51 protein-coding genes, 1 tRNA gene and 1 riboswitch (2 of these 53 running past the window's edge) are annotated in these 56,262 nt (G+C 72.2%); of the genes, 27 read left to right on the top strand and 25 right to left on the bottom strand.

Going from position 1 to position 56,262, the window contains the following annotated elements:
* A protein-coding gene (locus AB0K51_RS03770) for a mycoredoxin (protein ID WP_363450119.1) crosses the window boundary here: on the bottom strand, positions 1-4 show its beginning. Its footprint begins 248 nt before the window's first position; the window shows 4 of its 252 coding nt (coding positions 1-4); it begins with the start codon at positions 2-4; the stop codon falls past the left edge of the window.
* A 263-nt stretch (positions 5-267) separates the two neighbouring features.
* Here AB0K51_RS03770 and AB0K51_RS03765 point away from each other — a divergent pair, with 263 nt between their 5' ends.
* The 4 genes from AB0K51_RS03765 (at position 268) to AB0K51_RS03750 (ending at position 3,978) form a co-directional block, all read left to right on the top strand.
* Positions 268-2,454, top strand: a complete 2,187-nt coding sequence (locus AB0K51_RS03765) for an ATP-dependent DNA helicase UvrD2 (RefSeq protein WP_363450278.1) — start codon at positions 268-270, stop codon at positions 2,452-2,454.
* Positions 2,455-2,613: 159 nt separating this feature from the next.
* The gene (locus AB0K51_RS03760) at positions 2,614-3,027 is read left to right on the top strand and encodes a hypothetical protein (RefSeq protein WP_363450117.1); all 414 of its coding nucleotides are present in this window, start codon (positions 2,614-2,616) and stop codon (positions 3,025-3,027) included.
* Positions 3,028-3,250: 223 nt separating this feature from the next.
* Positions 3,251-3,565, top strand: coding sequence for a WhiB family transcriptional regulator (locus AB0K51_RS03755; protein WP_363450273.1), 315 nt, complete (start codon positions 3,251-3,253; stop codon positions 3,563-3,565).
* On the top strand, positions 3,562-3,978 hold the full coding sequence (locus tag AB0K51_RS03750; RefSeq protein WP_363450115.1) for a hypothetical protein: 417 nt from the start codon (positions 3,562-3,564) through the stop codon (positions 3,976-3,978). Before AB0K51_RS03755 ends, AB0K51_RS03750 begins: the two co-directional genes overlap by 4 nt.
* Positions 3,979-4,115: 137 nt before the next feature.
* Here AB0K51_RS03750 and AB0K51_RS03745 read toward each other — a convergent pair whose 3' ends face one another.
* Complete coding sequence (locus tag AB0K51_RS03745) at positions 4,116-5,447, bottom strand: AarF/ABC1/UbiB kinase family protein (RefSeq protein ID WP_363450113.1); 1,332 nt, start codon at positions 5,445-5,447, stop codon at positions 4,116-4,118.
* 182 nt (positions 5,448-5,629) lie between these two features.
* Positions 5,630-6,739: a ThiF family adenylyltransferase gene (locus tag AB0K51_RS03740; RefSeq protein WP_363450111.1), complete on the bottom strand. Its 1,110-nt coding sequence runs from the start codon at positions 6,737-6,739 to the stop codon at positions 5,630-5,632.
* Between the two features lie 204 nt (positions 6,740-6,943).
* Here AB0K51_RS03740 and AB0K51_RS03735 point away from each other — a divergent pair, with 204 nt between their 5' ends.
* The gene (locus tag AB0K51_RS03735; RefSeq protein WP_363450109.1) at positions 6,944-7,597 is read left to right on the top strand and encodes a SprT-like domain-containing protein; all 654 of its coding nucleotides are present in this window, start codon (positions 6,944-6,946) and stop codon (positions 7,595-7,597) included.
* Positions 7,598-7,645: 48 nt separating this feature from the next.
* Here the strand turns inward: AB0K51_RS03735 and AB0K51_RS03730 are convergent, their stop codons facing one another.
* Positions 7,646-8,209 (bottom strand): NUDIX hydrolase, encoded by a 564-nt coding sequence (locus tag AB0K51_RS03730; protein WP_363450107.1) that lies wholly within the window; start codon positions 8,207-8,209, stop codon positions 7,646-7,648.
* On the bottom strand, positions 8,206-9,774 hold the full coding sequence (locus AB0K51_RS03725) for a zinc-dependent metalloprotease (RefSeq protein ID WP_363450105.1): 1,569 nt from the start codon (positions 9,772-9,774) through the stop codon (positions 8,206-8,208). Before AB0K51_RS03725 ends, AB0K51_RS03730 begins: the two co-directional genes overlap by 4 nt.
* A gap of 287 nt (positions 9,775-10,061) precedes the next feature.
* On the opposite strand from AB0K51_RS03725, the gene AB0K51_RS03720 reads away from it, so the two are divergent.
* From AB0K51_RS03720 to AB0K51_RS03705, 4 genes are all read left to right on the top strand, one after another.
* Positions 10,062-11,111, top strand: a complete 1,050-nt coding sequence (locus tag AB0K51_RS03720) for an NAD-dependent epimerase/dehydratase family protein (RefSeq protein ID WP_363450271.1) — start codon at positions 10,062-10,064, stop codon at positions 11,109-11,111.
* A 99-nt stretch (positions 11,112-11,210) separates the two neighbouring features.
* A complete protein-coding gene (locus tag AB0K51_RS03715; protein ID WP_363450103.1) occupies positions 11,211-11,651 on the top strand; it encodes a molybdenum cofactor biosynthesis protein MoaE in 441 nt (146 codons plus the stop codon).
* 176 nt (positions 11,652-11,827) lie between these two features.
* Entirely contained in the window at positions 11,828-12,007 is a 180-nt protein-coding gene (locus AB0K51_RS03710) for a hypothetical protein (protein WP_363450101.1), read from the top strand.
* Positions 12,008-12,083: 76 nt separating this feature from the next.
* Positions 12,084-13,163, top strand: a complete 1,080-nt coding sequence (locus AB0K51_RS03705; protein ID WP_363450099.1) for a PDZ domain-containing protein — start codon at positions 12,084-12,086, stop codon at positions 13,161-13,163.
* A gap of 27 nt (positions 13,164-13,190) precedes the next feature.
* On the opposite strand, the gene AB0K51_RS03700 is transcribed toward AB0K51_RS03705, so the two are convergent.
* Positions 13,191-13,748: a PPA1309 family protein gene (locus tag AB0K51_RS03700; protein ID WP_363450097.1), complete on the bottom strand. Its 558-nt coding sequence runs from the start codon at positions 13,746-13,748 to the stop codon at positions 13,191-13,193.
* Between the two features lie 137 nt (positions 13,749-13,885).
* Between AB0K51_RS03700 and AB0K51_RS03695 the strand changes: the two genes are divergently transcribed.
* From AB0K51_RS03695 to AB0K51_RS03680, 4 genes are all read left to right on the top strand, one after another.
* Complete coding sequence (locus tag AB0K51_RS03695; RefSeq protein WP_363450269.1) at positions 13,886-16,768, top strand: UPF0182 family protein; 2,883 nt, start codon at positions 13,886-13,888, stop codon at positions 16,766-16,768.
* Between the two features lie 56 nt (positions 16,769-16,824).
* Positions 16,825-16,898 (top strand) — tRNA-Met (locus AB0K51_RS03690).
* Between the two features lie 258 nt (positions 16,899-17,156).
* Complete coding sequence (locus AB0K51_RS03685; protein ID WP_363450095.1) at positions 17,157-19,184, top strand: glycosyl hydrolase family 18 protein; 2,028 nt, start codon at positions 17,157-17,159, stop codon at positions 19,182-19,184.
* Between the two features lie 353 nt (positions 19,185-19,537).
* Positions 19,538-21,463, top strand: coding sequence for a tetratricopeptide repeat protein (locus AB0K51_RS03680; RefSeq protein ID WP_363450093.1), 1,926 nt, complete (start codon positions 19,538-19,540; stop codon positions 21,461-21,463).
* Positions 21,464-21,562: 99 nt separating this feature from the next.
* Here the strand turns inward: AB0K51_RS03680 and hisN are convergent, their stop codons facing one another.
* From hisN to AB0K51_RS03655, 5 genes are all read right to left on the bottom strand, one after another.
* On the bottom strand, positions 21,563-22,360 hold the full coding sequence (gene hisN, locus AB0K51_RS03675) for a histidinol-phosphatase (RefSeq protein ID WP_363450092.1): 798 nt from the start codon (positions 22,358-22,360) through the stop codon (positions 21,563-21,565).
* Positions 22,361-22,378: 18 nt separating this feature from the next.
* Positions 22,379-22,702: a multidrug efflux SMR transporter gene (locus AB0K51_RS03670; protein WP_363450090.1), complete on the bottom strand. Its 324-nt coding sequence runs from the start codon at positions 22,700-22,702 to the stop codon at positions 22,379-22,381.
* Between the two features lie 88 nt (positions 22,703-22,790).
* On the bottom strand, positions 22,791-23,846 hold the full coding sequence (gene rsgA / locus AB0K51_RS03665; protein ID WP_363450088.1) for a ribosome small subunit-dependent GTPase A: 1,056 nt from the start codon (positions 23,844-23,846) through the stop codon (positions 22,791-22,793).
* A gap of 15 nt (positions 23,847-23,861) precedes the next feature.
* A complete protein-coding gene (aroA, locus tag AB0K51_RS03660; protein ID WP_363450086.1) occupies positions 23,862-25,181 on the bottom strand; it encodes a 3-phosphoshikimate 1-carboxyvinyltransferase in 1,320 nt (439 codons plus the stop codon).
* Positions 25,182-25,209: 28 nt separating this feature from the next.
* Positions 25,210-25,914, bottom strand: coding sequence for a M50 family metallopeptidase (locus AB0K51_RS03655; protein ID WP_363450085.1), 705 nt, complete (start codon positions 25,912-25,914; stop codon positions 25,210-25,212).
* A 124-nt stretch (positions 25,915-26,038) separates the two neighbouring features.
* Between AB0K51_RS03655 and AB0K51_RS03650 the strand changes: the two genes are divergently transcribed.
* The 9 genes from AB0K51_RS03650 to AB0K51_RS03610 all read left to right on the top strand — a co-directional run bounded on the left by AB0K51_RS03650 (position 26,039) and on the right by AB0K51_RS03610 (position 34,016).
* Positions 26,039-26,776: an SOS response-associated peptidase gene (locus tag AB0K51_RS03650; RefSeq protein WP_363450083.1), complete on the top strand. Its 738-nt coding sequence runs from the start codon at positions 26,039-26,041 to the stop codon at positions 26,774-26,776.
* 26 nt (positions 26,777-26,802) lie between these two features.
* Positions 26,803-27,429 carry an alpha/beta family hydrolase gene (locus tag AB0K51_RS03645; protein WP_363450081.1) on the top strand — a complete coding sequence of 209 codons (627 nt, stop codon included), beginning with the start codon at positions 26,803-26,805 and terminating at the stop codon, positions 27,427-27,429.
* 267 nt (positions 27,430-27,696) lie between these two features.
* Complete coding sequence (locus tag AB0K51_RS03640; RefSeq protein WP_363450079.1) at positions 27,697-28,410, top strand: sigma-70 family RNA polymerase sigma factor; 714 nt, start codon at positions 27,697-27,699, stop codon at positions 28,408-28,410.
* Entirely contained in the window at positions 28,407-28,781 is a 375-nt protein-coding gene (gene rsrA, locus AB0K51_RS03635) for a mycothiol system anti-sigma-R factor (protein ID WP_363450077.1), read from the top strand. Before AB0K51_RS03640 ends, rsrA begins: the two co-directional genes overlap by 4 nt.
* A 196-nt stretch (positions 28,782-28,977) precedes the next feature.
* The gene (locus AB0K51_RS03630) at positions 28,978-30,354 is read left to right on the top strand and encodes an HD-GYP domain-containing protein (RefSeq protein ID WP_363450075.1); all 1,377 of its coding nucleotides are present in this window, start codon (positions 28,978-28,980) and stop codon (positions 30,352-30,354) included.
* On the top strand, positions 30,351-31,658 hold the full coding sequence (locus tag AB0K51_RS03625) for an HD domain-containing phosphohydrolase (RefSeq protein WP_363450073.1): 1,308 nt from the start codon (positions 30,351-30,353) through the stop codon (positions 31,656-31,658). Before AB0K51_RS03630 ends, AB0K51_RS03625 begins: the two co-directional genes overlap by 4 nt.
* A gap of 129 nt (positions 31,659-31,787) precedes the next feature.
* Positions 31,788-32,774, top strand: coding sequence for a hypothetical protein (locus AB0K51_RS03620; RefSeq protein WP_363450071.1), 987 nt, complete (start codon positions 31,788-31,790; stop codon positions 32,772-32,774).
* Between the two features lie 76 nt (positions 32,775-32,850).
* A complete protein-coding gene (gene def / locus AB0K51_RS03615) occupies positions 32,851-33,504 on the top strand; it encodes a peptide deformylase (protein ID WP_363450069.1) in 654 nt (217 codons plus the stop codon).
* A 284-nt stretch (positions 33,505-33,788) separates the two neighbouring features.
* A complete protein-coding gene (locus AB0K51_RS03610; RefSeq protein ID WP_363450067.1) occupies positions 33,789-34,016 on the top strand; it encodes a BTAD domain-containing putative transcriptional regulator in 228 nt (75 codons plus the stop codon).
* Positions 34,017-34,065: 49 nt separating this feature from the next.
* On the opposite strand, the gene AB0K51_RS03605 is transcribed toward AB0K51_RS03610, so the two are convergent.
* The 3 genes from AB0K51_RS03605 to AB0K51_RS03595 all read right to left on the bottom strand — a co-directional run bounded on the left by AB0K51_RS03605 (position 34,066) and on the right by AB0K51_RS03595 (position 38,378).
* On the bottom strand, positions 34,066-35,079 hold the full coding sequence (locus AB0K51_RS03605; protein WP_363450065.1) for a ribonucleotide-diphosphate reductase subunit beta: 1,014 nt from the start codon (positions 35,077-35,079) through the stop codon (positions 34,066-34,068).
* A complete protein-coding gene (locus tag AB0K51_RS03600) occupies positions 35,079-37,493 on the bottom strand; it encodes a ribonucleoside-diphosphate reductase subunit alpha (protein WP_363450063.1) in 2,415 nt (804 codons plus the stop codon). The genes AB0K51_RS03605 and AB0K51_RS03600 overlap by 1 nt, the downstream gene beginning before the upstream one ends.
* 170 nt (positions 37,494-37,663) lie before the next feature.
* Positions 37,664-37,791, bottom strand: a riboswitch (cobalamin riboswitch).
* Between the two features lie 92 nt (positions 37,792-37,883).
* A complete protein-coding gene (locus AB0K51_RS03595; RefSeq protein ID WP_363450061.1) occupies positions 37,884-38,378 on the bottom strand; it encodes a GNAT family N-acetyltransferase in 495 nt (164 codons plus the stop codon).
* 269 nt (positions 38,379-38,647) lie between these two features.
* On the opposite strand from AB0K51_RS03595, the gene AB0K51_RS03590 reads away from it, so the two are divergent.
* Positions 38,648-39,619, top strand: coding sequence for a helix-turn-helix domain-containing protein (locus tag AB0K51_RS03590; protein WP_363450059.1), 972 nt, complete (start codon positions 38,648-38,650; stop codon positions 39,617-39,619).
* Between the two features lie 58 nt (positions 39,620-39,677).
* On the opposite strand, the gene AB0K51_RS03585 is transcribed toward AB0K51_RS03590, so the two are convergent.
* The 8 genes from AB0K51_RS03585 to AB0K51_RS03550 all read right to left on the bottom strand — a co-directional run bounded on the left by AB0K51_RS03585 (position 39,678) and on the right by AB0K51_RS03550 (position 48,745).
* Positions 39,678-40,424 (bottom strand): histidine phosphatase family protein, encoded by a 747-nt coding sequence (locus AB0K51_RS03585; protein WP_363450057.1) that lies wholly within the window; start codon positions 40,422-40,424, stop codon positions 39,678-39,680.
* Between the two features lie 162 nt (positions 40,425-40,586).
* Entirely contained in the window at positions 40,587-42,209 is a 1,623-nt protein-coding gene (gene mctP / locus AB0K51_RS03580) for a monocarboxylate uptake permease MctP (RefSeq protein ID WP_363450055.1), read from the bottom strand.
* Positions 42,206-42,505: a DUF3311 domain-containing protein gene (locus tag AB0K51_RS03575; RefSeq protein ID WP_363450053.1), complete on the bottom strand. Its 300-nt coding sequence runs from the start codon at positions 42,503-42,505 to the stop codon at positions 42,206-42,208. The genes mctP and AB0K51_RS03575 overlap by 4 nt, the downstream gene beginning before the upstream one ends.
* Positions 42,506-42,798: 293 nt before the next feature.
* Positions 42,799-43,584, bottom strand: coding sequence for a GntR family transcriptional regulator (locus tag AB0K51_RS03570; RefSeq protein ID WP_363450051.1), 786 nt, complete (start codon positions 43,582-43,584; stop codon positions 42,799-42,801).
* A 171-nt stretch (positions 43,585-43,755) separates the two neighbouring features.
* The gene (locus AB0K51_RS03565; RefSeq protein WP_363450049.1) at positions 43,756-45,330 is read right to left on the bottom strand and encodes a glycoside hydrolase family 3 N-terminal domain-containing protein; all 1,575 of its coding nucleotides are present in this window, start codon (positions 45,328-45,330) and stop codon (positions 43,756-43,758) included.
* Between the two features lie 61 nt (positions 45,331-45,391).
* Positions 45,392-46,312 (bottom strand): carbohydrate ABC transporter permease, encoded by a 921-nt coding sequence (locus AB0K51_RS03560; protein WP_363450047.1) that lies wholly within the window; start codon positions 46,310-46,312, stop codon positions 45,392-45,394.
* A complete protein-coding gene (locus AB0K51_RS03555) occupies positions 46,309-47,298 on the bottom strand; it encodes a sugar ABC transporter permease (protein WP_363450045.1) in 990 nt (329 codons plus the stop codon). The genes AB0K51_RS03560 and AB0K51_RS03555 overlap by 4 nt, the downstream gene beginning before the upstream one ends.
* A gap of 154 nt (positions 47,299-47,452) precedes the next feature.
* Positions 47,453-48,745: an extracellular solute-binding protein gene (locus tag AB0K51_RS03550; protein ID WP_363450043.1), complete on the bottom strand. Its 1,293-nt coding sequence runs from the start codon at positions 48,743-48,745 to the stop codon at positions 47,453-47,455.
* A 559-nt stretch (positions 48,746-49,304) separates the two neighbouring features.
* Here AB0K51_RS03550 and AB0K51_RS03545 point away from each other — a divergent pair.
* From AB0K51_RS03545 to AB0K51_RS03535, 3 genes are all read left to right on the top strand, one after another.
* Complete coding sequence (locus tag AB0K51_RS03545; RefSeq protein ID WP_363450041.1) at positions 49,305-50,612, top strand: extracellular solute-binding protein; 1,308 nt, start codon at positions 49,305-49,307, stop codon at positions 50,610-50,612.
* 127 nt (positions 50,613-50,739) lie between these two features.
* Positions 50,740-51,798: an SIS domain-containing protein gene (locus tag AB0K51_RS03540; protein ID WP_363450039.1), complete on the top strand. Its 1,059-nt coding sequence runs from the start codon at positions 50,740-50,742 to the stop codon at positions 51,796-51,798.
* Positions 51,799-52,193: 395 nt separating this feature from the next.
* Positions 52,194-53,714: a PAS domain-containing sensor histidine kinase gene (locus AB0K51_RS03535; RefSeq protein WP_363450037.1), complete on the top strand. Its 1,521-nt coding sequence runs from the start codon at positions 52,194-52,196 to the stop codon at positions 53,712-53,714.
* A gap of 320 nt (positions 53,715-54,034) precedes the next feature.
* On the opposite strand, the gene AB0K51_RS03530 is transcribed toward AB0K51_RS03535, so the two are convergent.
* Both AB0K51_RS03530 and AB0K51_RS03525 read right to left on the bottom strand, forming a co-directional pair.
* Positions 54,035-54,286, bottom strand: coding sequence for a WhiB family transcriptional regulator (locus AB0K51_RS03530; protein WP_014138019.1), 252 nt, complete (start codon positions 54,284-54,286; stop codon positions 54,035-54,037).
* A gap of 344 nt (positions 54,287-54,630) precedes the next feature.
* Positions 54,631-55,602: a diacylglycerol kinase family protein gene (locus AB0K51_RS03525; RefSeq protein ID WP_363450035.1), complete on the bottom strand. Its 972-nt coding sequence runs from the start codon at positions 55,600-55,602 to the stop codon at positions 54,631-54,633.
* A gap of 51 nt (positions 55,603-55,653) precedes the next feature.
* Here AB0K51_RS03525 and AB0K51_RS03520 point away from each other — a divergent pair, with 51 nt between their 5' ends.
* Complete coding sequence (locus AB0K51_RS03520; protein ID WP_363450033.1) at positions 55,654-56,067, top strand: hypothetical protein; 414 nt, start codon at positions 55,654-55,656, stop codon at positions 56,065-56,067.
* Between the two features lie 95 nt (positions 56,068-56,162).
* Here the strand turns inward: AB0K51_RS03520 and AB0K51_RS03515 are convergent, their stop codons facing one another.
* A protein-coding gene (locus tag AB0K51_RS03515) for an RNA polymerase sigma factor SigF (protein WP_363450031.1) crosses the window boundary here: on the bottom strand, positions 56,163-56,262 show its 3' end. The gene runs 884 nt beyond the window's last position; 100 of the gene's 984 nt are visible here — the last part of the coding sequence; its start codon lies beyond the right edge, outside the window; the stop codon is at positions 56,163-56,165.

The raw sequence follows: 56,262 nt of genomic DNA, 5'->3' as shown, positions 1-56,262 counted from the left end.
ACATGGCAGGAGACTCCTTCGATCGACGGACGGGAGGCGAACGGTCGCCGGGTGCAACGTCCGGCGGCCCGCGGCCATTCCGCGGCGGCGCACGGCTCCGCGGCGACTGACGGCTGTGATTATCCGATGAGCCTGCCGGGGTTGTGGACAGCGCACCCCGGACTGTCGGGCACGCCTGCGAGGATGGAGAGCATGCAGGAAGAACTCCTCGGCCTTGACAGCCCCTTCGAGGACCGCGGCGGCGGCCCCGCGTCCGGCGCGGACGCCGTGCTGGCCGGACTCGACCCCGAGCAGCGGGCCGTCGCCACCGCCCTGCACGGCCCGGTCTGCGTGCTGGCCGGCGCCGGCACCGGCAAGACCCGGGCCATCACGCACCGGATCGCCTACGGCGTGCGCAGCGGCGTCTACCAGCCGCAGCAGGTGCTCGCCGTCACCTTCACCGCCCGCGCGGCCGGCGAGATGCGCGGCCGGCTCCGCCAGCTCGGCGCGGAGGGCGTGCAGGCCCGCACCTTCCACTCCGCCGCGCTGCGCCAGCTCCAGTACTTCTGGCCGCGCGCGGTCGGCGGCGAGCTGCCCCGGCTGCTGGAGCGCAAGGTCCAGCTGGTCGCGGAGGCGGCCGGCCGCAGCGGCCTGCGGGTCCAGCGCACCGAACTGCGCGACCTGACCGCCGAGGTCGAGTGGGCCAAGGTCACCCAGCTGGTGCCCGACGACTACCCGTCCGCGATCGCCAAGTCCGGCCGCGAGGCCCCGCGCGACCCGGCCGAGATCGCCCGCGTCTACGCCGCCTACGAGCAGACCAAGCGCGACCGCGGCCTGATCGACTTCGAGGACGTGCTGCTGCTCACCGCCGCCATCCTGGAGGACCGCCCGGAGATCGCCGACCGGGTGCGCGCCCAGTACCGGCACTTCACGGTCGACGAGTACCAGGACGTCTCCCCGCTCCAGCAGCGCCTGCTGGACCAGTGGACGGGCGGCGGCGCCAGCCTCTGCGTGGTCGGCGACGCCAGCCAGACCATCTACTCCTTCACCGGCGCCACCCCGGACTACCTGCTGAACTTCCGTCAGCGCCACCCCGAGGCCACCGTGGTCAAGCTGGTGCGCGACTACCGCTCCACCCCGCAGGTGGTCCACCTGGCCAACGGCCTGCTCGCCCAGGCCCGCGGCCAGGCCGCCCAGCACCGCCTGGAGCTGATCTCCCAGCGCGAGGCCGGCCCCGAGCCGGTCTACCGGGAGTACGCCGACGAGCCCACCGAGGCCGAGGCCACCGGCCGGCTGATCCGCGACCTGCTCGGCACCGGCGTGCGGGCCAGCGAGATCGCGGTGCTGTTCCGCACCAACAGCCAGTCCGAGGTGTACGAGCAGGCGCTGTCCGACCTCGGCATCTCCTACCAGCTGAAGGGCGCCGAGCGGTTCTTCGAGCGCCCCGAGGTCCGCGAGGCCGGCGTCCTGCTGAAGGGCGCCGCCCGCGCCGCGGACGACCCGCTCACCTCCGGCGCGCCCGACCTCGCCGCCCAGGTCCGCGCGGTGCTGGCCACCCGCGGCTTCGCGGCCACCCCGCCGGCCGGCTCCGGCGCGGTCCGCGAGCGCTGGGAGTCGCTGAACGCGCTGGTCCGGCTCGCCGAGGAGTTCGAGTCCGCCCGCCTCGCCGCCGGCGAGCGCGCCGACCTCGCGGCCTACGTCGCCGAGCTCGACGCCCGCGCCGCCGCGCAGCACGCCCCCGCGGTCGAGGGCGTCACGCTCGCCTCGCTGCACGCCGCCAAGGGCCTGGAGTGGGACGCGGTCTTCCTGGTCGGCCTGACCGAGGGCACCATGCCGATCATCTACGCCAAGACCGACGAGCAGGTCGAGGAGGAGCGCCGCCTCCTCTACGTCGGGGTCACCCGGGCCCGCCGCTTCCTCACCCTCTCCTGGGCGCTCTCCCGCTCCCCGGGCGGCCGGGCCTCCCGCAAGCCCACCCGCTTCCTGGACGGCCTGCGCCCCGGCTCCTCCGCCGCCGGCCCGCGCACCCGCGGCGGCCGCGGCGGCATCGAGCCGGGCGCCGACCGCTCCGCCGCCCGCCGGGTCCGCGGCCCGGTCAAGTGCCGGGTCTGCGAGCGCACGCTGACCGACGCCGTCGAGCGCAAGCTCCGCCGCTGCGAGGGCTGCCCGTCGACCATGGACGAGGCGCTGTACGAGCGGCTGCGCGAGTGGCGGGCCCGCCGGGCCAAGGAACAGGGCGCCCCGGCCTACGTGGTGTTCACCGACGCCACCCTGACCGCCATCGCCGAGGACGTCCCGGGCAGCCTCGCCGAGCTGTCCCGGATCTCCGGAGTGGGCGCCCTGAAGCTGGACAAGTACGGCGCCGACGTGCTCTTGTTGTGTGCGGGGGAGAGTCCGGAGACCGTCGCTGATTCCGTTGAGGAGTCCGACGGGGAGCCGGGCGGGAACCCGCCCGAGAACTCGCCGGAAAAATAGTTTGCGCGCCGCATGTACGGCGCAATAGCCTGCCGGAGCGGTCAAGGGGACGAGACCGCAAAGCTCGCAGAGGGCTTGTTTCTGCGTGCGCTGACCATCAACCAGATACCGGAACCCGGGCGACCGGGAACCGCGAGACGCCGAGAGGAGGCGAGGACAGTGGAGATCATCCTGAGCACCAAAGTGACCGGTCAGACCGTCCTTGCCATGCCCGCGCGTTCTCTCGTGACGGGTCTGGGTCTCGACGCGTTCGGCGGCAACGCCGGCGCCCTGGCGACCAGCCACTGCCTTGTCAGTGGCCTGGGCAATGCTGAGGGCACCCGTGTCGAGGCGGGTCCGTCCCGTGACTGGGCGACGTTCGGCGGCGGCATTTCGCTGCGCGACGAGCGACCGACCAAGGCGTCGAAGGCAGTAGCGGCAGAAGCGGCCCATGGGCGCTATGCGGCGGTCGTCGGCGCCGGAGTCAAGCAGCAGGATCAGCAGATCTCCCTGGCCGAGGCCGCCGTTTCCGGCGCCGAAGCCGTCCGGATGCGGGCCTTCCGCGGGCCTGAACCCTGGAGCGAACAACCCTGACGGAGCGTCAGGGCGGTGCCCTCCAGGGCCGCGGAAACCCACTACCGGGTTCCGCGGCCCTTCTGTTTTGTCCGGTACGCAAGAGACCCACCCAGGCCCCCCGGGGCCTCCGGCCAGACCCGCTACCGCGGGAAGCCGGATCCACCACGAAGACGAGGAAGACGACCCAGTGTCCACGGTCATCACACCGCCGCCCCTCCCGTTCGTACCGACCGACAAGACCATCAAGGCCGACCAGGCCGACCCCCCGGAGGTATCGCTCATGCAGCTCACCGCTATCGACGAGGCTGACTCCCTCGGCATGCCCATCCCGTGCCGGGCCTTCGACCCGGAGGTCTTCTTCGCGGAGACGCCGGCCGACGTCGAGTACGCCAAGTCCCTCTGCGGCACCTGCCCCGTCAAGGACGCCTGCCTGACCGGCGCGCTCGAGCGCCGCGAGCCCTGGGGTGTCTGGGGTGGCGAGCTCTTCGTCCAGGGCGTCGTCGTCGCCCGGAAGCGTCCGCGTGGCCGCCCGCGCAAGACCGAGGTCATGGCGTGAACCCCGCAGCCATGCCCGAGCGCTCCACCGCCGGTGCCGTCCACAGGGGAGAGCAGCCCCCGCTGGACACCGCACTGCGCGACTCGGTGCGCATAGCCGCCGCCAAGGCCGACGCCGAGGCACTCTCCCGTTCCTTCCCTTCGACGCACCACGAGCAGGACCACCACATGAACCCCGCCGGCATCGATCCGACCGTCCGCTCCGAGCAGACCACCGAACTTCAGATCCAGAACAGGACCCTCGAAATGAATCTCCTCCAGGAATCCCTGGCTCGCGCGCATATGCAGCAACGCCTCCAAGAGGCCGAGGAGCAACGCCTCGGCCTGCGGGTGATGCGCGCCGACCGCCTGCGGCGCAAGGCCGAACGTGCCTCCCTGCGCGCCCGCAAGGCCCTCGCCGTCGCCCTGATGTGACGGTAGCCCCACCCCGGCGCGGCGCCGGGACGCACCACCCCTGAACGCCGATGGCCGGCTCCCACCCCCGGGAGCCGGCCATCGGCGCGTTCGCGCGCTGTCGTTCGAGCCTCGTCTGGGCCTCGTCCGTGTCTCGGCTAGTCCTCGGTGAAGCCCGGGAGCCAGTGGGTCAGTTCCTCGTTCAGGCGGACGGTGGCGCCGAGTTGGCACAGGACGCCGATGGTGGAGAGCGTGACGCGGTGGATCAGCAGGTAGGAGGGCGGGAGGTTGAGCTGCTTGCCGAGGTTGTAGGCGGGGGAGCGCGGGTCGGCGATCCGGGCGGCCTGGGTGCGCATCCACTCGCGGCTGAAGGTGAACTCCTCGGCGCGGGTGGGCTCGATGATCGGCACCAGGTAGTCGAGCACCGCGTCCGGGTCCAGCGAGATGGTGGGCTTGACGAAGCCCTCCTGCTTCAGCAGGTCGTAGACGGCTCCGGCGTCTCCCGCCAGGGCCAGCCGCAGCGAGGTGCCGATCGGGCTGGGCAGGCCGCCGGGGAGGCGGTCGACGGTGCCGAAGTCGAGCACGCCGAGCTGCCAGGAGGCGGCGGTGCGGCCGGTCTTGACGAGGCGGAAGTTCCCCGGGTGCGGGTCGGCGTGCAGCAGGCCGGTGCGGGAGGGCCCGGCGAACAGGAAGCGGGCCAGCAGCTGCCCGGCCCGGTCGCGTTCGGCGCGGGTGCCCTCCGAGATCACCTGGGAGAGCGGCTTGCCGTCCAGCCACTCGGTGACCAGCACCTGCCCGGCCTGGGCGACCACCCGGGGCACCACGATGTCGGCGTCCCCGGCGAACTCCTCGGCGTGGATCTGCTGGGACTCCGCCTCCAGCTGGTAGTCCAGCTCCTCGGTGACCCGCTCGCGCAGTTCGGCGATCAGCGGCTTGATGTCCATGCCGGGGATCAGCGGGCCCAGCATCCGTGCCAGCCGGGCGAGTTGGCCGAGGTCGCTGAGCAGCGCGTCGCCCGCGCCCGGGTACTGGATCTTCACCGCGACGGTGCGGCCGTCCGCCCAGACCGCCCGGTGCACCTGGCCGATCGAGGCGGCGGCTGACGGCTCGTCGGAGAAGGAGCGGAAGCCGGCGGCCCAGTCTGCGCCGAGGTTGGCCGCCAGCACCGAGTGGACGGTGCGGGTCGGCATCGCCGGGGCGGAGTCCTGGAGCTTGGTCAGGGCGGCCCGGTAGGGGCCCGCGACGTCCTCCGGGAGGGCCGACTCGAAGACCGACATGGCCTGCCCGAACTTCATCGCGCCCCCCTTCAACTTGCCCAGGGTGGCGAAGAGTTGCTCGGCCGTCTGGGCCTGCAGCTCGGCCGCGACCTCCTCCGCCGGACGCCCGCCGAGCCGCTTGCCCAGGCCCAGGGTGGCCCGGCCGGCGAAGCTCAGCGGGAGCGCCGCCAGCCTCGCCGTCCGGGAGACCGCCTTGCGCGGCATGTCAGACATCCGCCACCCCCGAACCGGCCGTGCCCGACGAGCCGGTGGCCCGGTGCGCCGTGCCGGTCACTGCCTTGCGCGGAAGATCGCTCACCGGGCCTCCTGATCAGCCGGACCGCCCGGCACCCCGCCGGCGGTGGTCTGTCCTGGGGGCTGTCGTCGAGCCCCCGTCGCGGCCCCGACGACAGGCCCTAGGCCATTGTGCCCGCTTGGCCCGGCGTGGCGGACTGCCACAGGCACCCGCAGTCCGGGTGGCTGCGCAGCCGCAGGCGGCGCACCATCCCGTCGGCGGCGGAGAGTTCGCACCAGCCGTCCACGCTGGGCGGGAGCACCCCGTCCAGATAGAGCTGGACGTGCAGCGCGGCGAGCCCCGCCACCGCGGCGGCGACCGCGCCGTCGCAGGCGGGGACGCGGGCCCGGCCGGGGCCCTCGTCGATCAGCTGGGCGAGCAGCCGGGGCCAGGCCTCGTCCTCGTCCCGCCGGGCCAGGGTGGCGCAGCTGCCGCAGGCCGAGGCGCCGGGGACCACCAACGGGCCGACCACGCCCAGGTGTTCGAGCACGCCGGTGTACAGGTGCGGGATGCCGGCCCGCATCAGCTCCTGTGCGTCGACCGCCGCGCCGGTGTAGGCGGCCGAGCCGTCCCGCGGGGCGAGCACCACCAGGGTGGGTGGCGGGGGAGTGGCCGGGGCGCGCCGGTACCGCTCCCCGGCGGCGGCGCCGGTTGCCCGGTGCACCAGCTCGCGTGCGGCGGTGGAGCGCAGCCGCCCGACGTCCCCGGGCGGGAAGCCGCCGGGCGCGCAGTCCCGGGCGGCGACCCGGCCGCGGTCGAGCACCGCGACCTCGCCGATGCCGCCGGCGGCCAGCGCGGTGCCGACGGCCGCGCCGATCCGCCCGGCGCCGCGTACCTCGACCCGGGCCTGGGCGCGGCCTTGCAGCACGGCGGCGGCCTCGCCGGGCGCGGGGTGGACCAGGGAGAGCGAGGCGAGGTCCGGACCGAGCAGCTCCCGCCGGGCGGCCGGGTACAGGTCGAGCACGGCCTTGGTGGACGCCGGGTCGTCCAGTAGCTCGCTCTGGGCGAGCGAGTCGAGCATCGCCTGGCAGTACTCCCGCTCCAGGCCGAGCCGGTGCCCGGCCTCGACCAGGGCGGGGCCGTCCCGGGTACCGTCGATCAGCTCCAGGAACGAGGCGAGCTTGCGGTCCACTCCTTCGATCAGCCGGGCGTGCTGCCGGACGGTGCCGAACTGCAGGGTCTGCCGCTCCCGCCAGAGCCGGGACAACGCGGGCTTGAGCATGGGACGCATGCGGTTCCTCCAACCCCTCGGGATCACTGGTGACCGCAGCTTGCCCGCCGTCAGCGTGACGCGGAAATCCGTTATCCACAGGCCTGATATGGCGATATGACCATCACTGTGCACAGCCTGTGGATAACGCACCCGGGTGGTCCCGCAGACAACGCCGACCCGGTACCGGACTAATGTCCCGGGTACGGGGTAACGTCGTGTGCCATGGCAGCCGAACGGGACTCCCATCGGTCGGCGTCGCGTCGGCGTGCCCAAGCAGCCTCCGGGTCCACGACCGCGGCGCCCGGTGCGCATGCCAGCACCGAGACCGCACCCTCCGCCCCCGCTCCGTCCGACCGCGGCCAGGTCGAGGTCCGCCGCAGCGCCCGCCGCAGCCGCACCGTCTCCGCGTACCGCGAGGGCGACCGCACGGTGGTGCTGATCCCGGCCCGGATGTCGCACGCCGAGGAGCAGCGCTGGGTGGCCCAGATGCTGGAGAAGCTGGCCGCGCAGGAGAGCCGCAAGGTGCTCGGCGACGAGGCCCTGCAGACCCGGGCCGCCGAACTCTCCCGCCTCTACCTCGGCGGCCGGGCCGTCCCCGACCAGGTCCGCTGGGTGACCAACCAGAACTCCCGCTGGGGCTCCTGCACCCCCAGCGAGCGCACCATCCGGCTCTCCCACCGCCTCCAGGGCATGCCCGAGTACGTGGTGGACTACGTGCTGCTGCACGAACTGGCGCACCTGCTGGTGCCCGACCACGGCCCCCGGTTCTGGGCCCTGCTCGACACCTACCCGCGCACCGAGCGGGCCCGCGGCTACCTGGAGGGCGTCGCCGCCGCGGCCCGCCTGCCGCACATCCCGGGCGCCCGCACCAGCTGACGCACCGTCAGGCGATCGCCGGGGCGGCCGGTCGGGCCGGGCGGCGGGTCAGACCAGCGCCCGCGCCCGCGCCACCAGGTCCCGCACCGAGCGGTCGGTGTCCGCAGGCAGCTCCCGGTAGCCGAACCAGCGCAGGTCCAGCGACTCCTCGCTGATCAGCTCCCGCGCCCCGGCCGGTGCCAGCGCGACGTACTGGACGTCCAGGTGGATGTTCTCCGGCCGGTCCTTGCCCGCGCACCGGACGTGGTGCCGGTCCAGCTTCACCGGTGTGGCCGGCCCGTCCTCCGTCAGCAGCTCGAGGCCGGCGATCCCGGATTCCTCGACCGCCTCGCGCAGCGCGGCCGCCGCCAGGGTGGCGTCGCCGGGCTCGCAGTGGCCGCCCATCTGCAGCCACCGCCCGACCTTGGGGTGCAGGGTGAGCAGCACCCGCTCCGCGGACGGGTCGATCACCAGCGCGCTGGCGGTGATGTGCGCGGGCACGCAGGCCCGCCACATCCCGTCCGGGTGGGCGGTCAGGTGCTCCAGGTAGTCCCGGCGCAGCGTGTCCTGGCCGGCCTCGCCGGGCGCCCACTCGCGCAGCGCCCGGACGGCGTCGTCGTGCAGCGAGGTCACTTGGCGGTGCCCTCCTCGCCGTCCTCGCCCTTCGCGGAATCGCCCTTCGCGGCATCGTCCTCGACGGAGCCCGCGTCGTCCTTCGCCGCGCCGGCGTCCTCGGCCGCGGTGCCCTCCGGACCCTTGGTCAGCTGCGGCGTCCCGCCGCCCGCGGCCTCGCCGAGCAGCTTGTCCAGCGCCTCGAAGTCGAAGCCGCCGTCCTCGGCGTCCGCCGCGGTGTCGCGGTGCACGAAGCCGTCCGGGTCGTCCAGGTCGGCGGCGGTGGGCAGCATGTCGGGGTGGCTCCACAGCGCGTCGCGGCCCTCCAGGCCGCGGGCGTCGGCGAGCGAGGCCCACAGGCGGGAGGCGTCGCGCAGGCGGCGCGGGCGCAGTTCCAGGCCGACCAGGGTGGCGAAGGTCTGCTCGGCCGGGCCGCCGGTGGCGCGGCGGCGGCGCAGCGTCTCGCGCAGCGCGCCGGCCTGCGGCAGGTGGGGTTCGGCGGCGGCGTGCACCACCGCGTCGACCCAGCCCTCGACCAGCGCGAGCGCGGTCTCCAGCCGGGCCAGCGCGGCCTTCTGCTCGGGGGTGTCCTCGGGCTGCAGCAGCCCGCCGGCCAGCGCCTCCTGCAGCGCCTCGGGGTTGGCCGGGTCGAGCTGGCCGACCAACTCCTCCATCCGCGAGGTGTCGACCTTGATGCCGCGGGCGTACGCCTCGACCGCGCCGAACAGGTGGGCCCGCAGCCACGGCACGTGGGCGAAGAGGCGCTGGTGCGCGGCCTCGCGCAGGGCCAGGTAGAGCCGGACCTCCTCGGCGGGCACGCTCAGGCCCTCGCCGAACTCGGCGATGTTCTGCGGCAGCAGCGCGGCCTTCCCGGCGGGCGCGAGCGGCAGGCCGACGTCGGTGGAGCCGAGCACCTCGGCGGCGAGCGCGCCGAGCGCCTGCCCGATCTGGGTGCCGAACATCGCGCCGCCCATCGACCGCATCATGCCCATCAGCGGACCGGCCATCGCCTGCATCTCGGGCGGCAGCACGCCGCCCATGGCGTTGCCGACCCGCTCGGCGACCGGGTCCACCAGGTCCTTCCAGACCGGCAGGGTGGCCTCGATCCACTCGGCGCGGCTCCACGCCACCGCCGCGGAGGAGGTGGACGGGAACTCGGTCGCCGAGTCCAGCCACAGGTCGGCCAGCCGGACGGCCTCGGTGACGGCGGTGCGCTCGGCCTCGCCGACCGAGCGGTCCTTGGTCCTGCCCTCGGGCTGCTCGGCGACCACGGTCTGCCGGGCGATGTTCTTGGCCAGCTCCCAGTTGACCGGGCCGCCCTCGAAGGACAGCATCTGGCCGAGCTGCTGGAAGGCCGCGCCGAGGTCGTTCGGGTTGAAGCCGCCCATCATCGCGGCGAACGGGTTGTCCCCGCCCTGACCGCCGGGGCCGCCCATGCCGAACAGCGCCCCGAACGGGTTGCCGGTGCCGAAGCCGAACGGCTGCTGCGGGGTCGAGTCGCCCTGCTCGCCGTCCTTCTTGCCCTTGTCGTTGCCGTCCTCGGGCTCCTCGGGGGGAACACCGAATCCGAAGGGGAGGTCGCTCACGGGTTCCTCGATCTGATCGGCCGTCACGCGGAGGTGTGGCGGGAAAGTCTGGCGCCCGGGGCACCGGGCGGATGCAATGGTCTCGCGGCCGACCGCGCCGGGTGCACCGCTTGGGCTGAGCCTCGGGCAGGATGGACCGTGCGTGACACTCGTACGTACGCACATAAGCTAACCGTGGAGGATGGCCGGTGAGTTCCCCGCCTTCGGACGTTCGCTCTGGGCTGACCGAGGGCGAGGACGCGCCGGCCGACGCCGGGTCGCCGTCTCCAGCCTACGGCGGCAAACCGCTGATCGTGGCCGTCACGGGCGCGGCGGGCGTGCTGGGCGAGCGGGTCGCCGCCCGGCTGGTCGCCTCCCCGCACGTGCGCAAGGTGCTGGCGGTGGACGACCGCCGCGGCGAGGTGCCCGGAGTGCACTGGCGGGTGCTGGACGTCCGCGATCCGGCGGTGGCCGAACGGCTCGCCGGGGTGGACGTGGTGGTGCACCTGGCGATGGACCTCGGCATGGAGTCCGACCCGCGGGCCCGCAGCGCGTACAACGTGCGGGGCGCGCAGACCGTGGTGACCGCCGCCGCTGCCGCCGGGGTGCACCGCGTGGTGCTGTGCACCTCCGCGATGGTCTACGGCGCGCTGGCCGACAACGAGGTCCCGCTGGCCGAGGACTCCGAGCTGCGGGCCACCGAGGAGGCCTCGCTGGTCGGCGACCTGCTGGAGATCGAGCGGCTGGCCCGGCGCGCCCCGCGCACCCACCCGGGGCTGCAGATCACCGTGCTGCGCCCGGCCGTGGTGGTCGGCCCCGGCATCGACACCGTGCTCACCCGGCACTTCGAGGCGCCCCGGCTGCTGGTGGTGGCCGGCTCCCGCCCGTGCTGGCAGTTCTGTCACCTGGACGACCTGGCCTCGGCGCTGGAGTACGCGGCGCTCGGCCTGGTCGAGGGCGAGGTGACGGTCGGCTGCGACGGCTGGCTGGAGCAGGAGGACGTCGAGGAGCTGTCCGGGATCCGGCGGATGGAGCTGCCCGCGGCGCTCGCCCTGGGCACCGCGGCCCGGCTGCACCGGCTCGGCCTGACCCCGGCCCCGGCCGGCGACCTGGCGTACACCATGTACCCGTGGGTGGTCTCCGGCAGTCGGCTGCACGAGGCGGGCTGGCGTCCCGCGTACACCAACGAGGACGTGCTGGCCGAGCTGCTCGCCCAGGTGTCCGGCAAGCACGCGGTGGCCGGGCGGCGGCTCGGCGGCAAGGAGGCCGCCACCAGCCTGGGCGCGGCCGGGGCCACGGTGGCGCTGATCGGTACCGCGGCGCTGGTGCGGCGGGCCCGCAAGCACCGCCGGATCTGACCGGCCGAACCGACCTTCTGATTTTCGTATCGCGGAATTACCGCATCGTGATGCGAAAGCTGTTGCCCGGTCCGGGACCCGATGCGGAATGATGGTGCCATGTCCGAGAACCACGACCCGATCCGCCTGCTCGCCATCCGCGAGACCCCGCTCTCGCTGGACGAGGTGCACGCCGCGGTCGGCGACGACGCGGCGGGCGGCACCACCCTGTTCGTCGGCACCGTGCGCGACCACGACGGCGGCAAGTCGGTGGCCGCGCTGGAGTACAGCGCCCACCCGACCGCCGAGCGGGAGCTGCGCCGGATCGCCGAGAAGATCTGCGCCGACTTCCCGGTCCGCGCGCTGGCCGCGGTGCACCGCACCGGCCGGCTGGAGATCGGGGACGCCGCGGTGATCGTCGCGGTCTCCTGCCCGCACCGCGGCGAGGCCTTCGCGGCCGCCCGCCGGCTGATCGACGACCTCAAGCACGAGGTGCCGATCTGGAAGCACCAGATCTTCACCGACGGCGAGGAGGAGTGGGTCGGCGCGGGCTCCTGCTGACCTCCGCCCGCCGTCGCTCCCGCCCGCCGCGCCGGGCTGCCCCGACACCCGTTCGGTGGTACCTCGTGACGGTGAGCGCCACGCTGGACCCGTAACCCGGACACCGTTCGCGCCGTTGCCCATACAGGCGGTTAATCTGCTCATAGACACGACGAGCCTGTGTGGGGAGTTCGAAGATGGCTGCGCTCGCCTGGTTGATCATTCCTGTGGTGGCCGGACTGCTGGCCATGGTCTGGGCCGGGTGGGCGGCCCGGCCGCCGCGGGCCACCACCGATCCGAGTTCACTCGCCGAGCACGAGCGGTTCCGGGCCGCGATGGAGCGGAGTACCGGCGGCGGCCGCGCCGACGGGGAGTGATTCCCGGCCGCCGATCAGCCGCTCGGGGCCGGGACCGGCAGTACACCCCGGCCCCGCCTTCACGTACTGTCGTGGCATGCCACGCCGTTCGGCGACCATGCTCGCCGCCACCCTGCTGCTGATAGGCCTGCTCTGCGTCTCGGTCCTGATGAAGGTGCCGTACACCGAGATGAGCCCGGGGCCGACCTACAACACGCTCGGCGTGCAGGACAAGACCGGCGACCCGGTGATCACCATCACCGGGCACGAGACGTACCCGACCTCCGGGCACCTCAACATGACCACGGTGCAGGTCACCGGGGCCAAGTACGAGCCCAGCCTGGTGGCGGCGGTGGTCGGGTGGATGCGCGACGACGTGCTGGTGGTGCCGCACGACAACGTCTACCCGAAGGGCCAGACCGACCAGGAGGCCCAGCAGCAGAACGCGGAGGAGTTCGCCTCCTCCGAGGACAGCGCCAAGACCGCCGCGCTGAACGAGCTGAAGATCCCGGTCGGCACCGAGATCATCGTCTCCTCGGTGGTCTCCGGCGGTCCCGCCGAGGGCAAGCTGCACGCGGGCGACCAGATCGTGGCGGTCGACGGCACCCCGATCACCACCCGGGCCGGCGTGGCCGAGCAGGTGGTGAAGCACAAGCCGGGCGAGACCGCGGTCTTCACCGTGGTGCCGCACGCCAAGGCCGGCCCGACGCCGAACCCGGCGGACCAGGTGCAGGTCCCGATCGTCACCGGCAAGGCGCCGAACGAGGACCGGGCGATCGTCGGCATCACGCCCGGTGTCGACCACGTCTACCCGTTCAAGATCGACATCGGGCTGCAGGACGTCGGCGGCCCCAGCGCGGGCCTGATGTTCGCGCTCGGCATCGTGGACAAGCTGACCCCGACCGACCTGACCGGCGGCAAGTTCGTGGCGGGCACCGGGACCATCGACGACGACGGCACGGTCGGTCCGATCGGCGGCATCCAGATGAAGCTGATCGCCGCCCGGGACAAGGGCGCCGAGTACTTCTTCACCCCGTCCGACAACTGCTCCGAGGCGACCAAGGGCACCCCGTCCGGGCTGACCCTGGTCAAGGTCGACACCCTGGACGGCGCGGTGAAGGCGCTCGACGCCATCCGGGCGGGCGACAGGGCCGCGCTGCCGAGCTGCTCGAAGTAGCAGCCCGGCGGCCGGACCGCGGGAGGGTCAGGAGAAGGTCGCCAGCAGCGCGTCGGTGAGGTTCGGGACCAGATCGGGACCGGTGAGGACCTCGCGGGCGACGTCCTTCTCGCGCAGGCGCAGGGCGGTCTCCTTGGAGCCGTCGCGCAGCACGGCGGCGGTGATCCGGACCTCCTGGCGCTGCGGGTGGTTGGCCACCCAGTCGTTGATCTCCTGCTCGCCGGCGTTCTTCGGGCGGGAGGCCTCGGCGCCGGGCGGGAGCATCAGCCGCTCGATCACCAGGGCGCAGCCGACCACGCCGTCCGGCCAGGCGATGGTGCCCAGGAAGCGGTCGAGCTCCATGCCCGGGGGCAGCTCCTCCTGCTCGACCGGGGTCAGGCCGGTCGGGTTCTCGTCCAGGCCGAGCTGCTTGGCGAGCCGGGGGTTGGCCTTGCGCATCTGGGCGTTGTCGACCAGCGCGAACAGCCGGGCGGGGAGGTCCCAGCCGAGGGTGGCGGCGTGCTCGTCGATCTCCAGGGCGGCCCGGGTGAGCGGGGTGGCGGCGGGCAGGCCGGAGGCGGCGGGGAGGTCTGGGGCGTCGGACATGCACCCATCCTCACACGCCGCGGGGGCCGCTCTCCAACTCCGACGCATTGCTCGGGAACTCCGGTAAAGACCGATTAAGTTGCATGGGAGACATCGACCCTGACGACACAGCTAGAGGTGGCGCCTTGACCTTCCAGATGCCGGACCGACCGGGCCCGGCCTTCCGTGCGAGAGTCGGGCCGCCGTCGCGCCGGGCCAAGGTGCTGCTGCTGACCGTCGGCGTGGTGGCGGCGCTGTTCCTGGCGTTCGCGTTGTTCTCCGGGGTGTGGACGGACTGGCTGTGGTTCCGGTCGGTCCGGTACGGCTCGGTCTTCAGCGGCCAGCTGTGGACCAAGGCCGGGCTGTTCGCGGTCTTCGGGCTGCTGATGGCGCTGGTGGTCGGCTTCAACCTGTGGCTGGCGTACCGGCTGCGGCCGCCGCTGGCCGCGATGTCGGTGGAGCAGCAGAGCCTGGACCGCTACCGGATGGGCGTCGCCCCGTTCCGCCGGTGGCTGCTGATCGGGGTGTCGCTGCTGATCGGCCTGGTGGCCGGCGCGGCCGCCGCCGGGCAGTGGCGGACCTGGATGCTCTGGGTCAACGGGACGTCCTTCGGGGTGAAGGACAGTCAGTTCCACCTGGACGTCTCCTACTACGCGTTCAAGCTGCCCTGGTACGAGTTCCTGCTGGGCTTCGCGTTCAGCGCGGTGATCGTCTCGCTGCTGGCCTCGGTGCTGGTGCACTACCTGTACGGCGGGCTGCGGCTGCAGGGGCCCGGGCGGCGGGCCAGCTCCGGGGCGCAGGGGCACCTGGCGGTGCTGCTCGGCGTGTTCGTGCTGCTGAAGGCGGTGGCGTACTGGCTGGACCGGTACGCGCTGGCGGTGAAGAGCGAGTCGTACAAGCAGGTCGACGGCTGGACCGGGCTGCGCTACGTGGACGCCAACGCGTTCCTGCCGGCCAAGACCATCCTGTTCTTCGTGGCGATCATCTGCGCGCTGCTGTTCTTCCTGACCCCGATCCGGCGGACCTGGGCGCCCGCGCTGATCGGCTTCGGGCTGATGGCGCTGTCGGCGGTGCTGATCGGCGGGGTGTACCCGGCGATCGTGCAGCAGTTCCAGGTCAAGCCGAACGAGCAGGCCAAGGAGACGCCGTACATCCAGCAGAACATCGACGCGACGCGGCAGGCGTACGGCATCGCGGACAGCGACGCGCAGCAGTACACGCCGACCGACTCCACCAACGCGGACGCGCTGAAGCAGGACGCGCAGACCATCGCCGACATCCGGCTGCTGGACCCGAACGTGGTCTCGCCGACCTTCCAGCAGAACCAGGCGCTGCGCCAGTACTACGCGTTCCCGAAGACCCTGGACGTGGACCGGTACGGCAAGCAGGACACCGTGCTCGGGGTGCGCGAGCTCGACCTCAGCGGGGTGCAGCAGCGCAACTTCATCAACGACCACTTCAAGTACACCCACGGCTACGGCGTGGTGGCCGCCAAGGGCAACCAGGTGGACGCCAACGGCAACCCGGTCTACACCGAGCAGTCGCTGCCGACCACCGGCGCGTTCGGCGACTACCAGCAGCGGGTTTACTACGGCGAGAAGACCTCCGGGTACTCCATCGTCGGCGGTACCGACATGAAGGAGATCGACTACACCTCGGACTCCAGTGCGGACCAGACCACCCAGTACACCGGCGGCAGCGGCGTCGCACTGGGCAACCCGCTGACCCGGGCCGCGTACGCGGTGAAGTTCGGCGAGCCGCAGATCCTCTACTCCGGGGCGATCAAGGACGGCGCGCGGATCCTCTACGACCGCACCCCCAAGGAGCGGGTGGAGAAGGTCGCGCCGTGGCTGTCGATCGACGCCGACCCGTACCCGGTGGTCGAGGGCGGCCGCGTGGTGTGGGTGCTGGACGGCTACACCACCTCGGACGGGTTCCCGTTCTCCTCGAAGACGGTGCTCGGCGACGCCACCAAGGACTCGCTGACCGACCAGCGCGGCCGCATCCTGAGCGCCGTCAACCAGGTCAACTACATCCGCAACTCGGTCAAGGCCACGGTGGACGCGTACACCGGCGAGGTGACGCTCTACCAGTGGGACGAGTCGGACCCGGTGCTGAAGACCTGGATGAAGGCGTTCCCCGGCACGGTGAAGGCGAAGGCGGACATCCCGTCCGGGCTGCTGCCGCACCTGCGCTACCCACAGGACCTGTTCAAGGTGCAGCGCGACCTGCTCGGGATGTACCACATGACGGACGCCACGGCGTTCTTCAACGGCACCGACATCTGGCAGGTGCCCACCGACCCGACGGTCAACTCCGGTGAGGTGCAGCCGCCGTACTACCTGACGCTGCGGATGCCCGACGCCCAGGACGCCAGCTTCTCGCTGACCACCTCCTTCGTGCCCTCCGGCCGCGCCAACCTGGCCGCCTTCATGGCGGTGGACGCCGACCCCGGGGCGGACTACGGGAAGATCCGGCTGCTCAAGGTGCCGGCCGGCTCGGGCGCGCTCGGACCGGCGCTCACCCAGGCCAAGTTCAACTCCGACCAGTCGGTGGCCTCGCAGCTCACCCTGCTGCGCAACGGCACCGACTCCCAGGTGGAGTACGGCAACCTGCTGACCCTGCCGGTCGGCGGCGGCTTCCTCAACGTCGAACCGGTCTACCTGGTGGCCCGCGGTGCCAAGGTGCCGGTGCTGAAGAAGGTGCTGGCGGTGTACGGCGACCACAACGTGGCGCTGGAGGACACCCTGGACGCCGCGCTGGCCAAGGTGCTCGGCGGTGCCTCCACCGGGGCCACCACCCCGGTCGAGCCGAGCAACCCGGGCACCACCACGCCCACCACGCCGACGACGCCCACCACGCCGACCACCCCGGCCAACCCGGACCTGCAGAAGGCGCTGGCGGACGCTCAGAAGGCCTTCACCGACGGGCAGAACGCGTTGAAGAACGGCGACTGGGCGGCGTACGGCCAGTCCCAGCAGGCGCTGCAGAAGGCGCTGAACGACGCGGCGGCCGCCCAGAAGAAGGCATCCGGGGGCTGAGCTGCGGCAACCGATTGTCGGGCCGCCCCGCGACCGTGCTACTGTTGTCTCACCGACGCGGGGTGGAGCAGCTCGGTAGCTCGCTGGGCTCATAACCCAGAGGTCGCAGGTTCAAATCCTGTCCCCGCTACTCAGTAGCGAAAGGCCCGGAGACTCAGGTCTCCGGGCCTTTGCCATTCCTTGGGGTACGGGTCGATTGACACCCCATATGGTCCAGTCCAATCTGGGTCATGCCCACGACGGGTGGCCCCCACCGTCCGTCCATCGGGTTGCAACTCGCATGCCAGCACAGGGAATTGATCGTTTCCTCGGTTCCGTCTGGAGCTCTCCCCGACCGGGTGACGGACGGTGTTCCTGCATCCCCACGTGACAGGAGAGGCACACCAGCATGCACCGAAACAGCAGAAGGGCCTGGGCCGTATCGGCCGCGGCCGCCACCCTGCTCTCCGCGGCGATGTCGTTGCTCGGGGCCCCGAGCGCCAGCGCCGGCCCGGCCAACACCACCGGCGCGCCCGCCACCAGCGGCGGCCTCAAGGTCGCCTACTTCGACCAGTGGTCGATCTACCAGAACGCGTACTTCGTGAAGAACGTCGACACGTCCGGGATGGCGTCGAAGCTCGACTACCTGCTCTACGACTTCGCCAACATCGACCCGACCAACCTGACCTGTTTCGAGGCCAACTCGGCGGCCTCGCAGGACGAGAACAACCCGAACGCGGGCGACGGCGCGGGCGACTACTACGCCGACTACGCGAAGACCTTCGCCAACGGGCAGAGCGTCGACAACTCCACCGACACCTGGAACCAGCCGATCGCCGGCAACTTCCACCAGCTCCAGGAGCTGAAGGCGAAGTACCCGAAGCTCAAGGTCCTGCTGTCGATCGGCGGTTGGACCTACTCCAAGTACTTCTCGGACGCGGCGGCCACCGACGCCTCGCGCAAGAAGCTGGTCTCCTCCTGCGTCGACATGTTCATCAAGGGCAACCTGCCCGCGCAGGGCGGCTACGGTGGCGCCGGCACCGGCAAGGGCATCTTCGACGGCTTCGACATCGACTGGGAGTACCCGGGCGGCGGCGGCCACACCGGCAACCACTCCTCGCCGAACGACAAGCAGAACTTCACCGCGCTGCTCGCCGAGTTCCGCAGCGAGCTCAACACCCAGGGCGCGGCGGACGGCAAGAGCTACGCGCTGACCGCGGCGGTGCCGGCCGGCCAGGACAAGATCAAGTCGATCGAGACCGACAAGATCGGCCAGTACCTGACCTTCGCCGACCCGATGACCTACGACATGCACGGCGGTTGGGAGCCTACGGGGCCGACCAACCACCAGTCGCCGATCTACCAGAACCCGGCCGACCCGTCGAACGCCATCCCGCCGGGCACCGCCAAGTACTCGATCGACGAGGCGATCCGGGCCTGGACGGTCGGCGACCCTGCGTACGGCATCCCCGGCGGCTTCCCGGCCAACAAGCTCAACCTCGGTGTCCCGCTGTACTACCGGGGCTGGACGGGCGTCGCGGCCGGCGCCAACCACGGGCTGTACCAGACCGCCAGCGGACCGGCCCAGGGCGCGCCGAACTCCGGCAACGTCGCGGGCGTGCGGATGTACAAGGAGCTGGGCGGCATCGTCGACAACGCCGCCGACACCTACTGGGACGACGCCGCGAAGGCCGCGTACTTCTACGACGGCACCAACTTCTGGTCCGGCGAGAACGCCCGGTCGATCCAGGCCAAGGCCGACTACCTGCACTGCAACGGCCTCGGCGGCTCGTTCGTCTTCTCGCTCTACGACGACCCGAACGCGGCGCTGCTGAACCCGCTGATGACCGCCACCGGCGGCTCGGCGGCCTCCTGCCCGGCGCCGTCCAGCTCGCCCTCGGTCAGCACCTCACCGTCGGTCAGCACCTCGCCGTCGCACAGCACGTCGCCGTCGCCGTCCACCAGCACCTCGCCGTCCTCCTCGCCCTCCACGTCGAGCAGCCCGTCGACCTCGACCAGCCCGTCCGGCTCGCCGACCGGCCCCGGCGGCGGCGTGGTGGCCAACGCGGGCTTCGAGAGCGGCTCGCTCTCCCCGTGGACCTGCACCGCGGGCGGCGGCAACGTGGTCAGCGGCGGGCACACCGGCGCGTACGCGCTGCAGGGCACGCCCAGCGCCAGTGACACCGCGCAGTGCTCGCAGACCATCACGGTCAAGCCGAACACCGCGTACACGCTCTCCGCCTGGGTCAAGGGCAACTACACCTACCTGGGCGTCACCGGTTCCGGGGCGGACAGCTCGACCTGGACCAGCGGGAGCGCGTGGAGCCAGCTGTCCACCAAGTTCACCACCGGGGCCTCGGTCACCTCGGTGACCGTCTGGGTGCACGGTTGGTACGCGCAGGGGGCCTACCAGGCCGACGACTTCAGCGTGAGCTGAGGCTCCGTCAAGAACCCTCTAAGGAAGGCCCGGAGGAATCGTTCCTCCGGGCCTTCGCCCTTGCGGGCGCGCGGAGTTGATCGACTCCGGTACGATGCATGGCCGGGGTTTGTGGGGCCCGGGTGTCGGGAAATCGACAAAGCGCCGAAGCAATCTCGCCGGGCTACGGCCCCGCTCCGCCAAAACGGACGGAGCAGGTGTAAGCGGGTTGCGGGTGATGCGACGATGGACCACACGGGGGACGCACCACGGCTTCTGACGGGCCGTAGGGTCCGCCGCACCCCCTGGGGGGAATACCTCTGGCCGAAGGCCCGAGGCGAATGCCGCGACACTCGGGGGGAGCGGGAGTCGGCATGAAGCTCATCGGCAGGAACGGGACGGGAGAAGGACTGGCGGCTCGCAGCACCACGGACACCGACACCGGCGTCCACACCACCGACGAGTCGCTGGGCACCGAGTCGCACAGCACGCTGCCCGGACAGCGCACCACCGCGGGCGGCGAAACCGTCGTGACCGGGTACGGCCCGGAGAGCCTGGTCCACCTGACGGCCGACCAGGTCGCGCACGCCGCCCGGGAGATCGTCGCGCCCGACGACGGCGCCGACTTCGAGACCGCCCTGGCCGCCCGCGAGCAGGCCGCCCTGGAAGCCCGCCACCGCGGCTCCGCCGATGCCGGCGACGCCAACGCCGCCAGCCAGCTCGGCGCCCTGCTGCTGCGTCGCGGCGACCTGGCGGACGCCGAACCGTACCTGCGCAGCGCCGCCGCCGCCGGGCTGCGCGCCGCCGCCAACAACCTCGGCGTGCTGCTGCACCAGCAGGGCCACCGCACCGAGGCCGCCCAGTGGTGGCGGCAGGCCGCCGTGGCCGGCTCCGCCCCCGCCGCCCACGCGCTCGGCCTGCAACTGCGCGACCAGGGCGAGGAGGAAGCCGCCGAGTACTGGCTGCACTTCGCCGCCGAACACGGCCACCCGCTCGGCGCATACGCCCTCGGCGACCTGATGGAGCACCGCCGCGACGTCCGCGCCGAGCGCTGGTTCAAGACCGCCGCCGACTCCGGCCACCGCGAGGCCGGCTACCGGCTCGCCCGGATGCGCGAGGCCGCCGGCGACAAGGACACCGCCGAGACCTGGTACCGCACCGCCGCCGCCCGCAGCCACCCGCGCGCCGCGCTGCGGCTCGGCGTGCTGCTGGAGGAGCGCGGCGACCTCGACGAGGCCGCCCGCTGGTACCGGCAGTCCGCGCAGAACGGCGAACCCCGCGCCGCCTGCGCCCTCGGCTTCCTGCTGCGCGACGCCGGCGACCTCGCCGCGGCCGCCGAATGGTGGCAGGAGGCCGCCGAGGCCGGCGACGGCACCGCCGCCAACGCCCTCGGCGCGCTGCACGCCGGCCGCGGCGAGAACGCCGTCGCCGAGCGCTGGTACCGCGTCGCCCTGGACGCGGGCGACCACAACGGAGCCTTCAACCTCGGCCTGCTGTGCGCCGGCGCCGGCCGCGAGGCGCAGGCCGAGCAGTGGTACCGGCGCGCCGCCTACGCCGGCCACCGGGAGGCCTGCAACGCGCTCGCCGTCATGCTGCTCCAGCGCGGCGACGAGTCCGGCGCCGAACCCTGGTTCTCCAAGGCCGCCGAGGCGGGCTCCGTCGACGGCGCCTTCAACCTCGGCGTCCTGCACGCCGGCCGCGGCGAACACCGCCAGGCCCAGGAGTGGTACGCCCGCGCCGCCGCCGAGGGCCACGGCGAGGCCGCCCTGCAGCTCGCGGTCGTCCAGGAGCAGCGCGGCAACCTGGTCGGCGCGCTCGACCGCTACCGGCAGGCCGCGGACGGCGGCTCCGCGGAGGGCGCGTTCCGGCTCGCCTCGCTGCTCGACCGGCGCGGCGACGCGGACGCCGAGGCCGAGCACTGGTACGCCGTCGCGGCCGACGCCGGGCACCGCCGCGCCCAGGTCCGGATGGGCGTGCGGGCTGCCGAACGCGGGGCGCTGCAGATCGCCGAGAGCTGGTACCGCCGCGCGGCGGAGGGCGGGAGCCGCAGCGCCGCGTTCAACCTCGGCCTGCTGCTGGCCCGTCAGGACAGCGAGGCCGAGGCCATGCTCTGGTACACCCGCGCCGCCGACGCCGGCCACGGCCGCGCCGCCCTGCGGCTCGCCCTCCTGGCCCTGCGCCGCGGCGAGGCCGTCCAGGCGGAGAACTGGTGCAAGCGCGCCGCCGAGTACGGCCCGGCCGAGGTCGCGGAGCGCGCGGGGCGGCTGCTGGGGGCGCTGGACGCCGAGCTCAGCGCCTGACAGGTCGTGGGGTCGCGTCCACGTGCAACTGGACCTCTTCGGCGCGATCTTTCCGGCGTGTGCCTTCCGCTTCGCGCAGTTCCCCGCGCCCCTGACGGTTCACACCGTCAGTGCGCGCAGCGTCGCCTCGTGGAGGATCCCGTTGGAGGCCACCGCGTCCGCGCCGCCGGGGCCGTCGATGCCGTCGAGGCCGGTGAAGCGGCCGCCGGCCTCCTGGACGACGATGCAGGGGGCGGCCATGTCCCAGAGGGAGAGCTCGGGTTCGGCGGCGATGTCGACCGCGCCCTCGGCGACCATCATGTAGGACCAGAAGTCGCCGTAGGCGCGGGTGCGCCAGCACTGGCGGGTGAGGTCGAGGAAGGCGTCGAGCCGGGCGCGCTCCTCCCAGCCGGTGAGGGAGGAGTAGGAGAGCGAGGCGTCGGCGAGCCGGGAGACCTTGGAGACGTGGATCCGCTGGGCCTTGGCGAGGCTGCGCCCGGCGTACGCGCCGAGCCCCTTCGCGGCCCACCAGCGGCGGCTGATCGCGGGCGCCGAGACGATGCCGACCACGGGCTGGAGCTCGCCGTCCGGCTGCTCCTCGAGCAGGGCGATCAGGGTGGCCCAGACCGGCACGCCGCGGACGTAGTTCTTGGTGCCGTCGATCGGGTCGATCACCCAGCGGCGCGGGCCGGTGCCCTGCAGGCCGTACTCCTCGCCCATCACCGCGTCGCGCGGCCGGGCGCGCTGCAGCACCGAGCGGACCAGTTCCTCGGCGGCCTTGTCGGCGTCGCTGACGGGCGTCAGGTCGGGCTTGGTCTCGATCTTCAGGTCCAGCGCCTTGAAGCGCTCCATGGTGACCGAGTCGGCCGAGTCGGCGAGGACGTGGGCGAGTCGGAGATCGTCGTGGTAGTCGGCCATGCCCGAACCCTAGCGGAATCAGTGCCCGGAGCCGCTGAGTTGGAGGCCGATCACGCCCGCGATCACCAGCGTGATCGAGACCAGCTTCAGGGTGGAGGAGGACTCGCCCAGGAAGACGATCCCGTAGACCGCGGTACCGGCCGCGCCGATGCCGGTCCACACCGCGTAGGCGCTGCCGACCGGCAGGGTCTTCAGGGACAGGGTGAGCAGACCGAAGGAGCCGAGCGCGAAGACGCAGAAGCTGATGGTGGGCCAGAGCTTGGTGAAGCCGTCGCTGAGCTTGAGGTTGACCGCGAAGCCCGTTTCCAGCAGACCGGCGAGGATCACCATGGCCCATGCCATCGGGTTGACTCCCTGTCAGATCGGAGGGTGTGACCCTCCTATCGTTACCCAGCGCAGGGGCCCGGGCGACTCGTGATCGCGTGAACTCTCAGTCGCCCTCGCCCGCCTCCTTGGTGGCGAGCAGACGGCGCAGCGAGTACAGCCGGGCGGGGTCGGCGTGGCCCTCGGCGACCCAGGCGTCCAGTGCGCAGTCCGGCTCGTCGTGCGAGCAGGCGCGCGGGCAGTCGGCGGTGCCGGGCTCCAGGTCGGGGAAGGCGAGGATGACCCGGGACGGGTCGATGTGGGACAGGCCGAAGGAGCGGAAGCCGGGGGTGTCGATCACCCAGCCCGGGTCGAGCGCCTTCTTCGAGCCGGGCTTGACGCCGGGCGGCGGCGGCAGCCGCAGCGCGAGCGCGGAGACGGTGGTGTGCCGGCCGCGGCCGGTGACGGCGTTGACGTGGCCGGTGCTCCGCTGCCGGTCCGGGACCAGCGCGTTGACCAGGGTGGTCTTGCCGACGCCGGAGTGCCCGATGAAGACGGTGGTCAGCCCGCGCAGGTGTTCCCGGACGGCCTCCGCGCCGGCCGTGGCCAGCTCGTCGTGACGGGTCACCACGTAGCGGATGCCGAGCGGGGCGTAGGACTCCAGCAGCTCGTCGGCGGAGGCCAGGTCGGCCTTGGTGAGCACCAGCAGCGGGTCCATCCCGGCGTCGTACGCGGCGACCAGGCAGCGGTCGATCAGCCGGGGGCGCGGCTCGGGGTTGGCGAGGGCGGTGACGATGGCCATCTGCTCGGCGTTGGCGACCACGATCCGCTCGTACGGGTCGTCGTCGTCCGCGGTGCGGCGCAGCACCGAGGTGCGCTCCTCGACCCGGACGATCCGGGCCAGCGTGTCCGGGTCGCCGGTGAGGTCGCCGACCACGTTGACCACGTCGCCGACGACGACGCCCTTGCGGCCGAGTTCGCGGGCCTTCATGGCGGTGACCAGGCGCTCGTCCTTGGTGCCGCCGTCGACCAGGCAGGTGATCCGGCCGCGGTCCACGGTGAGGATCATCGCCTCGGCGGCGTCCTCGTGCTTGGGCCGGATGCGGGTGCGGGGGCGGGAGCCCCGGCGGCCCGGGCGGCTGCGGATGTCGTCCTCGTCGGCGTCCTTGCCGTAGCGGCGCATGCTCGTGATCCCCCGTCAGCCCTGGCCGAGGAGATCGGCCCACATCTGCGGGAAGTCCGGCAGGGTCTTGGCCGTGGTCGCCACGTTCTCCACCAGCACGCCGTCGGCGGCCAGGCCCAGCACGGCGGCGGCGGTGGCCAGCCGGTGGTCCTCGTAGGTGTGGAAGACGCCGCCGTGCAGCGGGCGGGGCCGGATCCGCAGGCCGTCCTCGGTCTCCCGGACGTCGCCGCCGAGGCCGTTGATCTCCGTGGCGAGCGCGGCCAGCCGGTCGGTCTCGTGCATCCGCAGGTGGGAGATGCCGTACAGGTGGGACTCGGAGTCGGCGAGCGCGGCGACCGCGGCGATCACCGGGGTGAGCTCGCCGACGTCGTGCAGGTCCACCTCGATCCCGTGGATCTTGCCGGTGCCGGTGAACTCCAGTCCCTCGTCGGTGAACTGGCAGCTGCCGCCCATCGCGGTGTAGATCTCGCGGAGCTGGTCGCCGGGCTGGTAGGTGTGCCGCGGCCAGTCCCGGACGGTGACCCGGCCGCCGGTGACCAGGGCCGCGGCGAAGAACGGCGCGGCGTTCGACAGGTCCGGCTCGACCACCAGGTCGCGGCCGATCAGCGCGCCCGGGGTGACCCGCCAGACGTCCTTCTCCCCGCCGTCCTCCGGCGCGTCGACCTGGCCGCCGGCCTTGCGGATCATGTCGACGGTCATCCGGATGTGCGGCAGCGAGGGCACGGTCTCGCCGACGTTGCGGATCTCCACGCCGTGGTTGAAGCGGGCGCCGGAGAGCAGCAGCGCCGAGATGAACTGCGAGGAGGACGAGGCGTCCACCTCCACCGGGCCGCCGTCCAGCGCGCCGGTGCCGTGCACGGTCAGCGGGAAGCCGCCGCGGCCGCCGTCGTCGATCCGGGCGCCGAGGGTGCGCAGCGCGTCGATCACCCCGTGCTGCGGGCGCTCGTGGCTGCGCGGGTCGCCGTCGAAGTGCACCGGGCCGTCGGCCAGCGTGGCCAGCGGCGGCAGGAAGCGCATCACGGTGCCCGCGTTGCCGACGTCCACCTGGGCCGGGCCGCGCAGCTGGGCGGCCGGGATGACCCGCCACGCCTCGCCGCCGCCGGTGCCGCCGGAGGCCGCGTTCACCGTCTCCTCGACCGTCACGCCCAGCGCCCGCAGGCCGTCCGCCATCAGCTGCGAGTCGCGGCTGCGCAGCGGTCGGCGCACCCAGCCCGGGCCGTCGGCCAGCGCCGCCAGCACCAGCGCGCGGTTGGTCGCGGACTTCGAGCCGGGGATGGTCACGGTCGCGTCCACGGCGGCGGTGGCGAGGGGAGCGGGCCACAGGGTGTCGGTCATGGCGCCAAGTCTATGAGGCGCCGCCCGGCTACCGGGGCAGCAGCCAGCTGCCCCCGAGCGCCAGGCAGGCCAGCGACACCACCAGGAACACCGTCACCCACAGCACCGCGGGCACCCGGGTCAGGTGCGCGAGCTGGTCGGCGTCCGACCCCGGGGAGGCCCCGCGCCGCCGGGTCGCCTGGAGCTCGACCACCGGCCGCACGCCCGCCAACAGGAGGAACCACACGCCCAGGTAGGCGAAGCCCGCCTGCCACTCGGCGCCGCCGTACCAGGACACCGCCCAGAACGCCCCGCCGGTGGCCAGCACCGCCAGCACCCCGAACAGGTTGCGCAGCATCACCAGCATCCCGGCCAGCAGCGCGATGCCGATCCACAGCAGCGCGGTGACCCGGCCCGAGGCGAGCAGCGCCGCCCCGCCCAGCCCGAGCAACGAGGGCGCCGGATAGCCCGCCGCGGCGGTCAGCACCATGCCCGGGCCGGAGGGCCGGCCCGAGGAGACGGTCAGCCCCGAGGTGTCCGAGTGCAGTTGGATGCCGGACAGCCGACGGCGCGTCAGCAGCGCCATCACGCCGTGCCCGCCCTCGTGCGCGATGGTCACCGCGGTGCGGCTCAGCCGCCACACCGGGCGCAGCGCCACCGCCAGCAGCGCCGCCGCCGCGGCGGCCAGCACCAGCCAGCGCGGCGGGTCCGGCTGAGCGCCGGCCAGCCGGTCCCACAGCTGTGCGAGTTCCATCCGGTCCGCCTCCGATCCAGTCGCGTCCGCGCGGGCAGCCTCCCACGGAGGGACGAGCGGCCGGTAGCCGCCGGTTCTCCCGGACCCGTCCGGGCCGCCGGGCGGCTCTGGCAAGCTGATCGACATGTGCGGTCGCTTCGCCTCCTCCACCGACCCGGCCGACCTGGTCGGGCACTTCGGCGTCCAGCAGTGGGACCCGACCGAGACGCTCGCGCCCAGCTGGAACGTCGCGCCGACCGCGCGGACCTTCGCCGTGCTCGACCGCGCACCCCGCGGCGAGCGCCGCCCCGTGCGCCAACTGCGCATCCTGCGCTGGGGACTGGTGCCCGCCTGGGCCGGCAGCCCGGACACCGCGGTGAAGATGATCAACGCCCGCGCGGAGACCGTCCACGAGAAGCCCGCCTACCGGCAGGCCTACGCCTCGCGGCGCTGCCTGATACCCGTCGACGGCTACTACGAATGGCAGACCGCCCCCACCGACGACCCGGCCCGCCCGCCCCGGCAGCCCTACTTCGTCTCCCGCGCCGACGGCGCCCCGCTCGCCCTGGCCGGCCTCTACGAGTTCTGGCGCAACCGCGAGCTGCCCGCCGACCACCCCGACGCCTGGCTGGTCACCTGCACCATCGTCACGACCGCCGCCGAACCGCTGCTCGCCCCCGTCCACGAGCGGATGCCGCTCTACCTGGACCGCACCCGGTGGGACGCCTGGCTCGACCCGGCCGCCGAACGCGCCGACCTCACCCCGCCCGCGCCCGGCTCGCTGCGCATCCACCCGGTCGGCGACGCGGTCGGCAGCGTCCGCAACAACCACCCCGGCCTGACCGGGCAACTCACCGAGGACGACCGCACCACGCTGTTCTGACCCGCACCGTTGCCTAGGCTCGGCGCATGCAGCGGACCATCGCCACTCCCGCCGGGGACGCCCGGCTCCACTACTTCCGCGCCGCCGACGCGCGCGCCGTCCTCCTGCTCGGCCACGGCGCCGGCGGCGGGATCGAAGCCCCCGACCTGCAGACCCTCGCCGCCGCGCTCCCGGCCGCCGGCGTCACCGTGGTCCTCGCCGAACAGCCCTGGCGGGTGGCCGGCCGCAAGCTCGCCCCCGCGCCGGCGACGCTCGACGCCGGCTGGCCCGCGCAGTTCGCCGCCGCGCGGGAGGAGGGCCTGCCGGTCTTCGCCGGCGGCCGCAGCGCCGGCGCGCGGGTCGCCTGCCGGACCTCGGCCGGGCTCGGCGCCGCGGGCGTGCTGGCGCTCGCCTTCCCGCTGCACCCGCCGGGCCGGCCGGAGAAGAGCCGCGCCGAGGAACTCCTGGCCACCGCCCTGCCCACCCTGGTGGTGCAGGGCGGCGCCGACACCTTCGGCACCCCCGCCGAGTTCCCGCCGCTCCCGGACACCCACCGCCTGGTCGAAGTCCCGCACGCCTCCCACGCCTTCAAGGTCCCCAAGAAGGCGCCCGTCGACCAGGGCCAGACGCTGGCGCTGATCACCGGAGCGGTCACCCAGTGGCTCGACCGGTGACCGGGAATGCCCGGTGCCCCCGCGGGGTTGCACAGGTCGTCAGAACATGCCCCCGGTGGAAAGGCAGCGTCCATGGGTTCGATCGCGTGCCCCGAACGGCCCGAGGAGCGGGCGACGGCCACGTCACTCGTCCCGGACTGGTCGGAGTGGGTTGTCGCGGGCGACAAGCCGGTCAGCCCGATATCCTCGCTTCCGGGTCGGCCCAAGTCGGGCCGTACCCGAGTGATCGAGGAGGTGGGTCCGGTCGTCGGGACCGATGACGCGGCCGTGTCGGGTGCTTCAGGCACCGACCAGGGCCGTCCGGAGGGCGAGCAGCTCACCGGCGACGAACTGGCCGAGGCGATCGGCGAGGACACCTTCCGGGTGTCCGAGAACGAGAGCGAGGAGGCCAGGCGCGAGCGCTTCGAGCGCGACGCGCTGGGCTACCTGGACCAGATGTACTCGGCGGCGCTGCGCATGACGCGCAACCCGGCCGATGCGGAGGACCTGCTCCAGGAGGCGTTCGCCAAGGCGTACGCGTCCTTCCACCAGTTCCGCGAGGGCACCAACCTCAAGGCGTGGCTGTACCGCATCCTCACCAACACGTTCATCAACTCGTACCGCAAGAAGCAGCGCGAACCCCAGCGCACCGCGGCCGAGGAGATCGAGGACTGGCAGCTGGCGCGCGCCGAGTCGCACATGTCGACCGGGCTGCGCTCGGCCGAGGCGCAGGCGCTCGACCACCTGCCGGACAGCGACGTGAAGGACGCCCTGCAGGCGATCCCGGAGGAATTCCGGATCGCCGTCTATCTCGCGGACGTCGAGGGCTTTGCGTACAAGGAGATCGCGGACATCATGGGTACACCCATCGGTACGGTGATGTCCCGACTGCACCGTGGCCGCCGCCAGCTGCGCGGCATGCTGGAGGACTACGCCCGCGAGCGAGGGCTGGTTCCGGCCGGTACCGGTGCAGGGCAGGAAGCGAAGGGCGCGGGCTCATGAGCTGCGGCGAGCCGCACGAGACCGAGTGCGGAGAGGTGCTGGACCACCTCTACGAATTCCTCGACAACGAGATGCCCGAGGGCGACTGCGCCAAGCTGCGGGTGCACTTCGACGAGTGCTCGCCGTGCCTGGAGAAGTACGGCCTCGAACAGGCGATCAAGGCGCTGATCAAGCGGTCCTGCGGCTGCGACGACACGCCGACCGATCTGCGGTCGAAGGTGCTGGCGCGGATCGACTCGATCCGCTCGGCCCAGCGCTCCGCGGAGGGCGGCGAGTCGGTGGTCGAGGTGTCCGTGGCGCGCGCGGTGGCCGTCGAGATGACGGTCGAGGGGGCGGCCGGACACGGCACGGCGGTTGCAGCCGCGGAGTGAGCGCTCACTCGATCGGGTGAGCTGGCACTGCTCCGGCTGCGGCTATCCGCGATCGTGCGCCGCAGCCGCACGGCCGGGCCCTATTCTCTGACGAGTCCTCACGTCGGAGGGCCCGGTACGGGCGGGGGAGGCCGAGATCGCCAGCGAACGCGAGCGCACCGCGCTACCGGGGCGGGCGGTCGGCTACCTGGTCGCGGTGCTGCTGGCCGCGGTGGCCGTGCTGCTGCCGCTGGCCGCCGCCGGACCCGAGTTCGACTGGCCCCGGATCGGGCTGCTGGCGCTGCTGCACCTCTGCCTGGAGTCGCTGGCGCACGGCGCTCCCACCCCGTGCGCCCGGCTGTGGCGGCGGCTGCGAGGCCGGCCGCCGGTCGAGCCGGCCGCCGAGTCGGACGGCGGCGGCTTCTTCCCGGTGCTGTTCGCCGGGGTGCTGATGCTTCCGCCCGCCGCCGCCGCGCTGGTCGCCCTGCCCGGGGCGCTGCTCGGCCCGGCTCCCGAGCCGCGCACGCTGCGCCGGGCCTGGAACGCCGCCCAGCTGGCGCTGGCCTCGGCCGCCGCCGCCGAGGTGTTCCGCCTGCTCGGCGGGGCCCGGCTGCTGCTGGGCACCCGGTTCCCCGCGGCGGCGCTCGGCGCACTCGCCGCGGTACTGGCGTTCTGCCTGGTCAACGGCGTGCTGGTGGCCGGGATGCGGCGCCTGACCTGCGGCCGCCGGACGGGTGCGGCGCTGCGCGCGGTGCGCGGGGCGGCGCCCGCCGCGCTGCTGCACGGCGCCGGCGGGCTGATGATCGCGGTGCTCTGGCAGGGCCCGTACGGAGCGTTCGCCGCGGTGCTCGGACTGCTGCCGCTGACCATCGCCGCCTGGCTGTCCGCGCAGGGCCACCGCGAGCGCACCGCGCACCGGGCGACCGTGCAGGCGCTGGTGCAGGCGGTGGAGATCAAGGACGCGTACACCCGCGGGCACAGCGAACGGGTCGGCCGGGCCTCGGTGCTGATCGCCCGTCAGCTCGGCCTGGCCGAGGACCGGGTGCGCACCCTGCACTTCGCCGGGACGCTGCACGACGTCGGCAAGCTCGCCGTCGCCACCGAACTGCTGCGCCGCAACGGGCCGCTCACCGAGGCGGAGCGGCGGGCGGTCGAGGTGCACCCGGTGTTCGGGCACGAGCTGGTGCGCCAGCTGGACTTCCTCGGCGAGGGCCGGGACGGCATCCTGCACCACCACGAGCGGATGGACGGCCGCGGCTACCCGCACGGGCTGGCCGGGGACCGGATCCCCGAGTTCGCCCGGATCATCTCGGTCGCCGACGCCTTCGACTCGATGACCTCCACCCGTTCCTACCGGCGCGGCCGGCCCGTCCCGGAGGCCGTCGCCGAGCTGGAGCGCTGCGCGGGCAGCCAGTTCGACCCGGTGATGGTCGGCGCCCTGGTCTCCGCGGTCGCCGAGCACGGCTGGCAGCCCGAACCCGCCCCGCCCGGCGGCTGGGACGGCGAGGTCCCGGACATCCCGCTCGGCGTCCCCGAACCCGCCCGGCTGCCGCAGCAGAGCGGCCGGACCCTGCCGACCAGCGGGGCGGCATGAGGCTCCGCCGTCCCGGTGCGGCCGACCTGGTGCACGGCGCGGCCGCCCTGCTGTGCGCGGCCGCGCTGCTGCACCTGCTGGCCGACGGGTTCGTCCAGCCGGCCGTGGCGCTGGCGTTCACCGGTCTGATCACGCTCGGGCAGAGCGCCGGCCCCGCCCTCCCCGGCGACCGGGAACCCGCGCCGGTGGCCACCGCCGTCGCGCTGGCGTACGCGCTGCTCGGCCCGCTGCACGGGCTGCCCACCACGCACGGGGTGCTGCAGGTCTCCGCGGTGACCGCGCTCGGCACCGCCGCCCGGCTGGTGCTGCAACTGGCCGGCCGGGCCGCGCTCACCGCCGCCCGGCGGATCCCGCCCGCGCCGTTCGATCCGGCGCTGGACGCCGCCGCGCGCCGGCTGGTCACCGTCTCGTTCGCGGCGCTGCTGTTCCAACCGCTGTACAACGCGGGCGTCACCGACCGGCTGCCCGGGCCGGCGTACGGGGCGCTGCTGGCCGCGGTCGCCGCCCTGGCCGCGCTCGGCGACGCGGTGCTGGCCGCCGTGCAGCAGCGGGTCCGGACCGGGCTGCGGTTCGCCGCGGCGCTCGACGACCAGCTGCACGCGCTGCTCGGCATCGGCTCGGCGGTGGTCGCCACCGGACTGCTGCTGGCCCTGCTCGCCGGGGAGGCCGGGCTGTGGGCGCTGCCGGTGTTCTGCGTGCCGCTGCTGCTCGCCCAGACCTCGTTCCGGCGGGCCGCGGCGGTCCGGGCCACCGCCGGGCAGACCATCGAGACGCTCGCCCGGGCCACCGAGATCGCCGGCTACACCACCCCCGGACACGCCCGCCGGGTGGCCGACACGGCCTGCGCGCTGGGCCGCGAACTCGGCCTCGGCAGCCGGGAGTTGGCGCAGCTGGAGTACGCCGCGCTGATGCACGACATCGGCCAGCTGTCGCTGGTCGAGCCGGTGCCCGGCGGGGCGACCGCGCTGCTGCCCGACGCCGAGCAGCAGCGGATCGCCCGGCTCGGCAGCGAGGTGATCCAGCGCACCGGGGTGCCCCGGCAGGTGTGGCAGCAGGTCGCCCGGCTCGCCGACCCGTGCCGGCTGCCGGACGGCCGTCCGGACGCGACGCTGCCGCTGGCCGCCCGGATCATCCGGGTCGCCAACGCCCACGACGACCTGCGCACCGCCGCCGCCGACCGCCCCCGCGGCGGCGGCCTCGACCCGCTGGACCACCTGCGGCTGGACGCCGGCGGCTACGACCCGGCGGTGCTGGACGCGCTCGCCCGGCTCGGCGCGCGGCGCCACCGCCGCCGCCCGCTCTGACCGGCGGGCCCGCGCTGCCTGAATGGACGCGCGGGGCGCGCACCGCAAGGTCGGCGTGGTTGGATGCGGTCGTGGCGGGAAGACCCGGAGGCGGGGCGACCCGGTGACGACCGACGGCAAGGGACCAACGTGAGGATCTTCCACCGCGCACGGCACCGTCCGTCGGCGACCTGGCGGCAGACCACCGACCGGGCCTTCACGCTGATCGGCGACGGCCGGTACGAGGACGCCGGGGCGCTGCTGGTGATGGCCGCGGACCTGGAGCCGTGGCTGTCCGACTCCTGGTTCAACCTGGCCCTGCTGCACAAGTTCCGCCGCGACTGGGAGCAGGCCCGCAGCGCCGGGCTGCGTGCCGTCGCGCTGCTCGACCGCCAGCACGGCGCCCCGGACTGGTGGAACCTCGGCATCACCGCCACCGCCCTGCAGGACTGGCCGCTGGCCCGCCGCGCCTGGCAGGCGTACGGGCTGCGGCTGCCGGGCGGGGCGGGCCCGGCGGACGGGCCGATCGAGCTGGACCTGGGCACCACCCCCGTGCGGCTCTCCCCGGACGGCGAGTCCGAGGTGGTGTGGGGGCGGCGGCTCGACCCGGCGCGGATCGAGGTGCTGTCCATCCCGCTGCCGTCCTCCGGCCGCCGCTGGGGCGAGGTGGTGCTGCACGACGGCGCCCCGCACGGCGAGCGGGTGGCCGACGGCGTCGCCTACCCGGTCTTCGACGAGATCGAACTGTGGGCGCCGTCCCCCGTGCCGACCTGGGTGGTGCTGCTGCAGGCCGCGACCGCCGCCGACCGGGACGCGCTGGAGCGGGTGGTCGCCGACGCCGGGTACGCCGCCGAGGACTGGACCTCCTCGGTGCGGCTGCTGTGCCGGGCCTGCTCGGAGAGCCGGATGGCGATCGACGACGGGTACACCGCGCACCACGACCCGCACGACGACGGCGACCCGCTGCACCCCGGCCACCTCAGCCACCTCAGCCAGGGCGCGGCCGGCGGGTCCTGGCTGGTCGAGCGGGAGTGCGGGATCGCCGCGCCGACCGGGCTGGTGCGCGCCCTGCTGGACCGCTGGGCGGCGGCCTCCCCGGCCACCCGCGCCTACCGCGATCTCGAAGAAGTGTGTTGAGCCGCCCCGTAGGCTGGACCTCGACATCCCGGTAGATCAGGCATCCCGGTAGATCCAGACGGAGCGGAAAGCAGCGATGGCCGAGCAGCACGACCACGACCACCACGACCACCACGGGCACGACCACCACGAGCACGAGCACGAGGAGCCCCGGGAGCTGAAGGTGGTCGGCGAGGAGCCCGACCTGAGCAAGGGCGCCGCCCGCCCGATCACCGTGGTCGGCAACCCGGTGCTGCACCGCGAGGTGAAGACGGTGACCGCGTTCGACGCCGAGCTCTCCGCGCTGGTCGACGACATGTTCCAGTCGATGTACGCCGCCGAGGGCGTGGGCCTGGCCGCCAACCAGGTCGGCGTCGACCTGAAGGTCTTCGTCTACGACTGCCCCGACGACCAGGGCGTGCGCCACATCGGCCACGTGGTCAACCCCGTGCTGGAGGAGCTCCCGGCCGGCCGCCGCACCCTGGACGACTCGCCGGAGGGCTGCCTGTCCGTCCCCGGCGCGTACATGGACCTGGCCCGCCCCGACTTCGCGGCCGTCACCGGCCAGGACAAGGACGGCAACCCGATCCGGGTCGAGGGCACCGGCTTCTTCGCCCGCTGCCTGCAGCACGAGACCGACCACCTGTACGGCTACCTGTACATCGACCGGCTCTCCAAGCGCGACCGCAAGGACGCCCTGCGCCAGATGGCCGACGGCACCCCGAAGTACGCGACCGTCGCCAACGACTGACGGCAGGTCAGGGGCCGGTGCCGCTTCGGCGGCGCCGGCCCCTTTCGCGTTCCCGGGCCGCCGAGACCGCCGCCACACCGGGACAACACCGGGGCTGCATGGATTCGGGCCCACCTTGTTGGTTCGGAGGAAGGAGACGCCGATGCCGTCCCAGACCGTGGAACTGCCGAAGATCCAGGTGCCCGCCGAGGCGGCCGCCATCACCAGCGACGCCCAGCACGAGCGCGCCTGGTACCCGCCGTACCCGCACCCCCGACCGTACCGACGCTGCCACGAGGTGAACGTTGCTCCATGTCGAGATCGACCGAATCCTGGGAACGGACCCGCAGTTCGGCGCGGCCGGGTTCGAACGGCTCGGGGCGCTGTTCCGCTGCGGCCGGCAGGCGGAGGCGCCGGCGGTCCACGCCGAGCTGCGCGACCTGCTCCGCGAGGAGCAGGGCCTGGACCCGAGCCGGGCGGTCACCGAGCTGCAGGCCGGGATCCTGGCCGGCGACCGGGAGTTGGAACGCTGACGGGGGTGCGGGGCGGTGCCCCGCACCCCCGGTGCGTGCTGCGGTCGGCTCAGAAGTCGTCGTCGAAGGAGACCGAGCCCTCGACGGCGACCTGGTACGCGGAGACCCGGCGCTCGAAGAAGTTGGTCAGCTCCTGGACGTTCTGCAGCTCCATGAACCCGAACGGGTTGGTGGAGCCGTAGCGGATCGGCAGGCCGAGGCGGGCCAGGCGCTGGTCGGCGACGGCCTCCAGGTACTGGCGCATCGACTCGGTGTTCATGCCGGCCAGGCCGTCGCCGCACAGGTCGCGGGCGAACTGGAGCTCGGCCTCGACGGCCTCCTCCAGCATCTCGGTGACCTGCTTGGCCATCTCGTCGTCGAAGAGGTCGGGCTCCTCCTCGCGGACGGTGTCGACCACCGACATGGCGAAGTCCATGTGCATCGACTCGTCGCGGAACACCCAGTTGGTGCCGGTCGCCAGGCCGTGCAGCAGGCCGCGGCTGCGGAACCAGTACACGTACGCGAAGGCGCCGTAGAAGAACAGGCCCTCGACGCAGGCGGCGAAGCAGATCAGGTTGAGGAGGAACGCGCGGCGGTCCTCCTTGGTCTGCAGCGAGTCGAGGTGGTCGACCGCGTTCATGTACTTGAAGCAGAACTGGGCCTTCTGGTGGATGGAGGGGATGTTCTCCACCGCGGCGAAGGCCGCGTTGCGGTCCTCGGGGTCGGGCAGGTAGGTGTCCAGCAGCGTCAGGTAGAACTGGACGTGCACGGCCTCCTCGAACAGCTGCCGGGACAGGTAGAGCCGGGCCTCGGGGGAGTTGATGTGCTTGTAGAGGCTCAGCACCACGTTGTTGGCGACGATCGAGTCGCCGGTGGCGAAGAAGGCCACCAGGCGGCCGATCAGGTGGCGCTCGCCCTCGGAGAGCTTGGCCAGGTCGGCCACGTCCGAGTGCAGGTCCACCTCCTCGACGGTCCAGGTGTTCTTGATCGCGTCCCGGTACCGGTCGTAGAACGACGGGTAGCGCATCGGACGGAGCGTCAGTTCGAAGCCCGGGTCGAGCAGCATCTTCGTGTCGTCGGACATTACTGGCAGGCCTCGCAGGACTCGGGGTTCTCCAGGGAGCAGGCGATGGCGTCCTGCTCCTCCTGGCTGAGGGTCGGGGCGGCCACCGGCACGGGGGCGGCGGCGCGGGCGGCTCCGGAGGCGGCCTGGGCGATCCGGGTCGCGGGGCGGGAGCGCAGGTAGTAGGTGGTCTTGAGACCGACCTTCCAGGCGTAGGAGTACATCGAGGAGAGCTTGCCGATGGTCGGCGCCGCCATGAACAGGTTCAGCGACTGGCTCTGGTCGATGTACGGCTGGCGGGCGGCGGCCAGGTCGATCAGCGCGCGCTGGGGCAGCTCCCACGCCGTGCGGTAGAGCGAACGGACCTCCTGCGGCAGCCAGTTGAACTCCTGGATGGAGCCGTTGGCGTCGCGCAGCGCGTCCCGGGTCTGCTGGTCCCAGACGCCGAGGTCCTTCAGCTCGCGCACCAGGTACGGGTTGACCTGGAGGAACTCGCCGGACAGCGTCTCGCGCTTGAACAGGTTGGAGACCTGCGGCTCGATGCACTCGTAGACGCCGGCGATCGAGGCGATGGTCGCGGTCGGCGCGATGGCGAGCAGCAGCGAGTTGCGCAGGCCGACGGCGGCGATCCGGGCGCGCAGCGCGTCCCAGCGCTCGGTCCACTGCGGGGCGGCCGCACCGAAGTGGTCGATGTGCAGCTGGCCGCGGGCGGCGCGGGTCTCCTCGTACGCCTCGTGCCGGCCGAACTGCTCGGCCAGGTCGGCGGAGCGCTCGTAGGCGGTGAGCATGATGCGCTCGGCGATCAGGGTGGAGAGGGTCTTCGCCTCGGCGGAGTCGAAGTCGATCCGCAGCTTGAAGAAGACGTCCTGCAGGCCCATCACGCCCAGGCCCACCGGGCGCCAGCGGGAGTTGGACGCCCCGGCCTCGGTGGTCGGGTAGAAGTTGATGTCGATCACGCGGTCGAGGAAGGTCACCGCGGTGCGGACGGTGGCGTCCAGGCGCTCCCAGTCCATCGCGCTCGTGAGGTCGTCGACCGAGGCGCCCGGGGCGACGTGCGCGCCCAGGTTGACCGAGCCGAGGTTGCAGACCGCGGTCTCGGAGTCGTCGGTGACCTCCAGGATCTCGGTGCACAGGTTCGAGGAGTGCACCACGCGGCCCGGCAGCGCGGTCTGGTTGGCGGCCCGGTTGGAGGCGTCCTTGAAGGTCATCCAGCCGTTGCCGGTCTGCGCCAGGGTGCGCATCATCCGGGCGTACAGGGTCTGCGCGGGGATGGTGCGCACGGCCTTGCCGGCCAGCTCGGCCTTGCGGTACGCCTCGTCGAAGTCGGCGCCCCACAGGTCGACCAGCTCGGGCACGTCGGCGGGGGAGAACAGCGACCAGTCCTGGTTGGCGTTCACCCGGCGCATGAACTCGTCCGGGATCCAGTGCGCCAGGTTCAGGTTGTGGGTGCGCCGCGCCTCCTCGCCGGTGTTGTCGCGCAGCTCCAGGAACTCCTCGATGTCGGCGTGCCAGGTCTCCAGGTAGACGCAGGCCGCGCCCTTGCGCCGGCCGCCCTGGTTGACCGCCGCCACGGAGGAGTCCAGGGTGCGCAGGAACGGCACGATGCCGTTGGACTGCCCGTTGGTGCCGCGGATCAGCGAGCCGCGGGAGCGGATCCGGGAGTAGGACAGGCCGATGCCGCCGGCGTGCTTGGACAGCCGGGCGATCTGCGCGTAGCGGTTGTAGATCGAGTCCAGGTTGTCCAGCGGCGAGTCCAGCAGGTAGCAGGAGGACATCTGCGGGTGCCGGGTGCCGGAGTTGAACAGCGTCGGGGAGGACGTCAGGTACTCCAGCCGGCTCATCAGCCGGTACAGCTCGGCCACCTCGTGCACCGAGCGCTCGTCGGTGCCGACCGCGAGGCCCGCCGCCACGCGGAGCAGGAAGTGCTGCGGGGTCTCGACCACCTTGCGGGTGATCGGGTGGCGCAGCAGGTAGCGGGACTGGACGGTGCGCAGGCCGAAGTACTCGAAGCGGTCGTCGCCCTGAGGGTCGATCAGCGCGTCGAAGAGCGCGGCGTGCTCGGCGACGTAGGCGGCGGTGGCGTCGCCGATCAGGCCCTCGGCGTGGCCGACGGCGACCGAGTCGGAGAACGCGGTGACGCCCTGGGTGCGGGCCTCGTCACGGATCTCCAGGGCGAGCAGGCGGGCGGCCAGCTTCGAGTACTGGGGGTCCTCGGCGATCATCGACGCGGCGGCCTCCACGGCCAGCCCGCGCAGCTCGGCGAAGTCCGAGCCGGCATGGCGGCCGCGCAGTGCGGCGGCGGCGACGTGGCCGGGGTCCACCTGGGGGAGATCGGTGCTGCGGTCGGTGAGCAGCCGAAGCAGCGCCGCACCGGGATCGGTGAAGGTGTCGGCGGAACCCTGGGACGGCAGGGTGACTGAGGCGGCGACGGTCAAGGCGCACTCTCTCCTGTGGCGGCGGTCGGACGTGGCACGGTTGTCCGGATCCGCGCGTGCGGCAGGGGAGGACGGCACGCCGAAAACGCGTAACGGCGCGCGAAAGACCCACCCCCGGCCCGCCCGCGAGACCGGACGGCAAAGCAGTGCTGCATGGCGTCTGCGGGGATGCCGTGTCGCACACCGTCGGCAGGTCCTCGGACTGCGCGGGCGTCGCTGCAGCCCGCTCACCGTTGCGGGGCAGTCCCGGACTCGCACCGGGTTCCCCTGCGTTGACAGCGAGAGTGAGCATACATGTAGTGGCGGCTGGAGCTGGAAGCACCAGATGTAGTAGCGCGTGTCGTGTCGGCCCGTCCGCGCGTAGACAACAGGACGGATGCGAAGCGCCCGTCAGAACCGGATCGTGTAGACCATCAGCTGAAGGCCGGGCATCGGCTGCCAGTCCCGGGCGGGGGTGCGGACGAAGCCCAGCGCCTCGTAGATCCGGTGCGCGGCGGTCATCGCGGGCCGGGTGGAGAACGCCATTCCGGCCAGGCCCAGCTCCCGGCTGCGCTCCATCGCGGCGGCCACCAGGGCCCGGCCGACGCCGCGGCCGCGGGCCGCCGCGCCGACCGCCAGCATCCGGATCTCGCCCTCGTGCGGCTCGGCGATGTCCGCCCACTCGGTGCCGCCGGCGGCGAAGGTCACACAGCCGAGGACCTGCCCCGACGCGTCGACCGCGACCAGGAGTTCGGCCTCCCGGTCGCGGCGCGCGGCGTCCCTCAGCAGGTGGACGTACGGGGAATCGGAGCGGGTGTGGCCGTCGCCGACGAAGGCCTCGACGCTGACCGCGCCGGCGCCTTCGAGGTCCTCGGCGAGGGCGCGGCGGATGATCGGGGGCTGCATTCGGACAGTGTGCCGGAGCGGATCCGGCGCGGGTCGGCGAGGTCCGGGTCGACGGGATAGCCGGTGGGGCGGTGGCGGTTGTCCCGGCCGTGCCTGGTGGTCCGGTCCAGGTCGCGGCCGACCAGGACGCCGAGGAGTCCGAAACTGCCGAGGAGGCCCAGCAGGGCGAGCGCGGTGGTCATGGGTCCACTCTCCGCTCCGGGCGCACCGCGTACGAGTGGCAGGAAAGCCTGCTTGCCTCGAAATCCTGCCACTGCCATCCTGGACCCATGCTGAGCAACGTCGCGGTGATCGTGCTGGAGGAGGTCCACCCCTTCGAACTGGGCGTGGCCTGCGAGGTGTTCGGCCTGGACCGGAGCGAGGAGGGCCTGCCGGTCTACGACTTCGCGCTGGTCGGCGACCGCCCCGGCCCGATGCGCACGCACGCCGGGTTCAGCATCGACGTGCCGCACGGCCCCGAGCGGATCGCCGAGGCCGACCTGGTGATCGCCACCGCCACCGGCATCCGCGACCACTACCCCGAGGAGCTGTGCGAGGCGCTGCGCGCCGCGCTGGCCCGCGGCGCGCACCTGCTGTCGATCTGCTCCGGCAGCTTCCTGCTCGGCGCGGCCGGCCTGCTCGACGGCCGGCGCTCCACCACCCACTGGCGGTATGCGGACCTGATGGCCGAGCGCTTCCCGCTGACCACCGTCGAACCGGACGTGCTGTACGTCGACGACGACCCCGTGATCACCTCGGCGGGCACCGCGGCCGGCATCGACGCCTGCCTGCACCTGGTGCGCAAGGTGCAGGGCGCCGAGGTGGCCCGCGGCATCGCCCGCCGGATGGTGGTCGCCCCGCACCGGGACGGCGGGCAGGCCCAGTTCATCAACCGCCCGCTGCCGGAGGGCGAGGGCGACTCCCTCGGCGGGGTGCTGGAGTGGATGCGCCGCCACCTGGAGGAGGAGACCAGCGTCGAGCGGCTCGCCCAGCTCGCCCACATGTCGCCGCGCACCTTCGCCCGCCGCTTCCAGCAGGAGACCGGCACCACCCCGCACCGCTGGCTGATCGGGCAGCGGGTGCTGTTCGCCCAGCGGCTGCTGGAGTCCACCGACGAGAGCGTGGACGCCGTCGCCGCGCGCTGCGGCTTCGGCAACGCCGCCACCCTGCGCCACCACTTCGGCCGCCGGCTCGGCACCACCCCGCAGGCCTACCGGCGGGCCTTCGGCCACCCCCGGCCGGCCGTGAGCCCGGCGGCCTGAGCCCCGCCCCGACGGCCCGCACGCCGTCCCGGGGCCCTCCCGCGGCCCTGACGGCGCGTCAGGACAGGTGGCCGGTCTGGTTCCAGGACTGCGGGCGCAGCCGCCCGTCGCGGGCCCGCCAGACGCTGGTCGAGCAGTTGGCGACCGGGTCGAGGGCCAGCAGCTGCTCCTCGCCGAGCCGGTCCAGCACGTGGCGCATCATCAGCACCGTGCAGTCGTGCGCCACCACCAGCACCGGCCGACCGGCCTCCTCCTCGGCCAGGTCGCGCAGCAGCGAGCGCACCCGCAGCGCCACGTCCAGCCAGGACTCGCCGCCCGGCGGGCGGTAGTACAGCTCGCCCATCCGGCGGCGGCGCTCGGCCTCCGCGGGGTGGTCACGCTCGATCGCGGCCTTGGTGAGCATCTCCAGCACCCCGAGTTCGCGGTCGCGCAGCCGCTCGTCGTAGCGCACCGGCAGGCCGACCGGGACGGCGCCCATGCCGGAGGCCTGGGCGAGCGCGATTCTGGCGGTCTCGGCGGTGCGCAGGTACGGCGAGCACCACAGCGAGCGGGGGCGGTCGGCGGGCGGCAGGTCGGCCCACCAGCGGCCCAGGTCGTGGGCCTGGGCCTGGCCGCGCAGCGACAGCGGGATGTCGGCGTCCCGGGAGGTGATCGGGACGGACAGCGCGCCGGTGGCGTCGGCGTGCCGGAACTCCACGTTGGCCGTCGACTCGCCGTGCCGGGTGGCGATCAGCACCGAGGGCAGCCGCGGCCGGCCGTCCGGCTGGCTGCGATGCCCGTTGCGTACCGTGGTGAGGTCGGTCATGCGTGGCTCCCCGTGGTCGGTGCGGTGGTCGTAGGTTGTCTCTCCCGGTCTCTCCGTTGGACGGCTCGTCATAACAGATGATCGCGCCGTCACCCCAGTCTCGGCTGAGGCAACGGCGCGATCACGGGGCGCACGGGCGCGGCTATGCGCGCCCCCGGCGCGTCAGTGCGCCACCACGGGCTGCGGGGCACGCTCCACGGACTCGTCGCCCGCCTCGGCGGAGTAGTCGGCCGGGGAGGTCTCGTCGGCGCCCTCCGGGGCCTTCAGGGCCCGCAGGAGGAGCGTCAGGACCACCGCCACCGCCAGGTTCAGCACGAACGCGGTCAGGCCGATGTAGCCGATCTTCCCGATCACCGGGATCTGCGAGCTGTTGCCGCCGAAGTGCTTGGTGGCCTTGGAGGAGATCCCGTACGCCACCCAGGTTCCGTAGACCATGCCGACCGCCCAGCCCGCCAGCAGCGCCCAGCGGTGGAACCACCGGGTGAACAGGCCCGCCACCAGCGACACCGCGGTCTGCAGGATCCACAGGCCGCCCAGCAACTGCAGGTTGATCGCCGCCTGCTTGTCCATCACCAGCACGAAGGCCAGCGCGCCGACCTTCACCAGCAGCGAGGCGATCTTCGCCACCCGGGTCTCGTCCGCCGCGGTGGCGTCCGGCTTCAGGAAGTCCTTGTAGACGTTGCGGGTGAACAGGTTCGCCGCCGCGATCGACATGATCGCGGCCGGCACCAGCGCGCCGATCCCGATCGCCGCGAACGCCACGCCGGTGAACCAGCTCGGGAACATGTCCGCGAACAGCTGCGGCACCGCCAGCTGCGCGTTGTAGCCCTTGACGCCCTTGCCCACGCCCGCCGCGATCGCCATGAAGCCCAGCAGCGCCAGCAGGCCCAGCATCAGCGAGTACGCCGGCATGATCGCCATGTTCCGGCGCACCGTGTTGCGGGACTTCGACGCCAGCACGCCGGTCACCGAGTGCGGGTACATGAACAGCGCCAGCGCCGAGCCGAACGCCAGCGTCGCGTACGTCCACTGCCCGGCCGGTCCGACCACCAGCGACCCGATCGGCTTGCCGGTGTCCGGGTTGACCGTCGAGAACTTCTGCGCCGCGGTGTCGAAGATGTGCCCGTAGCCGCCCAGCTTCATCGGCAGGTAGATCACCGCCACGATGATCACCACGTAGATCAGGGTGTCCTTGACGAAGGCGATCAGCGCCGGCGCCCGCAGCCCCGAGGAGTACGTGTACGCGGCCAGCACGCCGAACGCCAGGAACAGCGGCAGGTCCTTCATGAACCAGTTGCCGCTGCCGCCGACGCCCAGCGTGTCCAGCACCGCCTGGATGCCGACCAGCTGCAGCGCCACGTACGGCATGGTGGCCAGGATGCCGGTCAGCGCCACCGCCAACGACAGCCCGCGCGAGCCGTACCGGCCGCGCACGAAGTCCGCCGGGGTCACGTAGCCGTGCACCCGGGAGACCGACCACAGCCGCGGCAGGAACAGGAACACCAGCGGGTACGCGATGATCGTGTACGGCACCGCGAAGAAGCCCGCCGCGCCGGTGGCGTAGATCGCGGCCGGCACCGCGATGAACGTGTACGCGGTGTACAGGTCGCCGCCGAGCAGGAACCAGGTGATCCAGGTGCCGAAGCTGCGCCCGCCCAGGCCCCACTCGTGCAGGTGCTGCGCGTCGTCCGCGCGGCGCCAGCGGGAGGCCAGGAAGCCCATCACGGTGACCACCGCGAAGAACAGCAGGAAGACCGTCAGCGCGGTCCAGTCGACGTGCTTCACGACAGTTCACCGCCCTCGGACTGGGCGGGCAGCGCGAACGCCGTGGAGGCGGCCCGGCGGGCCGCCTCGTCCCGGCGGATCAGCAGGTAGGCGGCGCCGGTGAACACCGCCGACACCGGCACCCACAGCAGCTGGTACCAGTAGAAGAACGGGATCCCGCCGAGCTCGGGCGCGGTCTTGGTGTACGACGGCACCCACAGCATCGCGACGATCGGCACCAGCAGGCTCAACCCCGCCAGCACCCTGGCGGGGGACACCGCGGGCAGGGCGCCCGCGGCTGGCAGTTCAGACGACATGGAGCGGCTCCGGGATGACGAGGAGTCACCTCACTGGCGCCGCAGCGCACATCGCTGTACGCCCGCCGAGCAGCACCCTCGGTGATCGAAAGGTCCACGTGAGGGTAGGGCAAGCACGTGACGCGTGTCACTACCCTGTCAACACGTGGACGTCCGACTACTCCGGTCGCCGCAGGCGCGTGATGCTATTCGGGTCGCTGGAGCCTGGTGATGCTGTGTCCACCGGGCCGGCCGACGACTTATTCGGGTCGCTGCAGCCTGGTGATGCTGTGTCCACCGGGCCGGCCGACGACTTATTCGGGTCGCTGCAGCCTGGTGATGAACTTGTACCGGTCGCCGCGGTAGATCGAGCGCACCCACTCCACCGGCGCGCCGTCCGCGTCGAAGGAGTGCCGGGACAGCTGCAGCATCGGCAGGCCCAGGTCGGAGCCGAGCAGGCCGGCCTCGCGCGGGTTGGCCAGGGTGGTCTCGATGGTCTCCTCGGCCTCCGCCACCACCACGCCGTAGACCTCGCGCAGCGCGGTGTACAGCGAGTTGTGCTTGGCCAGGTTGCGCCGCAGCGCGGGGAAGCGCTTCGCGGACAGGTGCGCCACCTCGATCGCCATCGGGTCGCCGTTGGCCAGGCGCAGCCGCTCGATCCGTAGCACCCGGCCGCCGGGCTTGATGTCCAGCAGCGGGGCGAGCCGGTCGTCGGCGCTGATGTACGCGACCTCCACCAGCCGGGAGGTCGGCTCCAGGCCCTGGGCGCGCATGTCCTCGGTGTACGAGGTCAGCTGCAGCGCCTGCGCGACCTTCGGCTTGGCCACGAAGGTGCCCTTGCCCTGGATCCGCTCCAGCCGGCCCTCGACGACCAGCTCCTGCAGCGCCTGCCGGACGGTGGTGCGCGAGGTGTCGAACTGGGCCGCCAGCGCCCGCTCCGGCGGCACCGGGGTGCCGGCCGGCTGGGTCTCGGTCAGCTGCAGCAGGTGCCGCTTCAGCCCGTAGTACTTCGGCACCCGGGCGGTGGCGGTCGCGGGGCCCGACTGCGCCGGCACCGTGGAGCCCTCGGCGAGCGCCGCCGTATCCCTGTCGCCACTCATGGCCGCTCTCACTCCTCGCTGCGGTGGCCCCTTAACAGGCCCCTAAATCCTATGTAACAGCACATGGTTGCACGCGCGGGCGAGCGAGCGTGAGCTCCCTCGGGCAAATCCGCGAACGCAGCGGGCCCGCAGCGGGGGGTGAACCGTCCGCTCCGGGCCCGCGGAGGTCGTTCAGACCGCCTTGGCCGCGCCGACCGACAGGCCGGCCAGCGCCTCCGCCGCGGCGATCGAGCAGACCCGCGATCCGCCGTAGGTGGCGAGCGTGGTGACGCCGCGGGCGGCGAACAGCTCGGCCACGCCGTGCGCGGTGCCGAGCTCGACGACCACCGCGTCCGGCCGGGCCTCGACCAGCGCGAGGGCGGCCCGGCGCATCCAGCCGTGCCGGTGGACGTCGCGGACGACCAGCACCAGCGGGCGGCCGATCGCGGCGCCGAGCAGCGGGTCGGTGTCGATCACGGCGTCCTCGGCGGCGACCGCGACGTGCAGCAGGCCGGAGCCCTCGGTCACGGTGGCGGGCGGGGAGACCCGGGTCGAGGTGGTGCCGGGGACCAGCTCGGCCAGCGGCGAGGCCACGCCCCACGGGGTCTCGTCGCCGGCCGCGATGTTCGCGCCGGCGGAGAACTCGACCACGTGCGGGACGCCGCCGAGCGGGCGCAGCTCGCCGGTGACCCGCAGCGCCCGGCGGGCGGCGGTCAGGCCGACGCCGACCTCGCCGGTCTGGCCGATCAGCGACTGCCGCACCCCGGCGGACCAGCGGGCCACCGTCCGGTTGCGCTCGGCGGCCTCGTGCAGCCGGTCGGCGGAGAGCCGGCCCTCGCGGACCGCCCAGACCAGGGCGTCGCGCAGGTAGACGAAGGCGGCCTCGTCGTGCAGGCCGCCGCCGACGCAGATGGTGTCGGCGCCGGCCGCGACGGCCCGCACCGAGCCGGCCGCCACGCCGTGGGTGCCGGAGATGGCGCCCATCTCGATGCCGTCGGTGACGATCAGCCCGTCGAAGCCGAGCTCCTCGCGCAGCAGGCCGGTGAGGATCCGCTGCGACATGGTGGCCGGCAGCTGGGCGTCGTAGGCGCCGAACAGGATGTGCGCGGTCATGATGCTCTTCACGCCGGCCGTGATGGCGGCGCGGAACGGCAGCAGGTGCTCGGCGAACTGGTCGGGCGCCAGGTCGATCCTGGGCAGGCCCAGGTGCGAGTCGCCGGCGGTGTCGCCGTGGCCGGGGAAGTGCTTGGCGCAGGCCGCGACGCCCGCGGACTGCAGGCCGCGGACGTACGCCGCGGTGTGGCGGGCGGCCAGGTCGCCGTCGCCGCCGAAGGACCGGACGCCGATGACCGGGTTGTCCGGGTTGGAGTTGACGTCCGCGTCGGGGGCGTAGTTGAGGTTCACGCCGACGCTGGAGAGGTCGAAGCCGATGGAGCGGGCCACCCGCTCGGTGAGGTCGGTGTCGTCGACCTCACCGAGCGCCAGGTTGCCCGGGTAGGAGGAGCCGCTGGTCACCTCGAGGCGGGTGACGTCGCCGCCCTCCTCGTCGGTGGCGATCAGCAGGTCTCCGTTGAGCGCGTACAGCTCGGAGGTGAGCTCGGCGACCTGCTGCGGGGTGCGGATGTTGCGGCCGAACAGGGCGACCCCGCCGAGCTCGCCGTCGCCCAGTCTGCGACGCAGCCACTCGGGTGCGGTCAGACCGGCGAAGCCGGGCTGCAGGACCGTTCCGGCGTCGCGCAGGAGTTCGGCGCTTTCCGTACCGGGCATCGCCATGGTTCCTTCCCTGGGGGTGGGGTGTGCTGAAGTGCGGTGGGGGTGGGGAAAGGGCTCAGCCCTTGACCGCACCGGCGGTGAGACCCGCCGACACCTTCTTCTGGAAGAACACGAACAGGATGATCACGGGCAGCGAGACCAGCAGACCGCCGGCCATCTGCGCGCCGTAGTCGGCGCCGCGGGTGGGGGTGGTGGCGTAGAAGGTCAGCCAGCCCATCGAGGTGCGCTGGCCGCCGGTGGAGAGCAGCGTGTTGGCGACGATGAACTCGTTCCAGGCCTGGATCCAGCTGTACACGCCGGTGGTGATCAGGCCGGGCAGGGTCAGCGGCAGCACGACGCGGAAGAACGCGCCCCACTGGGTGCAGCCGTCCACCATCGCGGCCTCGTCCAGCTCGGCCGGGATGTTGACGATGAACGAGCGCAGCGTCCAGATCACGTACGGGACGGTGAAGACCAGGTAGGCCAGGATCACGCCGAGCACGGTGCCGGTCAGGTTGGCGCCGTTCATCACCACGAACAGCGGGACGATGATCGCCAGCAGCGGCACCATCTGGACCACCAGCATGGTGATGATGAAGAAGTTCCGGCCGCGGAAGTTGAACCGGGCGACCGCGACGGCGGCGAGGAAGCCGACGACCAGGCCGAGCACCACCGAGCCGAGGGTGATCAGCACGGTGTTCTGCAGCGAGGGCAGGAACTCGGTGTCGTTGAAGATGGTCTGGTAGCTGTCGAACGAGAACGCGCTCGGCCAGAACGTGGGGTCCTGGGCGATCAGGTCCTTGTTGGTCTTGAAGGTGGTGATGACCATCCAGTAGATCGGGAAGCCCATCACCACGGCGATCGCCAGGCCGATGGAATTCCACACCCAGGTCATCACCCGGTTCTCGCCGGTCTTGCGGACCTTGCCGGTCTTCGGCTTGGCGCGCTCGGGGCCGGGCGTCGGGACGGGCTTGGCCGCCATGGTGTCCGCGCTCATCGTTCGTTGGCTCCGATCTTGAGCATCTGGCGGATGTAGAAGACGAGCACCGCCAGCATCATGACGATCATCACGAGCGAGATCACCGAGCTGTCGCTGTACTTCGAGGCGACGATGCCCTTCTGGTACAGGTAGGTGCCGATGGTCCAGTACTCGGGCTCGGGGGAGGTGTTGCGCAGCGAGAAGATCTGCGCGAAGACCTGGAAGTCCCAGATGAAGCTCAGTGCGGCGCTGATCATCAGGAAGGGCCGGACCACCGGGATGGTGACGTGCCGGAAGGCCTGCAGGGCGGTGGCGCCGTCCAGCTTGGCGGCCTCCATCAGCTCCTTCGGCACCTGGGTGAGGGCGGCGTTCAGGCCGAGCACCAGGAACGGCAGCGCGCCCCAGATGATCACCGCGGCGCCGACCACGTACAGGCCGACCGTCGGGTCGGCGAACCAGTCGTAGTGCTTCCAGCTGTCGTCGCCGGTGATCAGCGACAGCACGTAGTCGACCACGCCGCCGTTGGAGGAGAACAGCCAGCGGAACACCTGGCCGGTGACCAGCGCGGGGATCGCCCAGACGAACATCAGCACCGTGATGACGGTGACCTTGACCCAGTTGGAGACCCGGTTCAGCAGCAGGGCGATCAGCATGCCCAGCACCATCGAGAGGATCACCAGCTCGGCGGTGAAGTAGATCGAGCGGAGGATCACCTCCCAGAACTGGCCGTCCTTGAAGATCTTGGTGTACCCGTCGAAGCCGATGTACTTCGACAGCGAGGGGTTGGCCAGGTACGCGTACCGGTTGACGTTCTTGAACGACAGGTCGAACAGGCTGTACACCGGGTACGCCAGAACGCCCACCAGCGCGATGATGGCGGGCAGCAGCAGGGCGTAGGGGATGTACTGGCCGGCCGCGAAGAACCCGCGCCGCTGCGGCTTCTCCGCCGGGGCAGGCCCGGAAGACTCGGACCGGATCACGGTCTCGTCGGTGGTCACACTCATCAGGGTCCTTCCCGGGCCCGCGGTTCTGGTCGGTCCTGGCGCACGGGTGGGCAGTCCGCGCACAGTGCGGACTGCCCACCCCTTTCTCAGCGCTCAGTGCTGGCAGTCGCCCGGGAGCCGTGCGGGCCCCCGAGCCGACTGCGCGTCAGCGGTCTCAGCCGTTCAGGTCCTTGACGAGGGTGTCCTGGGCCTTCTTGAGCTCGGCGGCCGGGTCGCCACCGGCGGCGATCGCACCGAAGGCGTTCTTCAGCGCGGTCTCGTCGGCGCCGGACCACAGCGGCGAGTTCGGGATGAACCAGGTGGCACCCTCGGCCGCGTCACCGGTCGCCTTGTTCGCCGGAGCGGCGGCCTTGTAGGCGGCGACGAGGTTCTTGGCGTTCGGGATCGCGAACTTCGCGAGCTCGGTCTGCTGCTTGGTGTTGGTGTAGATCTGCAGGAAGGTCGCGCCCAGGCCCGCGTTGGCGGCCTTGGACGGGACGGCCAGGTCGGAGCCGCCGAGGAACGCCGGGGTGGTGGAGCCGGCCGCCGCGCCCGGGAGGGCGATGGTGGCGAGCTTGTCCTTCAGCGCCGGGTCGCCGGTCTTCGGGTCGGCGACCGAGCCGACCTCCCAGCCGTTGCCGATGATGGCGGCGATGTTGCCCTTCGCCATCAGGGCGTCCTGGGTGGCCTCATCGGTGGTGGTGCCGCCGACCGAGAAGTTCTTCTGCAGGTCGTTCCAGGTCTTGATGCCGTCGATGAACTTCGGGTCGGTCAGGTTGCCGGACCACTTGTCGCCGTCCTTCTTGGCGATGACGCCCTTGACACCGAACGAGCCGGCGCCGAAGGAGACCGCGGAGTACCAGTTCTGGCCCGGCATGTACAGGGCGGAGAAGTTCGGCACCGAGGCGTTGGCGGCCTTGACCTTGGTCAGGGCGGCCTTCAGCTCGTCCAGGGTGGTCGGCGCGGTGGTGACGCCGGCCGCGTCGAACAGGTCCTTGCGGTAGATCAGGACGCGGGCACCGGCGTAGTACGGGACGGCGTAGGTCTTGGAGCCGTCGGCCGACTGGCCGGAGGCGGCCAGCGAGTCCAGCCACTTGTCCGAGTTGTCGAACTGGCTCTTGACCGAGGTCAGGTCGACGAAGGAGCCCGCCTCGATGTACTTCGCGGCCTGGGTGTTGCCGAGCTCCAGCGCGTCGGGGGCGTTGCCGGAGAGCAGCGCGGTGTCGAGCTTGGTGGTGTAGTTGGTCCAGGTCTGCCACTGGATGTCGACGTCGGCGCCGGTCTGCGCCTTGAACTCCGCCTTCGCGGCGTCGACCACGGTCGGCCAGCCCTTCTGGGCGTCGTCCATCAGCCAGACGGTGATCTTCTTGCCCTTGCCGTCCTTGCTCAGCGTGGCCTGCTTCGAGTCGCCCGAGGAACCGGACGAGGAGCACGCCGAGGCGACGAGCACGGTGGCGATAGCGGCCACGGCTGCGATCTTGCGGTTCAAACCATCCTCCAGAGGGATGAGCAAGGTAGGGCACCGGGCTGCCGGGCTGTGCGCCCTGGAGCTTCGTCGTGCCTGTGGGGGGAACGTCACCGGATGACACGGGTGCGAACTGCCGGTGCCGGCTGCCGAATCCGTGTGGTGGAGTAGACCATTGGTTTAGACCAACGCCTGGAGATTGGCATGGACCAATGACGAGCGTCAAGAGTCCAAAGAGCGTCTGCACAACCCGTTATCAACGCTTGACTCGGCCGTGTTGGACTGGACCAACCCGGGGGCGGATCCGGATATGGCGGGGCGAATCGCCCACGGCCGGGGTGGGGGGCATGACCACTCAAGGTGACCTGAAGGCAACCTTAAGTAAGCCCTAAGGCGCATACCCGTGCCGGTATTGACGTGGCCCGGCTGAAACGCGCAACGGATCGACAACGAGCGGGACTTGTAATCATCACGTGCGTTGACGCTCTTAATGGTCTAGGCCAGGCTTCGGGGAATCTGGTCTGTACCACAGCGCAGACCTCGCTCGATTCCGGAGGAATGCGTGAAGCGTCAGGTTCTGGCTGCGCTCAGCACAATCGCACTGGCGGCCACCGCCGCGGGGTGCGGGTCCGGCGGCCCGTCGTCCTCGGAGGCCGGCGCGGCCGACCCGAAGAACATGACCGGCTCCGTGACCGTGTGGCTGATGAACGAGGCCCAGACGAACTGGCCCGAGCTGGTCCAGCAGGTCAACGACCAGTTCGCGGCGAAGTACCCGAAGGTGCAGCTGAAACTCGCGTACCAGACCTGGTCCGACAAGATCAGCAATCTCGATGCGGCGATCAAGGCCAACCAGGCACCGGACGTGGTCGAACTCGGAAACACCGAGACCATGAAGTACATCCTGAACGGCTCGCTGGCGCCGGTGGACCGCACCTCGTTCGACAACTCGGACGCCTGGATCAAGGGTCTGGTCAACACCTGCTCCTACCAGGACAAGCTGTACTGCGTCCCCTACTACGCGGGCGCCCGGGTCGGCATCTACAACTCGCAGCTCTTCCAGGACGCCACCGGCTCCGCGGACTTCCCGCAGACCGAGGACGACCTGATGACCGCGCTCGACAAGGTGCAGGCCAAGAACAAGAACGCGGGCGGCTTCTCCTCGCTGTACCTGCCCGGCCCGTACTGGTACGCCGCGATGTCCTACGTCGCCGCCTACGACGGCGCGATCGCCAAGTTCGACTCCAGCGGCCGCTGGCACGGCACCCTGCACGAGCCCAAGTCGCAGCAGGGCGTCCAGCACTTCGTCGACCTGGTGAAGAAGTACAACAAGAGCGGCGACCTCAAGGTCAACGAGCTCAACCAGGCCCAGGTGCTCGGCCGCGAGAAGGCCGCCGTGATCTACGGCAACGGCTGGGAGGCGGCCACCGCCACCGCGCCGATCACCGGTCAGCCCAAGCTGAAGGACGTCCTCAAGGTCACCGGCATGCCCGGCCCGAACGGCAAGCCGCTGCCCTCCTTCATCGGCGGCTCCGACCTCGCGGTCACCTCCAAGTCGCCGAACGCCGCGCTGGCCGCCGACTGGATCCGGATGTTCACCAGCACCAAGTCCCAGCAGGTGCTGGTCGACAAGGACACCCTGCCGAACAACCTGACCCAGCTCACCCCGCTGAAGAGCAAGCCGGCCACCGCCGCGGCCGCCAACGCCGTCCCGGACGCCTGGTTCACCCCGCTCGCCCCCGGCTGGGGCGCGATCGAGAAGCAGAACATCCTGGTCAACATGCTCAACGACATCTTCAAGGGCAAGAGCGTCGACGACGCGACCAAGGACGCCGACGCGCAGATCGACCAGCTCATCAACAACCCGTCCTGACCCGGCACGGGTAGGATCGGCGCAGCAACAAGCTCAGCAGCGAGAGTGCGGACTCGCCGCCGTTCAGAGGTCCCCGTCGGGCAGCCGCCCGGCGGGGTCGAACCACTCTCCACGGAGGCCCACCCCGATGTCCGACCAGCAGACTGTTTCCGTTCCCGGCAGGATCATGTCGGCGGAGATGGCCGAGCAGCCGGCCGTCCTGCAGCGCATCCTCGACGAGGGCGCCCCGAAGATCCGGGAGATCGCGGCCCAGATCGCCGCCCGCAACCCGCGCTTCGTGCTGCTGACCGCCCGCGGCACGTCCGACAACGCCGCGCTGTACGCCAAGTACCTGATCGAGGTGCTGCTCGGCAAGCCGTCCGGCCTCACCTCGATGTCCACCACCACCGCGTACGGGGCCAAGCCCGACCTCACCGACTGCCTGGTCATCACGGTCAGCCAGTCCGGCGGCTCGCCCGACCTGGTCGCCTCGACCAAGGCCGCCCGCGAGGCCGGCGCGATCACCCTGGCGGTCACCAACAACGCCGGCTCCCCGCTCGCCGAGGTCTCCGAGTTCCACATCGACGTGCTGGCCGGCCCGGAGAAGGCGCTGCCCGCCACCAAGACCTACACCGCCGAACTGCTCGCCCTCTACCTCTTCGTCGAGGGCCTGCGCGGCGGCGACGGCGCGGCCGCGAAGCACCTGCCGGAGCTGGCGGCCGGCATCCTGGCCCGGCAGGCCGAGGTCAAGGCGCTCGCCGAGCGCTACCGCTTCGCCCAGCGCCTGGTCATCACCTCGCGCGGCTACGGCTACCCGACCGCCCGCGAGGCGGCGCTGAAGCTGATGGAGACCACCTACATCCCGGCCTCCCCGTTCTCCGGCGCCGACCTGCTGCACGGCCCGCTGGCCATGGTCGACAACGTCTCGCCGGTCATCGCGATCGTCCCCGACGGCAAGGGCGGCGAGGCCCTCCAGCCGGTCCTGGACCGCCTGCGCGGCCGGGGCGCCGACCTCGTGGTGATCGGCCAGCAGGAGCAGGTCGACGCCGCCTCGGCCGGCTTCGCCCTCCCGGCCGGCGTCCCCGAGGAGGTCCAGCCGATCCTGGAGATCCTCCCGCTGCAGCTCCTCGCCTACGAGGTCACCATCGCCCGCGGCCAGGACCCGGACGCCCCGCGCGCCCTCGCCAAGGTCACCGAGACCCACTGACACCGGGACCCGCTGACACCGGGCACACGAAAGCCGCTCCCCGCAGATCGCGGGGAGCGGCTTTCGTCGTGTGCGGCCAACGCGTCGAGCGCGGCCGGTGCGGGCGGAACGGGCCCGGAAAACACTACGGGCCACGGCGCCGACACGGGACCCTCAACCCATGCGGCACCGCAGCCCGGAGCTGGATGTCGGAGGCGGGGACCGATCGAGAGTTGTGCGGGACCCTCGATCGACGCCTCCGACCGAGGAGGGACCTCGCGCGGTCAGGGCAGTTGCGCGGGGGGTCTCTCCTTGGTGCATCTTCATTGTGGACTAGACCAATCTGGGTTGTCCAGGGGGTCGCCACAATTGGTCTGGACAACGTGACGGGTGGGGCGCGGCGTTACGCTCAGCACGTGCCCTCGCTGAACGAACTCGTCCGCCGCCACACCACCCTCACCGGTGCCGACGTGGAGTGGCTGCATCTGCTGGTCTCGGAGTGGCAGCTGCTCTCCGACCTGTCCTTCGCCGACCTGGTGCTGTGGATCCCCACCTGGGACGGCATCCGCTACGTCTCGGTGGCCCAGATGCGGCCCAACACCGGCCCCACCTCCTACCAGGACGACATGGTCGGCCACCTGGTGCCGCGCGGCCGCCGGCCGCTGCTGGACGCCGCCTACGACGAGGGGCGGATCGTCCGGGAGGGCGACCCGGAGTGGCGGGAGGAGGTGCCGGTGCGGGTGGAGTCCATCCCGGTGCGACGGGAGGGCAAGGTGCTCGGCGTGATCGCCCGCAACACCAACCTGCTGACCGTGCGCACTCCCAGCCGGCTAGAGCTCACCTACCTGCAGAGCGCCTCCGACCTGGCGCAGATGATCGCGGCCGGCACCTTCCCCTACCCGGGCGCCGAGCAGACCGACATGGACGCCGCGCCGAGGGTCGGCGACGGGCTGATCCGGCTGGACCTGGAGGGCGTGGTCACCTATGCCAGCCCGAACGCGCTGTCGGCCTACCACCGGCTCGGCCTGACCACCGACCTGGTGGGCAGTCACCTCGGGAGGACCACCGCCGAGTTGGTGCCGCCGAGCCGCAGCAAGGTGCACGAGGCGCTGGTGAAGATGGCCAGCGGCTGGGCGCCCCGGCAGACCGAGGTGGAGGCGCAGGGCGGCGTGGTGACCCTGCGGACCATCCCGCTCAAGCCCAAGGGCACCCCCACCGGCTCCCTGGTGCTCTGCCGCGACGTCACCGAACTGCGCCGACGCGACCGCGAGTTGATGACCAAGGACGCCACCATCCGGGAGATCCACCACCGGGTGAAGAACAACCTGCAGACGGTCGCGGCGCTGCTGCGGCTGCAGTCCCGCCGGATGGACTCCGAGGCCGGCCGGGCCGCGCTGGACGAGGCGGTGCGCCGGGTCGGCTCGATCGCCATCGTGCACGAGACGCTGTCGCAGGCCCTGGACGAGCAGGTGACCTTCGACGAGATCGCCGACCGGGTACTGGCGATGGTGATGGAGCTCTCCCAGGACGGGCGGGTCGCGACCCGGCGCAGCGGTTCCTTCGGCATCCTCTCCGCCGAGGTGGCCACCCCGCTGGCGATGATCCTCACCGAGCTCACCCAGAACGCCCTGGAGCACGCGTTCGGCCCGAGCGCCTCCGGCAACCTGGAGGTGAGCGCCCTGCGCGGCCGGGCCCCGGTCGGCGGCAAGGGCTGGTCGGACAGCTGGAACAACGGGGTGCGCCCGGAGGAGTACCTGCTGATCACCGTTCAGGACGACGGCCGCGGCATGCCGGAGGGCTTCGACCCGCAGCAGGCGGGCAACCTCGGGCTGCAGATCGTCCGCACCCTGGCCACCGGCGAACTCGGCGGCACCTTCGACATGGTGGCCGCGCCGGACGGCGGGACCAAGGTGGTGCTGGAGATCCCGGTCCGCTGACGGGTGCTCACCCGCGCCGGGCGGAAAGAGAAACGAGGCCCTGCCGACCGGGGGGGGGTGGGTCGGCAGGGCCTCTCGACCCGGTCCGGCCGTCGGGGGGAGTCGGCCGGAACGGGGGCTCTGGTGTGGCGCGACGCCCGCCTCGTGTGTTGCACACGGTGAGCGCCTCAGCTCCACGATATTGCTCTAAGTGAACAGTATCAAGTGCCTGGGCGGCTCGCGTCGTCGGCCCCGCGGATGGGCGGGCCCGCTCGGAAGGCTCGGCCGGCCGTTGCGGCCGAACCCTTGATCGTTGGTTGATCCGTACTGCTGATGATGCGTCAGGCGGTGCGGGCGCGGTTGCGGGCGGCGCGGCGCTTCATCGCGCGACGCTCGTCCTCGCTCATGCCGCCCCAGACGCCGGCGTCCTGGCCGGTCTCGAGCGCCCACTGCAGGCACTGCTCCATGACGGGACACCGGCGGCACACGGCCTTGGCTTCCTCGATCTGCAGCAGGGCCGGACCGGTGTTCCCGATCGGGAAGAACAGCTCCGGGTCCTCTTCGCGGCAGACAGCGCGGTGGCGCCAGTCCATGGTCGTCCAACTCCTCCGGTCGACGGGCTGTGGCCCGTGCGACTCACTCGATGGCTTGTGAATGTGAACGCTTTCACGAATCCCGCAACAGCAAAAGGGACCTAAGGCCCATCGGGCCCGGGCGGTCTGTGCTGAGAGGGGTTCGGCGATTCGAGGGACTCTCCCGCGTTGTCCCGCTGCGGTGTGTCCCGATCGCCATGTAGAGGTTCGCAAACCTCGGACGTGGATACAACCCCCTTCGGCAAGAAATTTTTGATTCTTCGGTGTCGCCTACCTCACAGGCAGTACTTCTATGGGGTGAAGGGGCTCGCGCGTTCGAGAAGAAGGGCGGGACCCCCTTCTGGTCACACAATCACACGCAGTGCCCGGCGTACGCCTGTGAAACTGACGCGACTCCTGTCTCCAAGGTGGTCCCCGTCGACCTGAAACGGGGCCGGTTCCTGGGAAACCAAGGTGAAGTGCCGAACGTCGTGATAGGACACGAGGTGCTTCCCGGAGGGCCCGGCGGGGCCTGCGGAGGCTTCCTCGGCGGGCAGCGGACGCAGGATCTGACGGATCGTCCGGGCGGTGCGGAACGCGGTCATTCGAGTGATGCCGAAGATGTCGAGATCGGTTTCGAAGGACGCGGAGGGCGAGGGGAAGACCGGCCGCGAGCCGAGGAAGGTCCACGGCGAGGTGTTGGAAACTATCGCCATCACCAGGCCCGGTTCGGGCTCCTGGCCGTTGATCTCCAGGGAGATCGGGCCCGAGCGGCGATGATCACGCTCGGTGACGTAGTGCCGGAGCGCCTCGACGACATAGAGCGCGTGCGTGGATTTGCGCCCCGCTCTGCGCTGGCGCTCCACCCGGCCGACCACGCCGGCGTCGAAGCCGAGTCCCGCGGTGAAGGTGAACCAGCGGTCCGGCAGCCCGTCGGTCAGCGCCTTGCCCAGGCCGATCGCGCGCTCCCGGCGCGCGTCCAGCGCGTCCAGCAGCGCACCGGTCGCCTCCACCGGGTCGTTCGGCAGCCCCAGCGCGCGGGCGAAGACGTTGGTCGAGCCGCCCGGCACCACCGCCAGCCGCGGCACCCGCTCGCCCGGGCCGTGCGCCAGCAGCCCGTTCACCACCTCGTTGACGGTGCCGTCGCCGCCCAGGGCCACCACCAGGTCCACGGTGCCGTCCTCGGCCGCCTGCCGGGCCAGGTCGCGGGCGTGGCCGCGGTACTTGGTCTGTGCGACGTCCAGCTTCAGGTCGCTGCGCAGGGCATGGATCAGGACGTCCCGGGTCCGGCCACTGGTGGTGGTCGCCTTCGGGTTCACGACCAGGAGAGCGCGCATGACGATCAGCCTACGACCCGGCCGACATAAGGAGGCCGTTACCCTGGCCCGGTGACCGCTGAATCCGCTCCCGCCCCCGCCGCCGCCCGGCCCGTCCCGCTGCTCGTCGGAGCGGCCGTGACCGCGCTGGAGGGCGCCGCCCTGGCGGGCTGGGGCCTCTACGACCTGGTCGCCGGGTTCACCGGCTCCGACGCCGCGTTCGGCCGTACCGAGACCGGCGGCCTGGTGCTGCTGCTGATGGGCCTGCTGCCGCTGCTGGCCGGCCGGGCGCTGCTGCGCGGCCGGAAGTGGGGCCGCAGCCCGGCGGTGCTCACCAACTCGATCTGCCTGCCGGTGGCGTACTACATGTGGCAGTCGGGCGGCGCGATGGCGGTGGCCGCCGTCGCGGTCGGCCTGCTCGGGCTGGCCGGCATCGTGGCCCTGCTCAACCCGCGGGTGACCGCGGTGCTCTACGGCGAGCAGTAGCGGTCAGGAGCGCCCCCGGACGACGGCGCGCGACGACAACGCGTAGGGCCCGCACCCGAGTTCGGGGCGGGCCCTACGGCGTGAAAGGGGCCGGTCTACTCCTCGACCAGGAGCTTCTCGCGCAGCTGGGCGAGGGTGCGGGCGAGCAGCCGGGAGACGTGCATCTGCGAGATGCCGACCTCCGCGGCGATCTGC

The sequence above is a fragment of the Kitasatospora sp. NPDC049285 genome (assembly GCF_040678815.1).
In the GTDB taxonomy this organism is placed as follows: Bacteria; Actinomycetota; Actinomycetes; order Streptomycetales; family Streptomycetaceae; genus Kitasatospora.
The sequence above is the reverse complement of the archived record's forward strand: the minus strand, read 5'-3'. Positions and strand labels throughout refer to the sequence as shown.

What these genes read in the sequence shown, in the direction of transcription:
- AB0K51_RS03745 (WP_363450113.1), bottom strand. Translation starts at nt 5,447, where the DNA reads ATGTCTGACATGCCGCGCAAGGCGGTCTCCCGGACGGCGAGGCTGGCG.
- AB0K51_RS03740 (WP_363450111.1), bottom strand. Translation starts at nt 6,739, where the DNA reads ATGCGTCCCATGCTCAAGCCCGCGTTGTCCCGGCTCTGGCGGGAGCGG.
- AB0K51_RS03735 (WP_363450109.1), top strand. Translation starts at nt 6,944, where the DNA reads ATGGCAGCCGAACGGGACTCCCATCGGTCGGCGTCGCGTCGGCGTGCC.
- AB0K51_RS03715 (WP_363450103.1), top strand. Translation starts at nt 11,211, where the DNA reads ATGTCCGAGAACCACGACCCGATCCGCCTGCTCGCCATCCGCGAGACC.
- AB0K51_RS03710 (WP_363450101.1), top strand. Translation starts at nt 11,828, where the DNA reads ATGGCTGCGCTCGCCTGGTTGATCATTCCTGTGGTGGCCGGACTGCTG.
- AB0K51_RS03705 (WP_363450099.1), top strand. Translation starts at nt 12,084, where the DNA reads ATGCCACGCCGTTCGGCGACCATGCTCGCCGCCACCCTGCTGCTGATA.
- AB0K51_RS03700 (WP_363450097.1), bottom strand. Translation starts at nt 13,748, where the DNA reads ATGTCCGACGCCCCAGACCTCCCCGCCGCCTCCGGCCTGCCCGCCGCC.
- AB0K51_RS03695 (WP_363450269.1), top strand. Translation starts at nt 13,886, where the DNA reads ATGCCGGACCGACCGGGCCCGGCCTTCCGTGCGAGAGTCGGGCCGCCG.
- AB0K51_RS03685 (WP_363450095.1), top strand. Translation starts at nt 17,157, where the DNA reads ATGCACCGAAACAGCAGAAGGGCCTGGGCCGTATCGGCCGCGGCCGCC.
- AB0K51_RS03680 (WP_363450093.1), top strand. Translation starts at nt 19,538, where the DNA reads ATGAAGCTCATCGGCAGGAACGGGACGGGAGAAGGACTGGCGGCTCGC.
- hisN (WP_363450092.1), bottom strand. Translation starts at nt 22,360, where the DNA reads ATGGCCGACTACCACGACGATCTCCGACTCGCCCACGTCCTCGCCGAC.
- AB0K51_RS03670 (WP_363450090.1), bottom strand. Translation starts at nt 22,702, where the DNA reads ATGGCATGGGCCATGGTGATCCTCGCCGGTCTGCTGGAAACGGGCTTC.
- rsgA (WP_363450088.1), bottom strand. Translation starts at nt 23,846, where the DNA reads ATGCGCCGCTACGGCAAGGACGCCGACGAGGACGACATCCGCAGCCGC.
- aroA (WP_363450086.1), bottom strand. Translation starts at nt 25,181, where the DNA reads ATGACCGACACCCTGTGGCCCGCTCCCCTCGCCACCGCCGCCGTGGAC.
- AB0K51_RS03655 (WP_363450085.1), bottom strand. Translation starts at nt 25,914, where the DNA reads ATGGAACTCGCACAGCTGTGGGACCGGCTGGCCGGCGCTCAGCCGGAC.
- AB0K51_RS03650 (WP_363450083.1), top strand. Translation starts at nt 26,039, where the DNA reads ATGTGCGGTCGCTTCGCCTCCTCCACCGACCCGGCCGACCTGGTCGGG.
- AB0K51_RS03645 (WP_363450081.1), top strand. Translation starts at nt 26,803, where the DNA reads ATGCAGCGGACCATCGCCACTCCCGCCGGGGACGCCCGGCTCCACTAC.
- rsrA (WP_363450077.1), top strand. Translation starts at nt 28,407, where the DNA reads ATGAGCTGCGGCGAGCCGCACGAGACCGAGTGCGGAGAGGTGCTGGAC.
- AB0K51_RS03625 (WP_363450073.1), top strand. Translation starts at nt 30,351, where the DNA reads ATGAGGCTCCGCCGTCCCGGTGCGGCCGACCTGGTGCACGGCGCGGCC.
- def (WP_363450069.1), top strand. Translation starts at nt 32,851, where the DNA reads ATGGCCGAGCAGCACGACCACGACCACCACGACCACCACGGGCACGAC.
- AB0K51_RS03605 (WP_363450065.1), bottom strand. Translation starts at nt 35,079, where the DNA reads ATGTCCGACGACACGAAGATGCTGCTCGACCCGGGCTTCGAACTGACG.
- AB0K51_RS03595 (WP_363450061.1), bottom strand. Translation starts at nt 38,378, where the DNA reads ATGCAGCCCCCGATCATCCGCCGCGCCCTCGCCGAGGACCTCGAAGGC.
- AB0K51_RS03590 (WP_363450059.1), top strand. Translation starts at nt 38,648, where the DNA reads ATGCTGAGCAACGTCGCGGTGATCGTGCTGGAGGAGGTCCACCCCTTC.
- AB0K51_RS03585 (WP_363450057.1), bottom strand. Translation starts at nt 40,424, where the DNA reads ATGACCGACCTCACCACGGTACGCAACGGGCATCGCAGCCAGCCGGAC.
- AB0K51_RS03575 (WP_363450053.1), bottom strand. Translation starts at nt 42,505, where the DNA reads ATGTCGTCTGAACTGCCAGCCGCGGGCGCCCTGCCCGCGGTGTCCCCC.
- AB0K51_RS03570 (WP_363450051.1), bottom strand. Translation starts at nt 43,584, where the DNA reads ATGAGTGGCGACAGGGATACGGCGGCGCTCGCCGAGGGCTCCACGGTG.
- AB0K51_RS03565 (WP_363450049.1), bottom strand. Translation starts at nt 45,330, where the DNA reads ATGCCCGGTACGGAAAGCGCCGAACTCCTGCGCGACGCCGGAACGGTC.
- AB0K51_RS03560 (WP_363450047.1), bottom strand. Translation starts at nt 46,312, where the DNA reads ATGAGCGCGGACACCATGGCGGCCAAGCCCGTCCCGACGCCCGGCCCC.
- AB0K51_RS03555 (WP_363450045.1), bottom strand. Translation starts at nt 47,298, where the DNA reads ATGAGTGTGACCACCGACGAGACCGTGATCCGGTCCGAGTCTTCCGGG.
- AB0K51_RS03540 (WP_363450039.1), top strand. Translation starts at nt 50,740, where the DNA reads ATGTCCGACCAGCAGACTGTTTCCGTTCCCGGCAGGATCATGTCGGCG.
- AB0K51_RS03530 (WP_014138019.1), bottom strand. Translation starts at nt 54,286, where the DNA reads ATGGACTGGCGCCACCGCGCTGTCTGCCGCGAAGAGGACCCGGAGCTG.
- AB0K51_RS03525 (WP_363450035.1), bottom strand. Translation starts at nt 55,602, where the DNA reads ATGCGCGCTCTCCTGGTCGTGAACCCGAAGGCGACCACCACCAGTGGC.